Annotated in this window: 53 protein-coding genes and 1 pseudogene (2 of these 54 running past the window's edge); 36 read left to right on the top strand and 18 right to left on the bottom strand. The window is 69.7% G+C overall.

The features are described from left to right. Together moaCB and glp are read right to left on the bottom strand one after the other, a co-directional pair. Positions 1-299 carry the 5' end (the start) of a bifunctional molybdenum cofactor biosynthesis protein MoaC/MoaB gene (gene moaCB, locus M1M07_RS04100; RefSeq protein WP_248673355.1) on the bottom strand. 676 nt of this gene lie to the left of the window's left edge, so the window shows 299 of its 975 coding nt (coding positions 1-299); it begins with the start codon at positions 297-299; its stop codon lies off the left edge, out of view. Further along, complete coding sequence (gene glp / locus M1M07_RS04095; protein WP_248673354.1) at positions 296-1,501, bottom strand: gephyrin-like molybdotransferase Glp; 1,206 nt, start codon at positions 1,499-1,501, stop codon at positions 296-298. Before glp ends, moaCB begins: the two co-directional genes overlap by 4 nt. A 160-nt stretch (positions 1,502-1,661) precedes the next feature. On the opposite strand from glp, the gene moaA reads away from it, so the two are divergent. After that, complete coding sequence (gene moaA / locus M1M07_RS04090; protein WP_197255335.1) at positions 1,662-2,720, top strand: GTP 3',8-cyclase MoaA; 1,059 nt, start codon at positions 1,662-1,664, stop codon at positions 2,718-2,720. Beyond that, a complete protein-coding gene (locus M1M07_RS04085; RefSeq protein ID WP_197255337.1) occupies positions 2,713-2,985 on the top strand; it encodes a MoaD/ThiS family protein in 273 nt (90 codons plus the stop codon). Before moaA ends, M1M07_RS04085 begins: the two co-directional genes overlap by 8 nt. Before the next feature lie 9 nt (positions 2,986-2,994). Here M1M07_RS04085 and M1M07_RS04080 read toward each other — a convergent pair whose 3' ends face one another. Then, positions 2,995-3,783: an SDR family oxidoreductase gene (locus tag M1M07_RS04080; protein ID WP_248673353.1), complete on the bottom strand. Its 789-nt coding sequence runs from the start codon at positions 3,781-3,783 to the stop codon at positions 2,995-2,997. A gap of 32 nt (positions 3,784-3,815) precedes the next feature. Further along, on the bottom strand, positions 3,816-4,655 hold the full coding sequence (gene nadE / locus M1M07_RS04075; protein WP_197255348.1) for an ammonia-dependent NAD(+) synthetase: 840 nt from the start codon (positions 4,653-4,655) through the stop codon (positions 3,816-3,818). Positions 4,656-4,695: 40 nt separating this feature from the next. On the opposite strand from nadE, the gene M1M07_RS04070 reads away from it, so the two are divergent. Both M1M07_RS04070 and M1M07_RS04065 read left to right on the top strand, forming a co-directional pair. Further along, the gene (locus M1M07_RS04070; RefSeq protein ID WP_197255350.1) at positions 4,696-5,502 is read left to right on the top strand and encodes a fructosamine kinase family protein; all 807 of its coding nucleotides are present in this window, start codon (positions 4,696-4,698) and stop codon (positions 5,500-5,502) included. Further along, positions 5,499-6,047 carry a nucleosidase gene (locus M1M07_RS04065; RefSeq protein WP_197255352.1) on the top strand — a complete coding sequence of 183 codons (549 nt, stop codon included), beginning with the start codon at positions 5,499-5,501 and terminating at the stop codon, positions 6,045-6,047. Before M1M07_RS04070 ends, M1M07_RS04065 begins: the two co-directional genes overlap by 4 nt. A 4-nt stretch (positions 6,048-6,051) precedes the next feature. Here the strand turns inward: M1M07_RS04065 and M1M07_RS04060 are convergent, their stop codons facing one another. Beyond that, the gene (locus M1M07_RS04060) at positions 6,052-6,852 is read right to left on the bottom strand and encodes an META domain-containing protein (RefSeq protein ID WP_197255354.1); all 801 of its coding nucleotides are present in this window, start codon (positions 6,850-6,852) and stop codon (positions 6,052-6,054) included. After that, on the bottom strand, positions 6,849-7,487 hold the full coding sequence (locus M1M07_RS04055) for a TetR/AcrR family transcriptional regulator (RefSeq protein ID WP_197255356.1): 639 nt from the start codon (positions 7,485-7,487) through the stop codon (positions 6,849-6,851). Before M1M07_RS04055 ends, M1M07_RS04060 begins: the two co-directional genes overlap by 4 nt. 100 nt (positions 7,488-7,587) lie before the next feature. Between M1M07_RS04055 and M1M07_RS04050 the strand changes: the two genes are divergently transcribed. The 8 genes from M1M07_RS04050 (at position 7,588) to nrdF (ending at position 16,395) form a co-directional block, all read left to right on the top strand. Then, positions 7,588-8,151, top strand: a complete 564-nt coding sequence (locus tag M1M07_RS04050; RefSeq protein WP_197255359.1) for an NADPH-dependent FMN reductase — start codon at positions 7,588-7,590, stop codon at positions 8,149-8,151. 137 nt (positions 8,152-8,288) lie between these two features. Then, entirely contained in the window at positions 8,289-8,840 is a 552-nt protein-coding gene (locus M1M07_RS04045; RefSeq protein ID WP_197255361.1) for a (2Fe-2S)-binding protein, read from the top strand. Continuing rightward, positions 8,837-9,838, top strand: a complete 1,002-nt coding sequence (locus tag M1M07_RS04040) for a xanthine dehydrogenase family protein subunit M (RefSeq protein WP_197255363.1) — start codon at positions 8,837-8,839, stop codon at positions 9,836-9,838. Before M1M07_RS04045 ends, M1M07_RS04040 begins: the two co-directional genes overlap by 4 nt. Positions 9,839-9,849: 11 nt before the next feature. Next, positions 9,850-11,922: a xanthine dehydrogenase family protein molybdopterin-binding subunit gene (locus M1M07_RS04035; RefSeq protein WP_248673380.1), complete on the top strand. Its 2,073-nt coding sequence runs from the start codon at positions 9,850-9,852 to the stop codon at positions 11,920-11,922. 358 nt (positions 11,923-12,280) lie between these two features. Next, positions 12,281-12,511, top strand: coding sequence for a redoxin NrdH (locus M1M07_RS04030; RefSeq protein ID WP_197255364.1), 231 nt, complete (start codon positions 12,281-12,283; stop codon positions 12,509-12,511). A gap of 106 nt (positions 12,512-12,617) precedes the next feature. After that, the gene (gene nrdI / locus M1M07_RS04025; protein WP_197255366.1) at positions 12,618-13,064 is read left to right on the top strand and encodes a class Ib ribonucleoside-diphosphate reductase assembly flavoprotein NrdI; all 447 of its coding nucleotides are present in this window, start codon (positions 12,618-12,620) and stop codon (positions 13,062-13,064) included. A 108-nt stretch (positions 13,065-13,172) separates the two neighbouring features. After that, a complete protein-coding gene (gene nrdE, locus M1M07_RS04020; protein ID WP_197255369.1) occupies positions 13,173-15,341 on the top strand; it encodes a class 1b ribonucleoside-diphosphate reductase subunit alpha in 2,169 nt (722 codons plus the stop codon). A gap of 43 nt (positions 15,342-15,384) precedes the next feature. Then, on the top strand, positions 15,385-16,395 hold the full coding sequence (gene nrdF, locus M1M07_RS04015; protein WP_197255371.1) for a class 1b ribonucleoside-diphosphate reductase subunit beta: 1,011 nt from the start codon (positions 15,385-15,387) through the stop codon (positions 16,393-16,395). A gap of 92 nt (positions 16,396-16,487) precedes the next feature. Here the strand turns inward: nrdF and M1M07_RS04010 are convergent, their stop codons facing one another. Genes M1M07_RS04010 through M1M07_RS03995 form a run of 4 tightly spaced genes read right to left on the bottom strand, consistent with a single transcriptional unit; the run spans position 16,488 to position 20,153 of the window. After that, positions 16,488-16,964, bottom strand: coding sequence for an NUDIX domain-containing protein (locus M1M07_RS04010; protein ID WP_197255373.1), 477 nt, complete (start codon positions 16,962-16,964; stop codon positions 16,488-16,490). 8 nt (positions 16,965-16,972) lie between these two features. After that, positions 16,973-18,067, bottom strand: coding sequence for an HtaA domain-containing protein (locus M1M07_RS04005; RefSeq protein ID WP_197255375.1), 1,095 nt, complete (start codon positions 18,065-18,067; stop codon positions 16,973-16,975). Beyond that, complete coding sequence (locus M1M07_RS04000) at positions 18,051-19,106, bottom strand: ABC transporter substrate-binding protein (RefSeq protein ID WP_248673379.1); 1,056 nt, start codon at positions 19,104-19,106, stop codon at positions 18,051-18,053. Before M1M07_RS04000 ends, M1M07_RS04005 begins: the two co-directional genes overlap by 17 nt. Positions 19,107-19,148: 42 nt before the next feature. After that, a complete protein-coding gene (locus M1M07_RS03995; RefSeq protein ID WP_248673352.1) occupies positions 19,149-20,153 on the bottom strand; it encodes an ABC transporter substrate-binding protein in 1,005 nt (334 codons plus the stop codon). A 321-nt stretch (positions 20,154-20,474) separates the two neighbouring features. On the opposite strand from M1M07_RS03995, the gene ctaD reads away from it, so the two are divergent. The 3 genes from ctaD (at position 20,475) to M1M07_RS03980 (ending at position 24,367) form a co-directional block, all read left to right on the top strand. Next, positions 20,475-22,220 (top strand): cytochrome c oxidase subunit I, encoded by a 1,746-nt coding sequence (gene ctaD, locus M1M07_RS03990; protein ID WP_248673351.1) that lies wholly within the window; start codon positions 20,475-20,477, stop codon positions 22,218-22,220. A 108-nt stretch (positions 22,221-22,328) separates the two neighbouring features. Next, positions 22,329-23,606, top strand: a complete 1,278-nt coding sequence (gene serB, locus M1M07_RS03985) for a phosphoserine phosphatase SerB (protein WP_248673350.1) — start codon at positions 22,329-22,331, stop codon at positions 23,604-23,606. Beyond that, positions 23,603-24,367, top strand: a complete 765-nt coding sequence (locus tag M1M07_RS03980; RefSeq protein WP_248673378.1) for a peptidyl-tRNA hydrolase — start codon at positions 23,603-23,605, stop codon at positions 24,365-24,367. Before serB ends, M1M07_RS03980 begins: the two co-directional genes overlap by 4 nt. A gap of 13 nt (positions 24,368-24,380) precedes the next feature. Here M1M07_RS03980 and glgX read toward each other — a convergent pair whose 3' ends face one another. Continuing rightward, complete coding sequence (gene glgX, locus M1M07_RS03975; RefSeq protein WP_248673349.1) at positions 24,381-26,534, bottom strand: glycogen debranching protein GlgX; 2,154 nt, start codon at positions 26,532-26,534, stop codon at positions 24,381-24,383. A gap of 42 nt (positions 26,535-26,576) precedes the next feature. Here glgX and M1M07_RS03970 point away from each other — a divergent pair, with 42 nt between their 5' ends. From M1M07_RS03970 to M1M07_RS03950, 5 genes are all read left to right on the top strand, one after another. Beyond that, entirely contained in the window at positions 26,577-27,413 is an 837-nt protein-coding gene (locus tag M1M07_RS03970) for an ABC transporter ATP-binding protein (RefSeq protein WP_197251325.1), read from the top strand. Between the two features lie 73 nt (positions 27,414-27,486). Further along, entirely contained in the window at positions 27,487-28,326 is an 840-nt protein-coding gene (locus M1M07_RS03965) for an NUDIX domain-containing protein (RefSeq protein WP_197251324.1), read from the top strand. A 15-nt stretch (positions 28,327-28,341) separates the two neighbouring features. After that, positions 28,342-29,121 carry an enoyl-CoA hydratase-related protein gene (locus tag M1M07_RS03960; protein ID WP_248673348.1) on the top strand — a complete coding sequence of 260 codons (780 nt, stop codon included), beginning with the start codon at positions 28,342-28,344 and terminating at the stop codon, positions 29,119-29,121. Positions 29,122-29,173: 52 nt separating this feature from the next. Next, positions 29,174-30,151 (top strand): class I SAM-dependent methyltransferase, encoded by a 978-nt coding sequence (locus M1M07_RS03955; RefSeq protein ID WP_197251322.1) that lies wholly within the window; start codon positions 29,174-29,176, stop codon positions 30,149-30,151. Then, positions 30,152-31,309: a class I SAM-dependent methyltransferase gene (locus M1M07_RS03950; RefSeq protein WP_197251321.1), complete on the top strand. Its 1,158-nt coding sequence runs from the start codon at positions 30,152-30,154 to the stop codon at positions 31,307-31,309. It abuts the gene before it with no gap. Here M1M07_RS03950 and M1M07_RS03945 read toward each other — a convergent pair. From M1M07_RS03945 to M1M07_RS03935, 3 genes are all read right to left on the bottom strand, one after another. Continuing rightward, the gene (locus tag M1M07_RS03945; protein WP_197251320.1) at positions 31,306-33,633 is read right to left on the bottom strand and encodes an arylsulfatase; all 2,328 of its coding nucleotides are present in this window, start codon (positions 33,631-33,633) and stop codon (positions 31,306-31,308) included. The genes M1M07_RS03950 and M1M07_RS03945 overlap by 4 nt on opposite strands. Before the next feature lie 81 nt (positions 33,634-33,714). Continuing rightward, positions 33,715-34,629 (bottom strand): formylglycine-generating enzyme family protein, encoded by a 915-nt coding sequence (locus M1M07_RS03940; RefSeq protein ID WP_248673377.1) that lies wholly within the window; start codon positions 34,627-34,629, stop codon positions 33,715-33,717. Positions 34,630-34,715: 86 nt separating this feature from the next. Next, on the bottom strand, positions 34,716-35,339 hold the full coding sequence (locus M1M07_RS03935) for a GntR family transcriptional regulator (RefSeq protein ID WP_248673347.1): 624 nt from the start codon (positions 35,337-35,339) through the stop codon (positions 34,716-34,718). Between the two features lie 199 nt (positions 35,340-35,538). On the opposite strand from M1M07_RS03935, the gene M1M07_RS03930 reads away from it, so the two are divergent. Genes M1M07_RS03930 through M1M07_RS03910 form a run of 5 tightly spaced genes read left to right on the top strand, consistent with a single transcriptional unit; the run spans position 35,539 to position 40,069 of the window. Next, on the top strand, positions 35,539-36,390 hold the full coding sequence (locus tag M1M07_RS03930; protein ID WP_197251318.1) for an ABC transporter permease subunit: 852 nt from the start codon (positions 35,539-35,541) through the stop codon (positions 36,388-36,390). Further along, positions 36,390-37,118: an ABC transporter ATP-binding protein gene (locus M1M07_RS03925; RefSeq protein WP_197251317.1), complete on the top strand. Its 729-nt coding sequence runs from the start codon at positions 36,390-36,392 to the stop codon at positions 37,116-37,118. The genes M1M07_RS03930 and M1M07_RS03925 overlap by 1 nt, the downstream gene beginning before the upstream one ends. Before the next feature lie 52 nt (positions 37,119-37,170). Continuing rightward, positions 37,171-38,253 carry an NrtA/SsuA/CpmA family ABC transporter substrate-binding protein gene (locus tag M1M07_RS03920; protein ID WP_248673346.1) on the top strand — a complete coding sequence of 361 codons (1,083 nt, stop codon included), beginning with the start codon at positions 37,171-37,173 and terminating at the stop codon, positions 38,251-38,253. Between the two features lie 26 nt (positions 38,254-38,279). Next, positions 38,280-39,644, top strand: coding sequence for an LLM class flavin-dependent oxidoreductase (locus M1M07_RS03915; protein WP_248673345.1), 1,365 nt, complete (start codon positions 38,280-38,282; stop codon positions 39,642-39,644). Next, positions 39,641-40,069 carry an OsmC family protein gene (locus tag M1M07_RS03910; protein WP_248673344.1) on the top strand — a complete coding sequence of 143 codons (429 nt, stop codon included), beginning with the start codon at positions 39,641-39,643 and terminating at the stop codon, positions 40,067-40,069. The genes M1M07_RS03915 and M1M07_RS03910 overlap by 4 nt, the downstream gene beginning before the upstream one ends. Positions 40,070-40,132: 63 nt before the next feature. Here the strand turns inward: M1M07_RS03910 and M1M07_RS03905 are convergent, their stop codons facing one another. Further along, complete coding sequence (locus M1M07_RS03905; RefSeq protein WP_248673376.1) at positions 40,133-41,434, bottom strand: PQQ-binding-like beta-propeller repeat protein; 1,302 nt, start codon at positions 41,432-41,434, stop codon at positions 40,133-40,135. 96 nt (positions 41,435-41,530) lie between these two features. On the opposite strand from M1M07_RS03905, the gene M1M07_RS03900 reads away from it, so the two are divergent. Beyond that, positions 41,531-42,295 carry an acyltransferase gene (locus M1M07_RS03900; RefSeq protein ID WP_197251313.1) on the top strand — a complete coding sequence of 255 codons (765 nt, stop codon included), beginning with the start codon at positions 41,531-41,533 and terminating at the stop codon, positions 42,293-42,295. A gap of 54 nt (positions 42,296-42,349) precedes the next feature. Further along, positions 42,350-43,837 (top strand): amidase, encoded by a 1,488-nt coding sequence (locus M1M07_RS03895; protein ID WP_248673343.1) that lies wholly within the window; start codon positions 42,350-42,352, stop codon positions 43,835-43,837. A gap of 57 nt (positions 43,838-43,894) precedes the next feature. Here M1M07_RS03895 and M1M07_RS03890 read toward each other — a convergent pair whose 3' ends face one another. From M1M07_RS03890 to M1M07_RS03880, 3 genes are read right to left on the bottom strand one after another with little or no spacing between them, the layout of a single operon-like run. Further along, entirely contained in the window at positions 43,895-45,142 is a 1,248-nt protein-coding gene (locus M1M07_RS03890; RefSeq protein WP_197251311.1) for a glycosyltransferase family 4 protein, read from the bottom strand. Further along, positions 45,139-46,656 carry a glycoside hydrolase family 57 protein gene (locus M1M07_RS03885; RefSeq protein WP_197251343.1) on the bottom strand — a complete coding sequence of 506 codons (1,518 nt, stop codon included), beginning with the start codon at positions 46,654-46,656 and terminating at the stop codon, positions 45,139-45,141. The genes M1M07_RS03890 and M1M07_RS03885 overlap by 4 nt, the downstream gene beginning before the upstream one ends. Before the next feature lie 17 nt (positions 46,657-46,673). Then, complete coding sequence (locus M1M07_RS03880; RefSeq protein ID WP_248673342.1) at positions 46,674-47,507, bottom strand: class I SAM-dependent methyltransferase; 834 nt, start codon at positions 47,505-47,507, stop codon at positions 46,674-46,676. 177 nt (positions 47,508-47,684) lie between these two features. On the opposite strand from M1M07_RS03880, the gene M1M07_RS03875 reads away from it, so the two are divergent. The 9 genes and pseudogenes from M1M07_RS03875 to M1M07_RS03835 all read left to right on the top strand — a co-directional run. Continuing rightward, on the top strand, positions 47,685-48,470 hold the full coding sequence (locus M1M07_RS03875) for an electron transfer flavoprotein subunit beta/FixA family protein (RefSeq protein ID WP_197251310.1): 786 nt from the start codon (positions 47,685-47,687) through the stop codon (positions 48,468-48,470). A gap of 46 nt (positions 48,471-48,516) precedes the next feature. Next, positions 48,517-49,473: an electron transfer flavoprotein subunit alpha/FixB family protein gene (locus M1M07_RS03870; protein ID WP_197251309.1), complete on the top strand. Its 957-nt coding sequence runs from the start codon at positions 48,517-48,519 to the stop codon at positions 49,471-49,473. Between the two features lie 164 nt (positions 49,474-49,637). Then, entirely contained in the window at positions 49,638-50,456 is an 819-nt protein-coding gene (locus M1M07_RS03865) for a GNAT family N-acetyltransferase (RefSeq protein WP_197251308.1), read from the top strand. A 20-nt stretch (positions 50,457-50,476) separates the two neighbouring features. Continuing rightward, a pseudogene (locus M1M07_RS03860) lies at positions 50,477-51,052 on the top strand (lysophospholipid acyltransferase family protein); the annotation flags it as partial. 294 nt (positions 51,053-51,346) lie between these two features. Continuing rightward, on the top strand, positions 51,347-52,582 hold the full coding sequence (locus tag M1M07_RS03855; RefSeq protein WP_231610205.1) for a cysteine desulfurase family protein: 1,236 nt from the start codon (positions 51,347-51,349) through the stop codon (positions 52,580-52,582). After that, positions 52,579-53,664, top strand: coding sequence for a tRNA 2-thiouridine(34) synthase MnmA (mnmA, locus tag M1M07_RS03850; RefSeq protein WP_197251306.1), 1,086 nt, complete (start codon positions 52,579-52,581; stop codon positions 53,662-53,664). The genes M1M07_RS03855 and mnmA overlap by 4 nt, the downstream gene beginning before the upstream one ends. Beyond that, complete coding sequence (locus M1M07_RS03845) at positions 53,661-54,689, top strand: methionine synthase (RefSeq protein ID WP_248673341.1); 1,029 nt, start codon at positions 53,661-53,663, stop codon at positions 54,687-54,689. The genes mnmA and M1M07_RS03845 overlap by 4 nt, the downstream gene beginning before the upstream one ends. 76 nt (positions 54,690-54,765) lie before the next feature. Then, on the top strand, positions 54,766-56,892 hold the full coding sequence (gene ligA / locus M1M07_RS03840) for an NAD-dependent DNA ligase LigA (protein WP_308200765.1): 2,127 nt from the start codon (positions 54,766-54,768) through the stop codon (positions 56,890-56,892). 63 nt (positions 56,893-56,955) lie between these two features. Continuing rightward, positions 56,956-57,249, top strand: partial view of a GNAT family N-acetyltransferase gene (locus M1M07_RS03835; RefSeq protein ID WP_197257373.1) — the 5' portion only. It continues 195 nt past the right edge of the window; 294 of the gene's 489 nt are visible here — the first part of the coding sequence; its start codon is at positions 56,956-56,958; the stop codon falls past the right edge of the window.

The raw sequence follows: 57,249 nt of genomic DNA, 5'->3' as shown, positions 1-57,249 counted from the left end.
GTCGCCTCCACGGTGATCGACGTGTCGGTGAATCCGAACGACACCTTCACCGACGACAACGCCAGCTGGTGGCACAGCGGGATGAGTTCCCAAGTGCGTTTGGCGGCAGCGATTCCCGCTATGCGCGCGGTCGCGAGGACGTCGGCCTTGGGCATGTCGTCGGCCCGTACCAGCGACACCACCTCGGGGGTGGTGACCAGCTCACCTGCGGCGACCGCGACCCGGGTGGTGTCGGCCTTGGCGGAGACGTCGACCATGCGGGCCCGGCCCTGGTCGTCGAGATGACTCAGATCGCTCACAGCGGAAGTACTTTCACGAGATCTCCGGCGCGGAGGGAGGTGGTGTCGGCCGCGACGTCGAGCAGCGCGTCGGCGCCCGACATCCCGGCGATGAGGTGTGATCCGGGTCCGGACACGACGGTCACGCCGTCACCGTCGCGGCGGGCCCGGAAGAACTGGCGCTTACCCGCCACCGAGGTCAGATCGGCGGTGAGCGGCAGCGTCAGCGGCTCGATCGCGGGCAGTCCCGCGGCGGCGCGCAGCAGCGGCCGGGTGAACACCTCGAACGAGATCAGCGCGCTGACGGGATTGCCGGGGAACGCCAGAACCGGAATCCCGTCGACGACCGCGGTGCCCTGTGGACCGCCGGGCTGCATCGCCACCGACACGAACTCGCCGCCGCGGGGACCGAGCACGTCCTTGACGACCTCGAAGTCGCCCTTGGAGACGCCACCGGAGGTGATCACGACTTCGGCGACGTCCGCGGCGTGCGTGAGCTTCAGGGCGAATTCCTCGGCGTCGTCGTCGCTGTGGTCGACGGACACGACCTCGGCTCCGTTGGCGAGCGCGCTGGCCGCGAGCGCCGGCCCGTTGGAGTTGAAGATCTTGCCCGGACCGAGATCGGTGCCGCCGAAGACGAGTTCGCTGCCGGTGGAGATCACCGCGACCCGAGGCAGGGCGCGCACCGGAACCTCGGTCATGCCGACCGCGGCGAGCGCGGCGATGTGCCGGGGCGCGAGGACCTGTCCGGCCGGGAGCAGTTCGGCGCCGGCGGCGATGTCGCTGCCGCGTTCGCGCACATAGGTGCCGGCCGTGACGGACCGGTGCACGGTGACGGTGGCCGGTTGCCCGTCGGTGGAGCTGTTGTCGGTGGTGTCCTCGACGGGGACGACGGCGTCCGCGCCCTCGGGGATCGGAGCGCCGGTCATGATCTTCCGCGCGGTGCCCGCCTCGTGGACGGACATCCCGGCACCGGCGGCGAGCACTCCGCGCACCGGCAGCGTCACCGGCACGGTCGCGACCGCGGCGGCGTCGACGGCGTAGCCGTCCATCTGGGAGTTGCGGAAGGCGGGCAGATCGATGGGTGCGAGGATCGGTTCGGCCAGCACCCGGTTCAGGGCCCGGGCGAGCGGCACCTTCACCGTCGGCCTCGTTCGCAGCGGCGCCAAGAGCGCCGCGACGTGCTCCACGTGTTCCTCCACGGACCGCCTGCCGCCTGTCATGCCCGCAATCCTAGGCACACCGCGCGCGGAGACCGTTGCGGTAGGCCGTGCGACGCGCAGGAGGGGACCCCGGACAGCCTCCGGCGACCGGCCGGGGGAGGTGTCTTCCGCCGCGAATCGGACGGGAGCGGCATACTGGCGTCATGACGGCGGTGATCCGATGACGACGATCGATGTGGGGATTCCGTCCGTGCGAGTCGCCACGGACGACGTGTCCGATCGTCCCGACACACCGGAACTGGTGGACCGCTTCGGTCGCGTGGCCCGCGACCTGCGCGTGTCGATCACGGAGAAGTGCTCCCTGCGCTGCACGTACTGCATGCCGGAAGAGGGGTTGCCCGCGATTCCGCGCGAGAACCTGCTCACCGCGGCGGAGATCGTCCGGCTCGTCGGGATCGGGGTCCACCTGCTCGGCATCGAGGAGGTCCGCTTCACCGGCGGCGAACCGCTCATGCGCCGCGACCTCGAGGAGATCATCGCCGGATGCGCCGAGGTCGCGCCGGGCACTCCGCTGGCCGTGACCACGAACGCGGTCGGGCTCGCGCATCGCGCGGCGGGGCTGGCGGCGGCCGGTCTGACCCGCGTGAACATCTCCCTCGACACCGTCGACCGCGACCACTTCGCGCGGCTGACCCGCCGCGACCGCCTCGATTCGGTGCTCGCCGGCATCCGCGCCGCCAACAGCGCCGGATTCACGCGGGTGAAGATCAACGCGGTGCTCATGCCCGACACGCTCGCCGGCGCCGCCGACCTGCTGCAGTGGTGCCTCGACGAGCAGGTCGAACTGCGGTTCATCGAGGAGATGCCGCTCGACGCCGACCACGCGTGGGCGCGGGAGAACATGGTCACCGCGCAGCGGCTGCTCGACGTCCTCGGGGAACGGTTCGAGCTCACCGAGACCGGCCGGGAGGATCCGTCCGCTCCCGCGGAACGGTGGCTGGTGAACGGCGGTCCCGCCACGGTCGGCATCATCGCCTCGGTGACCCGGTCGTTCTGCTCGGACTGCGACCGCACCCGCCTCACGTCCGAGGGCACGGTGCGGTCCTGCCTGTTCAGCGACACCGAGACCGATCTGCGGGCGGCGTTGCGCGGCGGTGCGAGCGACGAGGAGCTTGCCGCGGTGTGGCGCGGCGCGATGTGGAACAAGTGGGCCGGGCACGGCATCGACGCGGCGGATTTCGCCCCGCCGCAACGCAGTATGGGAGCTATCGGTGGGTGATCAGGTGACCGGCATCGAGGTGCGGTACTTCGCGGCGGCCGTCGACGCGGCGGGCCGGGAGAAGGAAACCGTCGAGCTGGCGTCGCCGGCGGATCTGGGTGCGTTGAAGGCGGCGTTGATCGAGCGGCACGGCCCGGACATGGAACGGGTCCTGAAGGTGGCCGCATTCCTCGTCGGATCGGGTCCGGACGCCGAGCTCACCCGCGACCTCGCCCGCCCCGCCGGGGAGCGCGTCGACGTGCTGCCCCCGTTCGCCGGGGGATAACCCACCCGGTCAGCCGGCGGTCCGCTCCGCGAGCCACTGCGTGAAGGTGATCGTGCCGTCCCGGTGGTCGGGGACGAGGTTCTCCCCGGCACGCCAGAAGCGTCCGAGACCACCGGGCAGCCGGATCGGCGCCACCACCCCGCGGACGCCGGCCGCGCGCTTCCACTCCCGCACGAGGTCGTGCATCGGCAGGATCTCCGGACCTCCCACGATCTGCGGGACGCCCGCCCGGCCGGGTTCGTCCGGCGGAGCGTCCGCGGCGTCGGCGAGCGCGCGGGCGACGTCCCGGACGTCGATGGGCTGGAACGCGGTGTCGGTGAACGCGGGTAGCAGCCCGACCCGCGCGGCCGGGCCGCACAGCATCGGCACGAAGCTGTGGAACTGCGTGGCCCGCACGATCCGGGTGTCGAGGCCGGAGTCCCGGTAGCGCCGTTCCTGCTCGCTCTTGGCCCGGTAGTAGGCCAGCGGACCGCGATCGACGTTCACGATCGACAGCAGCACCATCCGCGTCACGTGCGCGGCGCCGGCCGCGGCGAGCAGATTCGCCGCGCCGGTCGTCAGCACGGGCCGCGCCCGCCGCGATTTGCCGTCGGTGGTGTCGACCACGACCTCGACGCCGGTGAGCGCCTCGGCCAGCCCCGACCCGGAGATCAGGTCGGCAGGGGCCGGTTGCGCACCCGCGATCGGGCTGCCGCCGCGCCGGCTGAGCACCCGCACGTCGTGGCCGCGGCCGAGCAGTTCCGCCACCACCGCCGCGCCTGCCTCGCCGGTGCCACCGGCCACCAGTACCGTCGCCATCGTTCCCTCCCGTCGGGCGGGTGCGGGACCCGTCAGCGCCACCAGGTGTCGTACGGCGTGACCGGGACGGTGCGCTTGTGCCGGGTCTTGAGGAAGACCTCCTCGACCTTGGCGGCCAGTTCGTCGGTGACGGGCTTGCCCTCGAGGTAGTCGTCGATCTCGTTGTAGGTCATGCCGAGCGCCGCCTCGTCCGGCAGTGCCGGACGGTCGTCCTCGAGGTCGGCGGTGGGAACCTTCTTCCACGTGCTGTCCGGCGCGCCGAGTTCACGCAGGAGTTCCGCGCCCTGACGCTTGGTCAGGCCCGTCAACGGCGTGAGATCGACACCGCCGTCGCCGAACTTGGTGAAGAAGCCGGTGACGGCCTCCGCGGCGTGGTCGGTGCCGACGACGAGATAGCCGAGTTCCCCGGCGATCGCGTACTGCAGCATCATCCGCTCGCGGGCCTTGATGTTGCCGCGCACGAAGTCGCGCAGCCGGATCCCCTCACCGAAGATCTCCGCCATCGCCTCGCCGGCTTCGGCGGCGCTCGCGTCGGCCCCGGGCTTGACGTTGACCCGCAGCGACCGGTCCGGCCGGATGAAGTCGAGCGCGATCTGCGCGTCGTGTTCGTCGGCCTGCTCACCGTAGGGCAGGCGAACGGCGACGAACTCGACGTCGTAGTGTTCGGCGCGCAGTTCCTCGACGGCGAGCTGTGTCAGCCGGCCGGCCAGCGTGCTGTCCTGGCCACCGCTGATGCCGAGGACGAATCCTTTGGCGAACGTGCTGCGCAGGTAGTCTTTGAGGAAGTCCACCCGCAGTCGGATCTCGGCCTGCGGGTCGATCGTCGGCTTGACGCCGAGTTCTTCGATGATCTGGGCGCGAAGAGTCGTCATTCGCAAAACCCTAGCGGTGTCGTTGCGGCGCCGCGCGCCTATGTCCGGCACACCGGGCAGACTCGGTGCGGTGAACAGCGACCGTGTCTTTCGCAAACACGATCCGGGTGCGCACCCGGACTTCTACCGCGCCGAGGCGGCCGGTCTGGAATGGCTCGCGCGGGCCGGGCTGCGGGTGCCGCGGGTGCACCGCGTCGACGCCCGGTCCATCGAACTCGAGCGGATCACCGAGACCGCGCCGGATGCGGCGGCGGCCCGGGAGTTCGGGGCACGCCTGGCGATCGCGCACGATGCCGGCGCCGACGGGTTCGGTTGCGCGCCCGACGGATTCGACGGCCAGATCTTCATCGGCCGTCGACCGATGAGCAGCACGGTGCACGCGGGCTGGGGCGAGTTCTACGCGATGGAACGCGTCCTGCCCTTCGTCGGGATCGCGGTCGAGGCCGGCCACGTGACCGCGCGGCAGCTGCCCGACATCGAGCGGGCGTGCGCGCTCGTCGCGTCCGGGGCCTTCGACGACGACGAACCGCCCGCCCGGCTGCACGGCGACCTGTGGAACGGCAACGTGCTGTGGTCGCCCGACGGGGTGGTGGTCATCGATCCCGCGGCACACGGCGGGCACCGCGAAACCGATCTCGCGATGCTCGCGCTGTTCGGCTGCCCGTACCTGGACGACGTGCTCGCCGGTTACGACTCCGCGCATCCGCTGCGACCCGGGTGGCGCGAGCGGGTGCCGCTGCACCAGCTGCATCCGCTGGCGGTGCACGCCGCAGGATACGGTTCCGGATACGGGCGAGCGCTGCACCGGGCGGCGCTCGCGACCCTCGACATCGGAGAACGCACGTGAACGGGATTCTTGTCGTCGCCGCCACCAAGAGCGAGGCCGCCCATGTGCCGAAGCGCTTCGAGACCGTGATCACGGACATCGGGAAGGTCGCGGCGGCGGTCGCGGTGACCGAGGCGCTGGCCGCGTATCCGCGGGACGCGCGGCCGCTGGTCGTCAACATCGGAACCGCCGGTGCGCTGCATTCGCACCACGGCGGCCTGTACGTGCCGTCGACGGTGATCAACCACGACATCAGCAGCGAGATCCTGCGCAGCCTCGGACATCCCGTGCAGGACGTGCTCGAGCTGCCCGACGGCGACGGCACGGTGCTGGCCACCGGGGACGCGTTCGTCTCCGACGCCGAGGTGCGCGACGCGCTCGCGACCCGCGCCGATCTCGTCGACATGGAGGGGTTCGCGATCGCGTTCGCTGCCGCCCGCATGGGCGCGCGGTGCCGGCTCGTGAAGCACGTCAGCGATCACGCCGACGAGTCCGCGCTGGACTGGCCGGCGCAGGTCGACGAGAGCGCCCGGATTCTCGCGACCTGGCTGGCCGACCGGTACTGAGCCGCTACCGGGCGGTGAAGCCGAGCCCGTCCACGCCGTTGGGGGCGGTGATCCGCATCGTGGCGGCGTCGATCTCGTAGACGGTCTCGCCGGCCAGCACCGCCAGCACGTGGTTCTCGACGGCGGCCACCTCCGGGTCCGGGCACGCCATGCGGGTCGTGGCGAGCGGCCCGAACGTCAAGGTGCCGTCGCCGATCTGCGCGGTGCCGGTGAACTGATTGCATCCGGTGCTGCCGCTGACCGACCCGTCCTCGTCGACGAGCAGGCTGGGCGCGGACCGCTCGAGCGCCACCGACGTGACGGTCGCGTCCGGGGTGTACATCGTGGTGGCGACCCATTCGGTGCCGGTCAGCGGCCGGTCCGGATCGACGACCTTCTTGTCGGTGAGCGAGACGGTCACCGCGTCGCCGGTGAGGGTGAGCACGTCGCCGTCGACGGACCACTGTGGATCGGCGTCGAACAGTCCGGTCAGCCACGCGTCGGCGCCGTCCTTCGGGGGCGGGCAGGCCATCATCGTGCTCGCCAGCCGATCGGTGCGCAGCACCCCGTCCGCGAGATCGACCTCGCCGACCGCACGGTTGCATCCGGCGGTGGCCGCGATCCGGCCCGGCTCCGGGAATTCGACGACGAGCGGACCCTCGCCCGGGATCGGGGTGCCGGTGACTTCGGTGGAGACGAACGTGCGGCCGATCAGGGCGGCGGGGTCCGTTGCGGACGATGTGGCGTCGGCGCCCTCGTCGCTGCTGCAGGCGGTCGCGACGACGGTGAGAGCAAGTGCGGCAAGAACTCCGAAGGTGCGGCTCATGCCGTCACAGTACGGTCCGGATCGTCCGAATCGGGGGAGGCTGCGACGCGGCGCACCAGATCGGACCAGTTGTCGGAGAGCCGGTCGAGGCTGTAGCCGAGGTTGCGCCACTGGTGCAGCACGAGGGTCGCCTCGAGGGAAGCGCACAGGGAGTGCGCCAGCAGAGGCACGTCGCCGCCGACGTCCGCGGCCCGCAGCAGCGTCTCGATGTGGGTGCGGGTGACCGCCCGGGCGGGTGCGTCGAACCGATTGGAACTGGACGCCTCCGCCGCGCGCAGCAACTCGCCCTGCACCTCGACGAGGGCGATCCGGGCCCGGCCGAACGCGATCAGCCGGTCGACGGGATCGGCGCCGGGGCCCAGCGGCGGGGGACCGGTCATGAACGCTTCCTGGAATTCGCGTTCGGTGTGGTCGAGCAGCGCCTGCATCAGGCCGCCGCGCGATCCGAAACGGCGGAACACGGTGCCCTTGCCGACCCCGGCCCGGGCCGCGACGGCTTCCATCGTCACGGCATCGACACCGCGTTCGCTCACCAGGAGGGTCGCGGCGTCGAGGAGAAGGCGCCGGTTGCGGGCGGCATCGCATCGCTCGGCGGTGTGCTCGTCGTCCGCCCGGGGCAGGGGGATGGTGTTCACGTCATCACAATAGCCGCCCCGGGAATGAAAGTGGACCGCGGTCCGTTTATGCTTGTCGTGGGTAACCGGCCCACCCCTGGATCAAAACGAAGGATGACCCATGTCCCAGACGCGCATTCTCGCTCTCGTCGGCAGCCTCCGCTCCGCCTCCGTCAACCGTAAGCTCGCCGAGGCCGCCGCCGAACTCGCACCCGAGGGCGCCGAGGTCGTCATCTACGAAGGCCTGGCCGACGTTCCCTTCTACAACGAGGACATCGACGGCGAGAACGCCCCGGCCGCGGCGGTCGCGCTGCGTGAAGCCGGTGCCGCCGCCGACGCCGTCGTGCTGTTCACCCCCGAATACAACGGCACCATCCCGGCCGTGCTGAAGAACGCCATCGACTGGCTGTCGCGCCCCTACGGCTCCGGCGCCATCGCCGGCAAGCCCGTCGCGGTCGTGAGCGCCTCCCCGAGCAGCAACGCCGCCAAGTGGGCGCTCGAGGACACCGTCAAGTCCGTCGGCATCGCCGGCGGCAAGGTCGTCGAGGGCGGCTCGCTGTCCGTCGGCGGCACCATCGGCAAGTTCGGTGAGGCGCACCCGAAGGAGCACGCCGAGACCGTCGGCCAGCTCACCGAGGTTCTCGTCAACCTTCTCGCCGCCGAGAAGGCCCTCGTCGACGCCTGACATCTCCGTCGCACTTCACAGGCCCCCGCATCGCATCCGCGATGTCGGGGGCCTGCGTCGTCCGGTACCGCGCCGAGCCGGGTTTCCGGCCCCGAATCGGGGGAACTCCATCCGAAGACACACGGATCGGAGGGAACATGTCGAACGGCGCGGACCACCCGGAGACCGGCGACCACTGGCACACCGTCACCCTGCGCGTCGACGGACACGAACGGCGCATCGTCGTGGACGTGCGCACCACCCTGCTCGACGCCCTGCGCGACCGCATCGGCTGCATGTCCCCGAAGAAGGGTTGCGATCACGGCCAGTGCGGTTCGTGCACGGTCCTGCTCGACTCCCGCCGCGTCGTGACCTGCCTGGCCCTCGCCGTCTCGCACGACGGCGCCGACATCGTCACCGCCGCCGGACTCGCCGAACGGCCGAGACATCCGCTGCACGACGCGTTCGTCGACCACGACGCGTTCCAGTGCGGCTACTGCACCCCCGGCCAGATCTGTTCGGCGACAGGCATGCTCGCCGAGTTCGACCGCGGCGACCCCAGTGCCGTCACCTCTCCGGGCGGTTCACCCGAGCTCGACGACGCCGAGATCCGGGAGCGGCTGAGCGGCAACCTGTGCCGCTGCGCCGCCTATCCCAACATCGTCGCCGCGGTGCGCAGCGTCGCCGCGAACCGGGAGGCCAGGCCGTGAGACCACTGCAGTACCTCCGGCCGGAGAATCCCGAGGCAGCGGTCGCCGCCATGCACTCCGCGCCCGGCGGCGCGTACCTCGCCGGCGGGACGAACCTCGTCGACCACCTCAAACTCGGCGTCACCGCCCCCGATCTGCTCGTCGACATCTCCCGCCTGCCGCTCGACGGGATCGAACCGACCGCCGACGGGGGAGTGCGGATCGGCGCGACCGTCTCCAACACCGACCTCGCGGTGCATCCCACCCTCCGCGACCTCTATCCCGGACTGTCGCAGGCCCTTCTCTCCGGTGCCTCCGCGCAGATCCGCAACGCCGCCACCGTCGGCGGCAATCTGCTCCAGCGCACCCGCTGCGTGTACTTCCGGGACCCGACCACCCCGTGCAACAAACGAGACCCCGGCAGCGGCTGCGCGGCCCTCGGCGGATTCAACCGCCAGCACGCGGTCCTCGGCGGCTCCGACCGGTGCGTGGCGACCCACCCGTCCGACATGGCCGTGGCGATGGTCGCGCTCGACGCGGTCGTCGTGGTGCTGGGCACGACAGGGGAGCGGCACATCCCGCTCGAGGAGTTCTACCGGCTGCCCGGGGACGACCCGCAGAGCGACACCGTTCTCGACCACGACGATCTCGTCGTCGCGGTGGAGCTTCCCCCGCCGCAGAACGCGGTCGCCTGCTATCGGAAGGTGCGCGACCGGGCGTCGTACGCGTTCGCGCTGGTGTCCGTCGCCGCGGACCTCACCGTCTCGGCCGGCACCGTCACCGGCTGCCGTCTCGCCTACGGCGGCGTCGCAACCCGGCCGTGGCGCGCCCACCGCGCCGAGGAGGTCGTGCTCGGCCACGCACCCGACGACACGACGTTCGCCGCGGCCGCCGACGCCGAACTCGCCGACGCCCGGCCCCTCGACGGCAACGCCTTCAAGGTGCCGCTGCTGCGCCGCACCACCGTGGCGGTGCTGCGCGACCTCACTGCACGAGCGACCCGGGAGGAACGATCGTGACCGCATCGCACATGGCGATCGGAACCTCGACGCCGCGCGTCGACGGCCCGCAGAAGGTCGCGGGCACAGCGCCGTACGCATACGAACATCCCGTCGATCATCCGGCCTACCTGGTTCCGCTGACCGCGGCCGTCGCCCGCGGGACGATCCGGGCCATCGACACCGACGCCGCGCTGGCCGTACCCGGGGTCCTCACCGTGCTCACCCCGCAGAACGCACCCCGGCTCGTCGAACCTGCCCGCGGCGAGCATCGCGTGCTGCAGAGCTTCGAGGTCGCGTTCCGCGGGCAGATCGTCGCCGCCGTCGTCGCCGAGACACCCGAGGTCGCACAGGAGGCGTGCGACCTGATCGCCGTCGAGTACGACGAACAGCCCCACGACGTCGTGTTCCGGGCGGACCACCCCGACCGCTACACGCCGGAGAAGGTCAACGGCGGATTCCCGCCGGACACCGCGCGCGGAGACGTCGACAACGCCCTCGCCCATGCGGACGTGGTCGTCGACGAAACCTATTCCACCCCCGAGGAACACAACAATCCGCTCGAGCCGCACACCGCGGTCGCGGTGTGGGCCGACGACCGGCTCACCGTCTACGACTCCACCCAGCACCCGCACGGAGTCGCCGCGGCGCTCGCGTCCGCACTGGGCATCGAGCAGGAGCGGATCCGGGTGGTCGCGCCCTACGTCGGCGGCGGATTCGGGTCGAAGGGCGGCCCGCACGCCCACGACGTGCTCACCGCGATGGCCGCGCGGAAACTGCCCGGCCGCGCGGTGAAGTTCGCGGTGCCGCGCCGCGACATGTTCGGCTACGTCGGCTACCGCGCTCCGACCGTATCGCGGGTGCGCCTGGGCGCCGACCACGACGGCCGCTTGGTCGCGGTCTCTCACGACAGCGTCGTGCAGTCCTCCCACGTCGACGAATTCGTCGAGCAGGCCGCGGTTCCCGCCCGCACCATGTACGCCACCGGCAACCTGCGCACCACCCACCGCGCCGTCCCCCTCGACGTACCGGCACCGTTCTGGATGCGCGCCCCCGGGGAGGCGCCGGGAATGTTCGCGCTCGAGGTCGCGCTCGACGAACTCGCACACCGCTGCGGCGTGGACCCGATCGAGCTGCGCATCCGCAACGAACCCGAAATCGATCCCGAGTCCGGGAAGCCGTGGTCGTCGCGACGTCTGGTCGAGTGCCTGCGCGAAGGCGCCCGCCGGTTCGGGTGGAACCCCGACGATCGCGAACCCGGGATCCGGCGCGACGGTCGCTGGCTGGTCGGGACCGGGGTCGCCTCCGCGACCTACCCGCACATGGTCGCCCCGGGTTCGGAGGTCACCGTCCGACACCTCGGTGAGGGCCGGTACTCGGTGCGCACCGGCGCCGCCGACATCGGGACCGGCGCCTGGACGGCACTGACCCTCGTTGCCGCCGATGCGCTCGGCTGCCGTCCTGAGGACGTGGACGTCGAGATCGGCGACACCGCACTGCCGAACGCGACGGTCGCGGGCGGGTCGTCCGGCACGTCGTCGTGGGGGAGCGCGATCGTCGCGGCGGCGGACGAGTTCCACAAGCGGTTCGGCGGCGACCCCGAGCCGGGCGCCGAGGCGAGTGCGACCGCGGGCAAGGCTCCGGAACTCGAGCACTACAGCATCCACTCGTACGGCGCGCACTTCGCGGAGGTGCGGGTCGACGTGGACACCGGCGAGATCCGGGTCCCCCGGATGTTCGGGATGTTCTCGGTGGGGCGGGTGGTCAATCCGCGCACCGCCCGCTCGCAGTTCATCGGCGGCATGAGCTTCGGGATCTCGATGGCGCTGTTCGAGGAGAGCCACCGCGACGCCCGGCTGGGCCACATCGTCAACCACGATCTCGCCGAATACCTGATTCCGACCCACGCCGACATCGGCGACGTCGATGCCGCATGGCTCGACGAGGACGATCGGCGCGCCACCCCGATGGGCTCGCGCGGCACGGGGGAGATCGGCATCGTCGGCAGCGCCGCCGCGGTGGTCAACGCGGTCTGGCATGCGACGGGGACGAGGGTGCGAGCACTGCCCGTGCGGCTCGACGATCTGCTGCCGGCACTGCCCTAGAAGAACGCCTCGCGCGACGCCCACGGAACGTGTCGGTGGGCTGCGCCACACTGTCCTCGGACGCGCCTCGCGGTGTGGTCGAACGCACACCCCGACGGACGGCGCGCGACACGCCGGAAGGGGGTGGAAAACGCCCAGGTCGGACATGCGCGACCTGGGAATACCAAGAATGTAGTTCACAACATCCTGGGTTTGGTGAATCTGTCTGCCACAAGGTGTAGTGTCTAGACCGCTGGAAGGCCACAACATCACCGGTCCCTCTGGGGAAGAAGGATCGACTCGATTCGACGGCCGTTCGAGCACCACGCAGCAGTCAGTCGCCAGGCCGTTTCGGCCCGTTGGAACAAAAGGGGCTCCTATGAACATCACCGTCTACACCAAGCCTGCTTGCGTCCAGTGCAATGCCACCTACCGTGCCCTCGACAAGGCCGGTATCGAGTACGACGTCGTCGACATCTCCGAGAACCCGGAGGCTCGTGACTACGTGATGGCCCTGGGTTACCTCCAGGCGCCCGTTGTCGTCGCCGGTGACGACCACTGGTCGGGTTTCCGTCCCGATCGCATCAAGCAGCTCGCGGTCGCGGCCTGATGTTCCCCGGTGCCGCCTCCGGCGGCACCGGCACAACCCCTTGTGTGTGAAGGACCGGGTGTGTGGGGCCGGTCCTTCCGAGCGAGCGAGCAGATGGTGAGTACCGATGAGTTCAGCACCCACAGGAACGCGCCTCGTGTACTTCTCGAGTGCGTCGGAGAACACCCATCGATTCGTCGAGCGGCTCGGGTTGCCGGCGCACCGGATCCCGCTGCACGACCGTGACGGCTCGTTCGAGGTGCACGAGCCGTACGTCCTGATCGTGCCGACCTACGGAGGCGGCACCACCGTGACCGGACGGGACACGAGCTTCGTTCCCAAACAGGTCATCCGATTCCTCAACAACGAACACAACCGCGCACTGATCCGGGGCGTCATCGCCGCGGGGAACACCAACTTCGGCGAGTCGTATTGCTTTGCAGGCGATATCGTTTCGCGAAAGTGCAAGGTTCCGTACCTCTATCGATTCGAACTGATGGGAACCGCCGAGGACGTCGAACGCGTCCGGGCGGGACTCGCGCAGTTCTGGGATCGGTCACTGCAGACCGCCTAGCCGCCCCGCGTGGTCTCCACGCCTCGAACGACCGCGAACCGGCAAGCCGGGTGCGCGGCCGCAGACGTAACTCGCCGTTACCCGATACTCACAGTGGGAGCAAACACCGTGACCATCACCGATCCCGCGCCGACCGCGACGAGCGCCAAGTCGGACGCTTCGCTCGAAGGCCTCGACTACCACGCGCTCAACGCGATGCTGAATCTCTACGGTCCCAACGGCGAGATCCAGTTCGACAAGGACGTGGCCGCGGCCCGGCAGTACTTCCTGCAGCACGTCAACCAGAACACCGTGTTCTTCCACGACCTCGACGAGAAGCTCGACTACCTCGTCGAGGAGAACTACTACGAGCCCGAGGTTCTCGGGAAGTACTCGCGCCCGTTCGTGAAGAAGCTGTTCCAGCACGCGTATTCGAAGAAGTTCCGGTTCCCGACGTTCCTGGGTGCGTTCAAGTACTACACGTCGTACACGCTCAAGACGTTCGACGGCAAGCGGTACCTCGAACGCTTCGAGGACCGTGTGTGCATGGTCGCGCTGACCCTCGCCGACGGTGACGAGATCCTCGCGATGCACCTGGTCGACGAGATCATCTCCGGCCGCTTCCAGCCGGCGACCCCCACGTTCCTCAACTCCGGCAAGAAGCAGCGCGGCGAGCCGGTCTCGTGCTTCCTGCTGCGCATCGAGGACAACATGGAGTCGATCGGCCGCGCGATCAACTCCGCTCTGCAGCTGTCCAAGCGCGGTGGCGGTGTCGCGTTGCTGCTCAGCAACATTCGTGAGCACGGCGCCCCGATCAAGAAGATCGAGAACCAGTCGTCGGGTGTCATCCCGATCATGAAGCTGCTCGAGGACTCCTTCTCGTACGCCAACCAGCTCGGTGCCCGTCAGGGTGCCGGTGCCGTCTACCTGCACGCGCACCACCCGGACATCTACCGGTTCCTCGACACCAAGCGTGAGAACGCCGACGAGAAGATCCGCATCAAGACGCTGTCGCTGGGCGTCGTGATCCCGGACATCACGTTCGAGCTCGCGAAGCGGAACGAGGACATGTACCTGTTCTCGCCGTACGACGTCGAGCGCGTCTACGGAAAGCCGTTCGCGGACATCGACGTCACCGAGAAGTACTACGAGATGGTCGACGACAAGCGCATCCGTAAGTCGAAGATCAAGGCGCGCGAGTTCTTCCAGACGGTCGCCGAGCTGCAGTTCGAGTCCGGCTACCCGTACATCATGTTCGAGGACACCGTGAACCGCGCGAACCCGATCGCCGGCAAGGTCACCCACTCGAACCTGTGCTCGGAGATCCTACAGGTCTCGACCCCGTCGACGTACAACGACGATCTGTCCTACAGCCATGTGGGCAAGGACATCTCGTGCAACCTGGGGTCGCTGAACATCGCGAAGACGATGGACTCGCCGGACTTCGCGCAGACCATCGAGGTCGCGATCCGCGCGTTGACCGCGGTCGCCGATCAGACGTCCATCGACTCCGTTCCCTCGATCAAGAAGGCGAACGACGAGGGACACGCCATCGGCCTGGGCCAGATGAACCTCCACGGCTACCTGGCGCGGGAGCGGATCTTCTACGGATCCGAGGAGGGCGTCGACTTCACGAACATCTACTTCTACACGGTGCTGTTCCACGCGTTGCGCGCGTCGAACAAGCTCGCGATCGAACGCGGTACGTACTTCGCGGGATTCCCCGAGTCCAAGTACGCCTCGGGCGAGTTCTTCGACAAGTACACCGACCAGGTGTGGGAGCCGGCGACCGAGAAGGTGCGTCAGCTCTTCGCCGATTCGAACATCGACATCCCCACGCAGGACGACTGGCGTGAGCTGAAGGCGTCGGTGCAGAAGCACGGCATCTACAACCAGAACCTGCAGGCCGTGCCGCCGACCGGGTCGATCTCCTACATCAACAACTCCACCAGCTCCATCCACCCGGTGGCGTCGAAGATCGAGATCCGCAAGGAAGGCAAGATCGGTCGCGTCTACTACCCGGCGCCGTACCTGACGAACGACAACCTGGAGTACTTCCAGGACGCGTACGAGATCGGATACGAGAAGATCATCGACACCTACGCCGCGGCGACGCAGCACGTCGATCAGGGCCTGTCGCTGACGCTGTTCTTCAAGGACACCGTCACCACCCGCGACGTGAACAAGGCGCAGATCTACGCGTGGCGCAAGGGAATCAAGACGCTCTACTACATCCGTCTGCGGCAGATGGCGCTCGAGGGCACCGAGGTGGAGAACTGCGTCTCCTGCATGCTCTGACGAAATCTGCCGACACTCTTCGACATCCAGTAGGGAAAGACCGATGACCACTTCCGCACCCCGCGCACACTCGCCGGCCGACGGCGCCCACGTGAAACTGATCGACCGCGTGTCCGCGATCAACTGGAACCGCGTCCCCGACGAGAAGGACTCCGAGGTCTGGGATCGCCTCACCGGCAACTTCTGGCTGCCGGAGAAGGTGCCGGTGTCCAACGACATCCCGTCCTGGGGCACGCTCACCGCGTACGAGCAGCAGCTCACGATGCGCGTGTTCACGGGTCTGACGCTGCTCGACACCATCCAGGGCACGGTCGGTGCGGTGTCGCTGATCCCGGATGCGGTCACCCCGCACGAGGAGGCGGTGCTCACCAACATCGCGTTCATGGAGTCCGTGCACGCGAAGTCGTACTCGAACATCTTCTCCACGCTGTGCTCGACCCGCGAGATCGACGATGCGTTCCGCTGGTCGGAGGAGAACGAGAACCTGCAGCGCAAGGCGCAGATCGTCCTCGACTACTACCAGGGCGACAGCCCGCTCAAGCGCAAGGCGGCCTCCACGCTGCTCGAGTCGTTCCTGTTCTACTCGGGCTTCTACCTGCCGATGTACTGGTCCTCGCGAGCCAAGCTCACCAACACCGCCGACATGATCCGCCTGATCATCCGCGACGAGGCGGTGCACGGCTACTACATCGGCTACAAGTACCAGAAGGGCCTCGAGCAGATCACCCAGGCCGAGCGCGACGACCTCAAGGACTGGGTCTTCGAGCTGCTGTTCGAGCTGTACGACAACGAAACCCAGTACACCGCAGACCTGTACGACGAGGCGGGTCTGACCGAGGACGTCAAGAAGTTCCTGCGGTACAACGCCAACAAGGCGCTGATGAACCTGGGTTACGAGGCGCTGTTCCCGAAGGACGAGACGGACGTCAACCCGGCGATCCTGTCGGCACTGTCCCCGAACGCCGACGAGAACCACGACTTCTTCTCGGGCTCCGGCAGCTCGTACGTCATCGGCAAGGCGGTCGTCACCGAGGACGAGGACTGGGACTTCTGACCCGACTGTCCACGTAACCCCCGCGCTCGTGCGCGTTTCCGGTAGCACCCGCTACCGGAAACACGCACGAGCGCAGGCGTTTCCGGGGCGTTTCAGGGGCGGCGGAACCACGCCTCGGGCACGTCGCGCAGCGCCTTGTCGATGCGCAGCGCCGAGGTGTCCGTCAGATCGGCGGGCAGCGCGTCCGTCGCGAACCACGCGACCTCGAGGTTCTCGTCGTCGGCCACGCGCGCCGAGCCGCCGGTCGCGCGCAGCAGGAAGCACACGTCCAGGTACTGCGCGACGTCGCCGTTCGGGTAGGTGATCGGCGCGGTCACGTCCACACTCGTCAGGCGCACGACGTCGGCGACCACCCCGGTTTCCTCCGCGACCTCGCGGACCGCCGCGACCGCAGGTTCCTCACCGGGCTCGAGGATGCCTGACACGATCGCCCAGCGACCGTTGTCGGCGCGACGGGTCAGCAGGAGCCGGCCGTGGTCGTCGCGCACGACGGCGCTCACGCCGGACAGCCACAAGGGGGCGGTACCGACGTGAGCGCGCAGCGCGGCGACGAACTCGGGGACGGGCACGACGGCCGTCAGTAGCGGAAGGTCACGGGTGCGGCCTGCCCACCGGAGTACGGCAGCAGCACCGACGGCTGCAGCGGCACCGAGAAGCGGGCGGGAACGCCGTCCCACTCGGTGCGGCTCGCGTCGGCGGCAGCATCGAGACGTGCGACGGTGATCCGGCTCATCGAGTCGGTCCCGACCTGATCGCCGGTCGACGATTCGGCGGTGAGGCAGGTGCCGTCCTCGGTGAACTCGATCCACGGATCGGCCAGCGCGATCTCGAGGAGATGGAAGCGCGTGAACGAGACGACGGTGCCGCGGTACTCGATCCGGCCGAGCCCGGTCTCCGGGTCGATCTGCGCCTCGGCCAGTTCGAATGCGAGCGTGCCGTCCGGGTTGACGGTCGCGCCGTTCTTCCCGACGACCGAACCCTGCGTGGTGTCGGTGACCAGGTCCGTGTAGCCGGGCGCGAATCCCCACACCAGGTCCTGCGACGCGGGGACGGGAGCGTTCGGGCCGGGCGAGGGATCGAAGTTCACCGGCACGGACAGTTCCTGCTCGGCGTTGACCGCGTCGGCGGCGCCGTAGGTGTAGATGCCGTACACCGCGTCGGCGGGCACGGTGGCGGGAGCGTCGATCGTGAGGGTCGCGGTGAACGAGCCGTCGTCGGACAGCGGAACCCACTGCTGCCGGACGGTGCGGCGCATGTCGAACGGCACGTTGGGCACCTGGTTCAGTGCGCGTTCGGACAGCACCCACGCGTTGGTGGATCGTACGGTCGCGCGGTTCGCGGTGGGGGCACCCTCGGAAGGACGCCAGTGCTCGGAGAAGCCGCCGAACGAGACGAAGGTGCCGTGCGGCACTCCCGGCGGTACCGGCACCGGCAGGCCACCGGTGCGGTTCGCCTCCGGGTCGAAACCGGTTCCGCGCACGACGACGATGTCGCCCTCGTGCACCGGCAGGTCGCCGAGCGGGGTGACGCCGTCGGCGGCGAACACCTCGATGGCCGGGGTCTCCGGTTGCGCCGACGCCGGCGCGGCCGCCGGAAGCACGGTTGCGAGCAAGCCTGCGAGTACAGCGCCGACCCGCACGGCGGGTCGGCCGAATTCAGTTCGAATAGCCATTGAGCGCTACCTTCAGGTCGGTGAGGACCGCCCGGGCCGCGACCGGGCCGGGCGTGGACCACACGTCGTCGGTCACCGCGAACAACCGGTGGTCGCTCACGGCGCCGAGATCGAGCCAGCGGTCCGTTTCCATGTATTCGGTGCCCTCCGCGAGACCGGTGTCGCCGTCGAAGCGGACGAAGAGCACGTCCGCGTCCGCCGCCGCCGGATCGTCGGTGTCGACGGGTTCGAACGACCGGCCGTCGACGACGCCGAAGCGCTGGGCGGGGGGCCGGGCGGCGCCGGCGTCGGCCATCACCTGGCCGGCGAACGACGCGGTGCCTTCCACGACGGGCCCGTCGGCGGTGAACCGGACGATCGACGCCTGCGTCTGGGACGAGGCGAGTTCGCGGCCGACTTCGGCGGCGGCGAGGAGGTAGTCGTCGAGCACCTGCTGCGCGGCTTCCCGGCGGCCGAGGGCGTCGCCGACGCGCAGGAACTGCTCCCGCCAGAACACGGGGTCGGATCCCACGGTCACGGTCGGCGCGATCGCGTCGAGCCGGCCGTACAGATCGGAATCGACCGACGAGCCCAGGATCAGATCCGGCTGCGCCTGCGCGACCAGGTCGAGATCGGGCAGGTCGCCGGAACCGACCGACGGCAACTCGGCGATGCCGGTGCCGAGGTAGTCGAAGTAGCCGGGGTCGATCGGGGTGAACGCCACACCGACCACCCGCTCCCACAAACCGAGCGCGCACACCGCGTCCATCGTCGCGAGGTCGAGAACGACGATGCGCTGCGGGTCCGCGGGAACCTCTGCGGTGCCCGCGGTGTGCACGACGGTCCGGGTGCCGGTGGCCGGCTGCCCCGCGTCGAGGGGAGAGGGGAGCGGGCACGCGGTCGTGGTGTCGCGATCGACACCGACGACCGCGGCCCCGGCGATGCGGGTGGTCGTGCGCACGATGCTGTCCGCCGGATCGTCCGTGGTTTCCCCGCACCCCGCGAGGGCGAGCGTCGCCACGGTGACGGCGGCGAGGACGGCAGTTCGGGACCGGTGCACAACGGGCAATTCGACCACTTCCTGTTTCGGGGACGGTCCAGGTTATCCCTTGTGCGGATCGACCCCGAACGCCTCCGCGAGGTCGTCGAGGATCAGGTGGGCCCCCTGGATGCTGACGGGAGTCATCCACAGGCTGTCGTCGACGTCGATCTTGCGGCCCCGGAGGTTCCCCCACAGCGGGTTGGTCAGGAACGGCTGAGCGGCGCCCTCCGACTTCCCGTCGCCGTCGCGGTACATCGAGACGAAGATGACGTCGGCGTCCGCCTGGGCGATCAGCTCGGGGCTGATGGCGTTCATGATGCTGCTCGGGTCGGCCGGATCCGGACCCTGGCTCTCGGGCCGGGCCAGACCCGCGTCCTCGAGGACGATGCCGCTGAACGAGGTGGTGCGGTACAGGCGCGCGGTCGGCTCACCGGCGAAGCGCACGACCGAGACGGTCGGGTTGTTCGCCGAGGCGTTGATCTCGTCGCCGATCGCCTTCGCTCGTGCCTCGTACTCGCCGATCTTCTGCTCGGCGAGGTCCTCCTTGCCGAGCGCCCGGGCGGCGAGCCGGATGTTGTCCTTCCAGGTCGGTCCGGTGGACTGGGAGAAGACGGTGGGAGCGATCGCCGACAGCTCCTCGTACTGCTCACCGTTGCGCACCTCGGCGGACAGGATCAGGTCGGGCTCGAGGGCGGCGATCTTCTCCAGGCTCACGTCGGCGACCTTGCCGACCGAGACGGCGTTCGCGGCGTACTTCTCCGGGGCGTCGCCGAGGTAGTCGGGCAGTCCTTCGGTGCGGTAGTCGACGTAGCCGACGAGTTCGCTCTCGAGCAGCAGCGTCGCGTCGGCGTAGCTGGTGTCGAGCGCGACGACCCGCAGGGGAGCCTCGTCGAGCGTGGTCGAGCCGCGGAAGTGTTCGACCGTGCGCGGGAAGCCCTCGGTCGACGAGACGGACGTTTCCGGCTCGGTGTTGTCGGCGGAGCAGCCGGCGAGGGCGACTGCGGCGGTGAGTGCCGATGCGAGCGCGACGGTCGCGCGGCGGCGGAATCGAGGGAGCACGTCCATACCTCGGACTTTCGGAGCGGGGCAACAACGACGCAACACTAGCCTGATAAGGTTTCGCTACCCTAAATCCCTGTCCGATGTGACGTACATCATCCGCGCGCGGGGGCGGCGCGCGACACGCCGGGGAAGGGGCTCACGAGGGTTCTGCTCACGAACAACACCCTGGTCGTGACAGCACCTCGAGGTACGCTGTCGCACCGAGTACGACACTGAGTAGGACCCGGTGGGCGACCGCTGTGTGCACGGTCTACGATTCGACTCAGCGCAAGCCAGAGACCGCTCGCCTCCAGCCCGAGGTCGAGCGCGCATTCAGGAGGATTAGTGACTGCCGTAGCGCCCCAGCCAGTCCCGATAGCTGCAGCAAGGCCGTACCCGCCGCGGCAGGGACCCAAGGGTTCGTTCATCTACAAGATGATCACGACTACAGATCCCAAGCTGCTCGGGATCATGTACCTCATCACCTCGTTCTCGTTCTTCCTCATCGGTGGCCTCATGGCCCTCCTGATGCGCAGCGAGCTCGCGGTCCCCGGCCTGCAGTTCCTTTCGAACGAGCAGTTCAACCAGCTGTTCACCATGCACGGCACGATCATGCTGCTCATGTACGCGACGCCGGTCGTGTTCGCGTTCGCGAACTACATCGTCCCGCTGCAGATCGGCGCCCCCGACGTCGCGTTCCCGCGTCTGAACTCCTTCAGCTACTGGCTGTACCTGTTCGGCGCGACCATCGTGCTCGCCGGCTTCATCACCCCCGGTGGTGCCGCGGACTTCGGCTGGACCGCCTACACCCCGCTGACGAGCGAGCTGCACTCGCCGGGCGTCGGCGCCGACTTCTGGGTCCTGGGCCTCGGCGTCATGGGTCTGGGCACGATCCTCGGTGCGGTCAACTTCACGACCACCGTCGTCTGCCTGCGCGCCCCCGGCATGACCATGTTCCGGATGCCGATCTTCACCTGGAACATCCTCATCACCAGCCTGCTGATCCTGCTGGTCTTCCCGCTGCTCACCGCCGCGTTCTTCGGTCTGTTCGTCGACCGTCACCTCGGTGGCCACATCTTCGACCCGGCCACCGGTGGCGTCCTGCTGTGGCAGCACCTGTTCTGGTTCTTCGGCCACCCCGAGGTGTACGTCATCGCGCTGCCGTTCTTCGGCATCGTCTCGGAGATCTTCCCGGTCTTCTCCCGTAAGCCGATCTTCGGTTACACCGGCCTGGTCTACGCGACCCTGGCGATCGCGGCCCTGTCCATCGCGGTGTGGGCACACCACATGTACGCCACCGGCGCCGTGCTGCTGCCGTACTTCTCGTTCATGACGTTCCTCATCGCCGTCCCGACCGGCGTGAAGTTCTTCAACTGGATCCTGACGATGTGGAAGGGTCAGCTGACCTTCGAATCGCCGATGCTGTTCTCGGTCGGCTTCATCATCACGTTCCTCTTCGGTGGTCTGACCGGCGTCATCCTCGCGAGCCCGCCGCTGGACTTCCACCTGCACGACTCGTACTTCGTGGTCGCGCACTTCCACTACGTGCTCTTCGGCACCATCGTGTTCGCCACCTACGCGGGCATCTACTTCTGGTTCCCGAAGATGACCGGCCGCATGCTCGACGAGCGTCTCGCCCGCTGGCACTTCTGGCTCACGTTCATCGGCTTCCACACCACGTTCCTGGTGCAGCACTGGCTGGGCAACGAGGGCATGCCGCGTCGCTACGCCGACTACCTGCCCACCGACGGCTTCACCACGCTGAACACCATCTCGACGATCGGCTCGTTCATCCTCGGTGCCTCGACGCTGCCGTTCCTGTGGAACGTCTTCAAGAGCTACCGGTACGGCCAGGTCGTCACGGTCGACGACCCGTGGGGCTACGGCAACTCGCTCGAGTGGGCCACCTCCTGCCCGCCGCCGCGCCACAACTTCACCGAGCTGCCGCGCATCCGGTCGGAGCGTCCGGCGTTCGAGCTGCACTACCCGCACATGGTCGAGCGGATGCGGGCCGAGGCCCACGTCGGCCCGGGCAGCCACAAGCACAACGTGGCCGTGCACGAGGGTGCAGACAGGGAAGCCCTGAAGTAAGTCGGTAACCCGATGTGACGCAAGGCCCCGCCCGATGCTCGGGCGGGGCCTTGCGCGTGACCGGGCGCACCACCCCCAACCTCTGAGGCAGCCGTTCCGATTGGCAGAATGGAAGGGCCCGTGCCGCGAGAGAAACGAAGGATCGGAGACGTAGTGGCGTCTGACACCACCGTGCTGGTGACCGTGACAGGACCGGACCATCCCGGTGTGACCGGTGTGCTCTTCGCGGCGCTCTCCCGCCACGACGTGGATCTGCTCGACGTCGAGCAGGTCGTCATCCGCGGCCGGCTGACACTCGGTGTCCTGGTCGCGTGCCCGAACGACCCGGAGGCCCTCCAGGACGAGATCGAGGCGGCGATGGCCACGGTCGGGATGCACGCGGACGTGCAGATCGGCGTCGAACGCGGCCTCGAGCACTCGGTCTCGACGCACGCCGTCGTCGTGCTCGGCAGCCCCGTCAGCGCCCGCGCGATGCGCTCGGTCGGCCGGGAACTGGCCCGCCAGGGCGCCAACATCGACTCCATCCGCGGCATCGCGGACTACCCCCTCACCGGCCTCGAACTCATGGTGACCGCGGCCGACACCGGCGCCGACGCCGACGCGCAGCTCCGGGCCGGCCTCGCCGAGGTCGCCGCCGGCCTCGAGATCGACATCGCCGTCGAGCGCGGCGGCCTGGCCCGGCGTTCCAAGCGCCTGATCGTGTTCGACGTCGACTCGACCCTCGTGCAGGGCGAGGTCATCGAGATGCTCGCCGCTCACGCCGGTGTCGAGGACAAGGTCCGCGCCGTCACCGAAGCCGCGATGCGCGGCGAGATCGACTTCACCGAATCGCTGAACCAGCGCGTCGCCACCCTGGCGGGCCTGCCCGCGACCGTGATCGACGAGGTCGCCGAGAGCCTGGAGCTGACCCCCGGCGCCCGCACCACCATCCGCACGCTGCGCCGCCTCGGCTTCCGCTGCGGCGTCGTCTCCGGCGGCTTCCGTCAGGTCATCGAAGGTCTCGCGCACGAACTCGAACTCGACTTCGTGCGCGCCAACACCCTCGAGATCGTCGACGGCAAGCTCACCGGCCGGGTCGTCGGCGACGTCGTCGACCGCGCCGCCAAGGCCCGCGCCCTGCGCGAGTTCGCCGACGAGGTCGGGGTGCCGATCGAGCAGACCGTTGCGGTCGGTGACGGCGCCAACGACATCGACATGCTCAGCGCCGCCGGTCTCGGCATCGCGTTCAACGCCAAGCCCGCGCTGCGTGAGGTCGCCGACACCGCGCTGTCGTACCCGTACCTGGATGCGGTGCTGTTCGTGCTCGGCGTCACCCGCGACGAGGTCGAGGCCGCGGACCGGGTGGACGGCACGCTGCGGCGCGTGCCCCTCGACAGCGGTGCCTGACAGCGGTGCCTGACACCGACGCCGGGTTCGGTGCCCGCCACCGGGTGCTCACCCGCGGATACGGGCATCGGCCCGACCCGGACGACCCGGCCGCGGTCCTCGCGATGCCGATCGTGCTGCACATCCCCAAGCAGAACCCGCCGCGGCGCAGCGCACTGCTCGAGGCCGCGGCGATGGCGACGATCGCCCTGTGCCTGGACCCGCGCGTCGGACCGGACGCGGACGGACAGCCCGGTCCGTGGCAGGACGCCTACCTCGCCTGGAGCGACGCCCGCATCCGGAAGGTCAGCCGCCGTGCCCGGGGCGCGCAGTGGCTCGCCGCGCAGGACGTCGACGGGATCACCGTCGACCACGACGGCGCCCAGGCCCGCGCGCTCGTGCCGGGTCCGGTCGGTGACCTGGACCCGCGCATCTCACGGCTGCAGATCGGTGGCACCGACCTGCCGCACGACGATCCCGGCGACCCGGATCCCGGCATTCCGGTGCTGTGGATCGACGCCGGCCTCGACATGACCGTGGGCAAGGCCGCGGCGCAGGTCGGGCACGCGGTGATGCTGCTCGCCGGGGTTCTCGACGAGGACGCGGTGCGGGCGTGGGCCGCGGACGGCTACCGCTGCGCCGTGCGCGACGCGGACCCCGAACGGTGGAAGGAACTGCGCGCCCGCGCCGAGGCGGGCCGGGGCCCGGTCGCCGCGGTCCGCGACGCCGGTTTCACGGAGGTCGCACCGGGTTCGATGACGGTGATCGCGGTCGCCGGCTGACGCCCCGCCGGGCTCAGCCGTCCTTCCGGAACATCAGCACGGTCGGTCCGGTCACCTCCCACTCGGAGCCGACGGGTCGAGGCGACGCGTCGGCGGGTGCACCGTCGGGTGCGCTCGAGTCGAACACGCACACCACCCGACCCTGATACCACTCGGGTCCGGCGAGCACGAGCGTCGCCGGGCCGGCAGCATGCAGCACGATCAGGCCGCTGCTGTCCGCGAGCGGCACCCCGGCCCGCGTGACCGTGCCCAGTTGCGACCCGTCCACCCACGCCTGCAGGGTGCGCCGGTCGTCGTCGTGCCAGCCGGCCTCGTCGAGTTCGAGGCCGTCACCGCCGAACCACACCAGGTCGGGATAGCCGACGGTGCGGGCGCGGCCGTCGAAGAAACGGCGCTGACGCAGCACCGGCACGACCTTGCGGAACTGCAGCAGCTGTCGCACGAATGCGATCCGGGTGGTGTCGGCCGACGACCAGTCCAGCGGCCACGCATCGGTCACCGGGGTGTCCGCCGGGACGCAATAGGCGTTGTTGTTGCCGCCCTGGCTGTGTCCGAATTCGTCGCCGGCGAGCAGCATCGGGGTGCCGGTGGACAGCAGCAGCGTGGCCAGCAATGCCCGCACGTGCCGGTCGCGGGCGGCGACGATCTCCGGGTCGTCCGTCGGCCCCTCCACACCGTGGTTGACCGACTCGTTGTGGTCGGCGCCGTCCCGTCCGTCCTCGCCGTTGGCCTCGTTGTGCTTGCGTTCGTAGGCGACCAGATCGGCCACGGGGAACCCGTCGTGCGCGGCGACGAAATTGATCGACATCCACGGCTGCCGCACGGTCCGGTCGTAGAGGTCCTCGGAACCGGCGAGACGCGAGGCGATCTCGCGGATCCCGGACCGTCCCGCCCAGAACCGGCGGACCGTGTCGCGGTACCGATCGTTCCATTCCGACCACTGCGCGCCGAACTCGCCGAGCCGGTAACCGTGGACGGTCGCGTCCCACGGTTCGGCGATCAGCTTCAGATCCGTCAGCACCGGATCGGTGGTGATCGCGGTGAGCAGCGCGGCCCGCGAGTCGAACGTGCCGCCGCGCGGACGGCCCAGCGCGCTGGCCAGATCGAACCGGAACCCGTCGACCCCCATCTCGGTGGCCCAGTAGCGCAGGCTGTCGCACACCATCCGCACCGCGATCGGCGAGGTGGCGTCGACGGTGTTGCCGCAGCCGGTCAGGTCGATGTCGAGCCCCTGCTCGTCCAACAGGTAGTAGCCGCGCGCGTCGAGTCCGCGCCAGGACAGGCTCGGCCCGGCCACCGACCATTCGCACGTGTGGTTGTAGACGACGTCGAGGATCACCTCGATCCCGGCGGCGTGCAGCGCCGCCACCATGGCCCGGAACTCGTCGATCTCCGCGCCGGGCACGCTCGCGTACCCGGGGTGCGGCGCGAAACAGGCGGCGGTCGAATAGCCCCAGTGGTTGCGCATCCCGCGTGCCCGTACCGGGGGTTCGGTGAGGAACGCGTGCACCGGCAGCAGTTCGACGGCGGTCACCCCGAGCCCGACGAGATGCTCGAGGACGGCCGGCGCGGTCAGCCCGAGATAGGTGCCGCGGTGTTCGGGCGGCACCCCGGGATGGCGTGCCGTGTAGGACCCGACGTGCAGTTCGTAGAGCACCGTCTGCTCCCACGCGGTGCCGGGGCGGTCGTGCCGGACCGTTCCGGCCGGTTCGGTGACCACCGACAACGGGACGTGGCCGAGGGAATCGACGGTCGAGGGTGCGCCGAAGGGATCGTCATCGTAGGCGAGCAGGCGTCGCGGATCACCGATGGCGCCGGTCAGGCGGCGGGCCCACGGGTCGAGCAGCAGCTTGTGCGGGTTGGTGCGCAGCCCGGTGCTCGGCTGCCACGGGCCGTGCGCCCGGTAGCCGTAGCGCTGCCCGGGACCGACCCCGGGCACCGTGCCGTGCCAGATTCCGAAGGTCCGGTCCGGCAGGTCGATCCGCTGTTCCCGCCCGTCGTCGTCGATCAGGCAGACCTGCACACGGTCGCTGTGCGGGGCGTGCACCGAGAAGTGGGTGCCCGCGTCGGGGTCGTCGGCTTCGAGGGCGGTCGCCCCGAGCGGGAACGGACCGCGGTCGGCGCGCGCCACCGGCGGCGCGGTGGGATCGGTGGGGGAGAGCGACACGAAACGATCCTGCCGGTGAATCGGCTGCCGGGGTAGTCCAAGATGGACGGCGTGGCACAACCTGATCCCGATCTGCTCATCGAATTCGACGACGTGTTGGTGCGGCGGGGCGGCAACGTCCTGGTCGGACCCGTGACCTGGAAGGTGGAGCTGGACGAACGCTGGGTGGTGCTGGGGCCGAACGGCGCCGGCAAGACCTCGTTGCTGCGGGTCGCGGCCGCGGAGACGTTCCCGACCTCCGGCACGGCGAGCGTGCTGGCCGAGCGGTTCGGGCGCACCGACCTGTCCGAACTGCGACCGCGCATCGGCATGTCGTCGTCGGCGCTGGCCAACCGCGTTCCGGCCGACGAGAAGGTCTCCGATCTGGTGGTTTCCGCCGGGTACGGCGTGCTCGGCCGGTGGCGGGAGAAGTACGACGCGATGGACACCGAGCGGGCTACGGAGATGCTCGAGAGCCTCGGCGCCGAACACCTCGCCGACCGCATGTACGGCACCCTGTCGGAGGGGGAACGCAAGCGGGTCCTCATCGCCCGGGCGTTGATGACCGATCCGGAACTGCTGCTGCTCGACGAACCCGCGGCGGGTCTGGACCTCGGTGGCCGTGAGGAACTCGTCGCGCGTCTGGCGACGCTCGCCGCGGACCCGGATGCCCCCGCGACGGTGCTGATCACCCATCACGTCGAGGAGATCCCGCCGGGCTTCACCCACGCGATGCTCCTCAAGGAGGGGCAGGTGGTCGCGCAGGGGCTGATCGACGACGTGATCACCTCCGAGAACCTGAGCACCGCGTTCAGCCAGTCGATCACGCTCGATCGGGTGGACGGGCGCTTCTTCGCGCGCCGCACCCGGGAGCCGGGCCGGCACCGCGTGCACGTCTGATTCCGGATCGGGACCGGCGTCTCGATGCCGGTCCCGATGCGACGCGGATCACCCCGTCACGTAGTTTGTACGCATGTCTACCGAACGCTCTGCAGCCCCCTTCGATCCGGCCGCGGTGCCGATCAAGGACGCCTCCACCGTCCTTCTGCTCCGCGATTCCGACCGTGGTATCGAGGTATTCCTGCAGCGCCGCGTCGTCGGCATGGACTTCGCCGGCGGCATGACGGTGTTCCCGGGCGGTGGCGTCGACCCCTCCGACAGCGCCGCGTCCGTGCGCTGGGCCGGCCCGTCCATCGCCTGGTGGGCCGAGCGGTTCACGACCACCGAGGGACGCGCGCAGGCACTCGTGCTGGCCGCGGTCCGCGAGACGTTCGAGGAGTGCGGCCTGCTGCTGGCCGGACCCAGCGAGGACACCGTCGTCGCCGACACCGCGCAGTACGCGCAGGCCCGTCGTCTCCTCGAGGCGCGGGAACTGTCGTTCGGCGACTTCCTCGCCGCCGAAGGACTCGTGGTTCGCACCGATCTGCTGCGCCCCCGCGCGAACTGGATCACCCCGCTCGGTGAACGCCGCCGTTACGACACCCACTTCTTCGTCGCGGCCGTCCCCGAAGGGCAGCGCGCCGACGGCGACACCAGCGAAGCCGAGCACGTGCAGTGGCGCACGGCGGCCGAAGCACTCGACGACTGGCAGGCGGGTGCGTCGATCCTGCTGCCGCCGACCTGGGCCCAGCTCACCTCGCTCGCCGCATACGCCACCGTCGCGGACGTGCTCGCGGACGAGGTCGTGATCGAACCGATCCTGCCGATCCTGTCGCGCAACGACGAGGGACAGATCCGCGTCTCGTTCGGCGGCGACGAGGGCTACTACACCCGCGGGGGGCCGCACCCCTGGGCGAAGCGCACCGACATCTGATCTAGCCTGAGCGGCATGGCTGAATTCGTCACTCTCGAGGTGTCCGACGGCATCGGGACCATCCGGCTCGACCGCCCGCCGATGAACGCACTGAACCGGCAGGTGCAGGAGGAGATCCGTGCCGCCGCCCGGGAGGCGACGGTACGCAAGGACGTCAAGGCCGTGATCCTCTACGGCGGCGAGAAGGTGTTCGCCGCCGGTGCCGACATCAAGGAACTCGCCGAGATCGGCTTCGTGCAGATGAGCGAGATCATCGGGGACCTGCAGTCCGCGCTCGGGTCGATCGCCGACATCCCGAAGCCGACGGTCGCGGCGATCACCGGCTACGCGCTCGGCGGTGGCCTGGAACTTGCGCTCGGCGCGGACCGCAGGATCATCGGCGACAACGTCAAGCTCGGGACGCCGGAGATCCTGCTCGGCATCATCCCCGGGGGCGGCGGCACGCAGCGGCTCGCGCGGCTCGTCGGTCCGTCGAAGGCGAAGGACATCGTGTTCACGGGCCGGTTCGTCGGACCGGACGAGGCGCTCGCGATCGGGTTGGTCGACGAGGTCGTCGCACCCGATGACGTGTACAACGCAGCGCGGAGGTGGGCGTCGCAGTTCACCGGAGCGGCCTCGCGTGCGCTCGCGGCGGCGAAGGCTGCGATCGATCAGGGCCTGGACACGGATCTCGACACCGGACTGAAGATCGAGCAGCATGTGTTCGCGTCGCTGTTCGCGACGGCCGACCGCACGATCGGGATGGAGTCCTTCATCGCGAACGGCCCGGGCAAGGCCGCGTTCACCGGCGAATAGCCCGCCGAAACTGGAACTTGTTCCATGCTTACCGATGGGTAGGATCACACCTATGACTGCAAGCAGGACCGACGGGACCGATCCCGCGCCCAACCCGCACGCCACCGCCGAAGAGGTCGCCGCTGCGCTCGAGGACACCAAACTCGCCCAGGTGCTCTACCACGACTGGGAAGCCGAGACGTACGACGAGAAGTGGTCAATCTCCTACGACGAACGTTGCATCGACTACGCCAAGGGCCGCTTCGACGCGGCGGCGGGTGAGCAGCCCCTTCCGTACGGGAAGGCGCTCGAACTCGGCTGCGGCACCGGTTTCTTCCTGCTCAACCTCATGCAGGCGGGCGTCGCGAAGTCCGGTTCGGTGACGGACCTGTCGCCCGGCATGGTCAAGGTCGCCCTGCGCAACGCCGCGAATCTCGGACTCGACGTCGACGGCCGGGTCGCCGACGCCGAGACCATCCCGTACGAGGACGACACCTTCGACCTCGTCGTGGGTCACGCCGTGCTGCACCACATCCCGGATGTCGAGCAGTCGCTGCGCGAGGTCCTGCGCGTTCTCAAGCCCGGCGGCCGGTTCGTCTTCGCCGGTGAGCCCAGCACGATCGGCAACTTCTACGCGCGGTGGCTCGGTCGCATCACCTGGGAGGCGACCACCAACATCACCAAGCTGCCGTTCCTGAGCGACTGGCGCCGTCCGCAGACCGAACTCGACGAGTCCTCCCGGGCCGCGGCCCTCGAAGCCGTCGTCGACCTGCACACCTTCGATCCGTCCGATCTCGAGAAGATCGCGACCTCGGCCGGTGCCGTCGAGGTGAAGGCGTCGAGCGAGGAGTTCGCCGCGGCGTTGCTCGGCTGGCCCGTGCGCACCTTCGAGGCCGCCGTGCCGGAGGAGAAGCTCGGCTGGGGCTGGGCGAAGTTCGCGTTCGGTGGCTGGAAGACGCTGAGCTGGGTCGACGAGAAGGTGCTCAAGCACGTCGTGCCGCGCAGCTTCTTCTACAACGTCATGATCACCGGTGTGAAGCCCGGCAAGTAGTTGGGATACGAGTTCACCCTCGCCGACGTCGCCTATCTGGCGTCGGACGAGGCGGCGTCCGCCTTGACCGAGGTGGACGGCCGGGAACTGTCCGCGCGTACACGCCTGGCCGACATCGGCTGGGTGCGTACGCGTTTCGGCGACCGTGCCGGCCTGCTCGTCGAGACCGTGCTGGCGCGCCGCAAGGCTGTCGCGAAACTGCCGGAGGCCGGGGGATGGCTGCTCACCGACGACGCGGTGCAGCAGGCCACCCCCGCCGTGGTCGCCACGCATCGGGCGCGGCGCCTGGCCGGGCGGCGCGTGCACGACGTGACATGTTCGATCGGCGCGGAACTGGCGGCGCTCGTGGGTGTCGCCGACCTCGTGATCGGCAGCGATCTGGACCCGGTGCGGTTGGCGATGGCCGCGCACAACGTGCCGGGCACATCGCTGATCCGGGCCGACGCGCTGCGGCCCGTCACCCGCGGGACCACCGTGATCGCCGATCCCGCACGCCGCGCCGGCGGCCGGCGCACGCACGATCCGGCGGCGCTGCAACCACCGCTGCCGGACCTGCTCGACGTCTATGCCGGACGCGATCTCGCGGTGAAGTGCGCGCCGGGCCTGGATTTCGACGCGCTCGACTGGGCGGGGGAGGTCGAGGTCGTCTCGCTCGACGGCGGTGTCCGCGAGGCGTGCCTGTACTCGCCGGGCCTGTCGAGCCCCGGTGTCCGACGCCGGGCAAGCGTGTTGCGTTCGGATGGAACGGGATTCGAGGTCACCGACGCGATGCCCGACGACATCGACGACCGTCCTCCGGGGCAGTGGATCGTCGATCCCGACGGCGCGATCGTGCGGGCCGGCCTGGTCCGGCACTGGGCGGCGTATCACGGTCTGTGGCAACTGGATCCGCGCATCGCCTATCTCACCGGCGACACCCTGCCCGAGGGCGTGCGCGGCTTCCGCATCCTCGACCGGTTCAAGTACACCGAGAAGGCTTTGAAACAGGCGCTCGCGCAGCACGACTGCGGGGTCGCCGAGATCCTCGTCCGCGGAGTCGACGTCGACCCCGCGGTGCTGCGGCCACGTCTCAAACTCCGGGGTACGCGGTCGTTGTCGGTGGTGCTGACCCGGATCGGGCGCACCGCAGAGGCTTTCGTGTGCGAGGCATCGGTCTAGATGTAGTCGACGACGACCTTCTCGATGGTTCCGTCGAACGGGAACGGCGCGCGATCGTAGTAGTCGAGCGACACCGGTGACCCGAGGCAGGTACCGATGTCGAGACAGTCGTTCGCCGTGAACAGCAACGGCGCGCTGATCGGCACGGTCGTCTCGCCGACCTTCTGCCCGTCGACACACATCCGGACGTTCAGCGGGCCGCCGGGGCGGGTCTCGGCGTACTCGGTGAACACTTCGAGTTTGTGCTCGCCGGGCGGAATCGGCTCCGCCGAGCGCATCTTGGTGCGCATCAGGATGAACAGGTTGTACTCGTAGCAGAGGTAGCCGTCGTCCATGAAACAGGTCAGCCCGCCGCCGTTGCCGCCGAGAGCGTAGAGGACACCGCCGGCCCGCTCGGGGACGGTCAGATCGACGGCAACGCGGTTGTTCCTGTTTCCCAGTGCGGGAGCACAGAATTCGGGCATACGGGTGACGTCGCCGGTGAACTCCCAGCTGGTGTACGGCGTGGTGATCCGCTGCTCGGGGTGAAGTGCCACCACCCAGAGCCCCCCGCCGATCGGCAGGGCGTTGTTCTTGGCCGCCTCGATCGCGAACAACTCCCGCAGCTGGGCCAGCTTCTCGGGATACTGCTCGGCGAGATTGCGGTTCTGGGTCCAGTCCTCGTCGAGATTGTAGAGCTCCCAGGTGTCGTCGTCGGGGTTCCAGTCGCGGATCCCGCCGGGCATGCCCTGCAGCCACGGTGCCCGGGGTCCGAACGCGGACGCCATCCAGCCGTCGTGGTAGATCGCGCGGCTGCCCATGATCTCGAAGTACTGGGTGATCTTGCCCGCCTTCGCGTCCCGGTCGACGAAGGTCTCCGCGAAGCTGGCACCGTCGATGGGGTCCTGCGGAATCCCGTTCACGGAGCGGGGCGGGGTGATTCCGAGCAGGTCGTAGAAGGTCGGCACCAGATCGTTGCAGTGCAGGAACTGGGTTCGCGGGGTCCGATCGGGGGTGATCTTCGCGGGCCACCGCGCCACCATCGGATTGCGGGTTCCCCCGAGATGCGACGCGAGGAGTTTCATGCCCTTGTAGGGCGTGCTGCCCGCCCACGCCCATCCCGCGTGGTACATGTTGTCGGTCTTCGGAGAGCCGAGGACGTCGAGTCCGCCGAGTTCCTCGAGGGCGGCGATGTGCTGCGCCGGGGTCGTCGGAATCCCGTTCTGCGCCAGCAGTTCGCTGATGGTCCCTTCCTGGCCCTCCCCGGACGAGCCGTTGTCGCCCCAGATGTAGAGGACCAGGGTGTTGTCGCGGTAGCCGAGCCGGTCCAGCTCGTCGAACAACCGCCCGACCTGCACATCACAGTGCTCGGCGTACCCGGCCGCCACCTCCATGAGGCGACGCTGGAACGGCTTCTCCTCCTCGGGGATGTCGTCCCACGCCGCCATGGTGGGATCGCGGTCGGTGAGTTCGGCCTCCGGTGGGATCCAGCCCTTCTCCTTGGCCCGGGCGAACACGCGCTCGCGGTAGGCGTCCCAGCCGTCGTCGAACTTGCCCGAATACCGGTCTGCCCAGTCCTTCATGATGTGGTGCGGGCCGTGCAGGCAGCCGCTGGCCCAGTACATGAAGAAGGGCCGGTCGGCGTCGAGCGCCTTGTGGCGGCGCAACCAGCCGATGGCGTCGTCCGCGAGGTCCTCGCTGAGGTGGTAGCCCTGCTCGGGGGTCTTCGGTGGCAGGACGACGGTGGTGTTGCGGACGAGGTTCGGCTCGTACTGCGATGCCTCACCGGCGAGGAAGCCGTAGAAGTAGTCGAAACCGACGCCGGTGGGCCAGTTGTCGTAGGGCCCGGCGGCCGTGGTCTCCTCGGCCGGGGTGTTGTGCCACTTGCCGAACGCCGCGGTGGTGTACCCGTAGTGCCGCAGGACCTCCGCTCCCGTCGCACTCGACTTCGGGATGTGGCCGGAATACCCGTCCCAGTCGTTGGCCAGCTCGGCGATCTGCCCGTTGCCGACGCGATGGTGGTTGCGGCCGGTGAGCAGCGACGCGCGGGTCGGCGAACACATCGCGGTGGTGTGGAAGCGGTTGTAGCCGATGCCCTCGTCGAGCATGCGGTCGAGGGTTGGGGTGTTCACCTCGCCGCCGAACCCTGTCGGCAGACCCGGACCGGCGTCGTCGATCAGCACGACGAGGATGTTCGGGGCGTCGGCGGGCAGCCGGCGCTGCTTCGGGTGTGGGCTGTACACCGATTCCTGCATGGTGCGGCCCGCGATACTCCCCGACGGCGTCGGGGGAAACGGCAGGGTATCCCCGCCGGGTATCGGTGCTGCCCGGAGTTCCTTGCCCATGACCGTGTGCCCCCTTCTCCGCCCACCCGTTCCAGTACAGCACCGGTTCGTCGTCGCGGAGACGGGTTTACGAGATGGAAGTCACGGCCGGAGGATGCACCGGAAGCCGATGTGGCAGGTCGACGTCTCCTCGGTTTCACCCTGCCGGGCAGCGGGGCGGTAGCGAAGACAGTAGTTCGGCGCGCACAGGTGCGAGCCGCCCTTGATCACGCGGCGCGCATACGGTTCGTTCGGGTCGTGGACCACAGCAGCGTCGACGCGGGGATTCGCCGGAATGCAGCACGACGACGCCGGGGCGACGTTCTTGCCGCTCGCCGAGTGGTCGGGGGAGAAGTGGTCGCTCGTCCACTCCCACACGTTGCCGGCCATGTCGTCGAGCCCATACCCGTTGGGCCGGAAATGCCCGACGGGGGAGGTTCCGGCGAACTCGTCCTCGAGGAGGTTCTGCCACGGGAACTCGCCCTGCCAGACGTTCCCGCCGGGGCGGCCGCCCGGCTCGTGCTCGTCACCCCACACGAAGATCTTGCGATCGAGGCCGCCGCGCGCGGCGAACTCCCACTCCGCCTCGGTCGGCAGTTCCTTGCCGGCCCACTCGGCGTACGCCCTGGCGTCGAACCACGACACGTGCGTGACCGGATGCCGTTCCCTGCCTCCGACATTGCTGTCGGGACCCTCGGGGTGACGCCAGTCGGCGCCGGGTGTGAAGGACCACCAGCGGGTGTAGTCGTCGAGGGGAACAGGGCCCCGGGGCGGGGTGAACACCAGTGACCCGGGAACGAGCAGTGCCGGGTCCGCCCCGGGGTACCGGTCCGGGTCGGGCGCGACCTCCGCGGTCGTGACATATCCGGTCGCTTTCACGAAGCGGCGGAACTCGGCGACCGTCACCGGGTGCTCGTCCATCCAGAACCCGCCGACCGTTACCTGGTGGACCGGTCGTTCCTCGGGATAGAAGTCCTCCGAGCCCATCCAGAACGTGCCTCCCGGAATGAAGACCATGTTCTTCGGCACTGCGTTCTTCGGTAGCGCCCTTGTCATGGGGATCAGCGTCGCACGGTCCGTGCGCCCGTCGGTGGGATTCCCGGCTAGCGCGCCGCCATGGCAGAAATGCGGATATCGCGGGTGCGCTCCTGGTGGGCGGTCATCAGGGCGCGCGCCCGCTCGCCGTCCCCCGCGACGATCGCGTCGAGGATGTGGCGGTGCTCCGTCTCGATCGCGTCGAGATTGTCGGGAGCCGCGGACGCCTCGGCGTCGTAGACGGCCAGTTGCGCGTCCAGGCGTTCCATCAGCTCGGCGATGGTCGGGTTGTGGGCGGCGGAGCGCAGCGCGGCGTGCCAGTCGTTGTGCAGGCGGAGTGCGCTCTTCGGATCCGGTGCCGCGACGGCGCGCTCGAACAGGCTCGTCAGCCGGGCCAGATCGATCTCGGATCGTCTGGTCGCCGCGGCGAACGCGGCAGCGGATTCCAGCGCGATCCGGGCGTCACAGATCGCGAGTACCTCCTCCTCGGTGCGCTCACGCACCATGTAGCCGCGGGTGACCTTGATCACCAGACCGTCGAACTCGAGCCGCTGCAACGCTTCCCGCACGGGTGTCCGCGACAGCCCCATCTCCGCGCCGACGCCGGCCGGCACCAGCATGGAGCCGGGCGCATATTCGCCGTTCGTAATGCGTTCGCGCAGTTGTGCGTACGGCGATCTGTCGACGTCCAACGGTCGGTTCCCTCCTCGAGACGCGCAGAAAAGTGGACGAACCAACCCATACCAGGGCAGCGCGCGGATGGGAAGGGTTTGAATCCATGTGTATACAGTTGTCGTCGTTTGTTGTCGTTTGTATTTATAGTGCTCCTCGCACTGCTGTCCGCGAGGAGAACGATGAACACGACCACCCCCACACCGACGGCGACCGGCGATGTCTGATCTCACGGTCTCCGCAGCACCGGCTACCCCTGCGCCCACCGCCGAGCCGCCGCGCACCCGCCGCGTCATCCGGACGCCGCGGGCGACCGCGCTGCTGCCGTGGGTCGTTCCGGCCCTCGTGCTGCTCGGCTGGCAGTGGGCCTCGTCCACCGGACTGATCTCCGCGTCGATCCTGCCGCCCCCGAGCAAGGTGCTCGACACCGCCCGGAACCTCTGGGCCGCGGGAGAACTGCAGACCCACTTGCTGGTGAGTGTGCGACGCATCGTCATCGGCTTCACCATCGGCGCCGGGATCGGTCTCGTCCTCGGCTTCGCCGTCGGCCTCTCGCGCATCGCCGAAGGACTCGTCGACCGGACCCTGCAGATGCTGCGTGCGCTGCCGCATCTCGCCCTCGTCCCGCTGCTCATCGCGGCGTTCGGCATCGGCGAGCTGCCGAAGGTCCTGCTCGTGACCCTCGGCGTCATCTTCCCCGTCTACCTCAACACCGTCGCGGGTATCCGCACCGTCGATCCGAAGCTCGTGCAGCTCGGCCGCTCGTACGGGCTCGGGCGCGGCGAGCTGATCCGGCAGGTCATCGTGCCCGGCGCGATGCCGATGATCCTGACCGGCATCCGCTACGCGCTCGGCGTGGCCTGGCTGACGCTCGTGATCGCCGAAACCATCGCGACCAGCGAGGGCATCGGCTTCCTCGCCCAGAACGGCCGCGACCTGCTCCGCAACGACCGGATCGTCCTCGCGATCGTGCTCTACGCGCTCGCCGGCCTCCTGGCCGATCAGCTCATCCGGCTGGTCGAGGCGCGAGTCCTCCGCTGGAACCCCAACTACCGGAAGGGAACTCGCTGATGTCCCGTGACGACCTCGTCGGACTCGACCTGCTCGGCGTCGGACACCGCTACCAGGACAAGCGCATCCTGAACAACATCGACCTGTCGATCGCGCCGGGCGAGTTCGTGACGTTCCTCGGACCGAGCGGCGTGGGCAAGTCCACCCTGCTCCGGATCCTCGCCGGGCTCGAGCAGCCGACCGAGGGCCGCGTCGAGCCGACCGTCGACCGGCCCGTCGTCTCGCGCATGATGTTCCAGGAGGACCGGCTCCTGCCCTGGCGCAACGTCCTCGACAACGTCCAGCTCGGCACCAAGGGACGACGCGACGAAGCGGCCGCGCTGCTCCGCGAGGTCGGACTCGCCGGTCGGGAGAACGCCTGGCCCTCCGAACTGTCCGGCGGCCAGCGGCAGCGCGTCGCGCTCGCCCGCGCCCTGCTGCACCACCCCGACGTGCTGCTCCTCGACGAACCGTTCGGCGCGCTCGACGCGATCACCCGGGTCACGATGCAGCAACTGCTCGAACGGATGCTCGCCGAGCGGCCCCGCACCGTCCTGCTCGTCACCCACGACGTCGAGGAAGCGTTGATCCTCTCCGACCGGGTGCTGCTGCTCACCGAATCCGGGATCACCCGTGAACTCCGGATCGACCAGGCCCGCCCCCGGCACCGCGGTGACGCCCGCCTCGCGGCCTGGAAGGAGGAGTTCCTCGACGGGCTCCTCGAGGCCGACCGCGCCCTCCATTCCTGACACTGCCCCTCCGATCCACCCGCTCCACCCGTAGGAAGGTTTCACCCCCGCTATGTCACCCCTGACCTCTTCGTCGCTGAGCCGACGCGGCTTCCTCAAGGCCACCGGCGCCGGTGTCCTCGGCCTGACCGCCCTGTCCCTCGCCGGGTGCAGCACCGACGCCGCAGCAGACGAAGACGGCCCGCTCACCCAGGTCCGGTACGCGCTGATCGGCGACGGCAACGCCGAACCGGGCACCGTGCTGCGCAACAGCCTCGGTGGGTTCGACGTCGCCGCCGACCTCGGCGTGCCGGTGGAATGGCCCACCGGATTCCCGGCGTCCCTGCCGGTGATGGAGGCGATCAAGTCCGGCAGCGTCGACTTCTCCTTCGCCACCGCGACCGCCGTCATCTACGCGATCGGCGGTGGCGTTCCCATCGTCCCGCTGGTGGCGTACCCGCTGCCGAGCAACGAGGTGGACGTCCTGGTCCCGCAGGGCTCCACCATCCGGTCCGCCGCAGATCTGAAGGGCCGCAAGGTCGCCGACCACCGCGGCACGACCGGCACGTACAGCCTGGTCAAGTACCTCGAGACCGCGGGCCTGACGCTCGACGACATCGAGTACGTCAACCTCACCGCCGCGGACGCCGAGGCCGCGTTCGCGCAGGGCAAGGTGGACGCCTGGATCACGTGGCAGCCGATGGCCGAACTCGCCAAGCGCAAGCACAACGCCGCGACCCTGCCCGACGTGAAGACCTACGACTACGCGTTCTTCGTCGCGAGTGAATCCTTCGCGAACAGCCACCCCGAGGTCGCGGCGAAGCTGGTGCGCAACGTCCGCGACGCACAGCGCTGGATCGAGGCCAACCCCGCCGCGGCCGTCGACGAGTTCACCCGGCTCGGCGGCTTCGGCGGCAACGCGATGGAAGCCGAGGTGTACCGCGACCTCGTCGAGACGAAGCGGCTCTCGTACTCCGGTGCGGGACAGTTCACCTCGGTCGGTGCCGACGCGATCGCCGGCACCCAGGATCTCGCCGACAACTTCCACCGGCTCGGCATCTACCCCGAGCAGGTCGATGTCACGTCGTGGCTGCAGGATTCGCGGTTCGACTCGATCAAGTCCGTCATCGACAAAGAACTCTCGAACGTCCAGTAACTCTCGAAGTAGGTATCAGCACCGTCATGTCCGACTCCCAGATGCATCTCGCCGCGTTCATCACCGCCGGCCCCGGCCGCCCCGGTGGCTGGCGCTACCCGGCCTCGGTCCCCGGGTGGTTGTCCGCGGAGTACTACCAGAACATCGCCCGCACCCTCGAGGACGGCAGGTTCGACCTCGCGTTCTTCGCCGACATCCTCTCGGTGCCCGACCGGTTCGGGTCGAGCACCGACACCCAGTTGCGCAACGGCGCGCTCGGCTCGTTGCGTCTCGACCCGCTGCACGTGCTGTCGTCGATGGGTGCCGTGACCCGGCACCTCGGTCTCGCCGCGACGGTGTCCACCACGTACGCGCAGCCGTTCACCGTGGCCCGCTCGTTCGCGAGCCTGGACCACCTCACCGCCGGCCGCGCTGCCTGGAACGTGGTGACCTCGTTCCAGGAGTCCGAGGCGCGCAATTTCAACCTCGACGAGCAGTTCCCCCGCGAGAAGCGCTACGAACGCGCCGACGAGTTCCTCGAGGTGGCGGCGAAGCTCTGGGACAGCTGGGAGGACGACGCGCTGGTCCTGGACACCGAGGCGCCGTTGTTCGCCGACCCCGAGAAGGTGCACGCGATCGGCCACAAGGGGGAGTGGTTCACCGTTCAGGGACCGCTCAACGTGCCGCGGCCGCCGCAGGGATACCCGGTGGTGATCCAGGCCGGCGCCTCCGCCAAGGGCAAGGACTTCGCCGCCCGCTGGTCCGACGTCATCTTCTGCAGCCACGCGTCGCTCGAGTCGGCGCAGGACTTCTACCGCGAGATCAAGGAGCGGGCCGCCGCGCACGGCCGCGACCCCCGTCAGGTGAAGATCCTGCCGTCGATCGCCCCGGTCATCGGTGCCACCAGCGCGATCGCGCAGCAGACCTTCGAGGAGCTGTTCGAACTGGTGCCGCCGCTGGGCGGACTCTCGACCCTCGCCTACCACCTGGACGTGGACCTGTCGACGTTCCCCCTCGACGAGCGGCTGCCCGACGTCGAGGTTCCCGGCGTCGAGGGCCACTACCGCGAGGTCCGCGAGATCACCGAACGCGAGGGCCTCACGCTGCGTGAGCTCGGCAAGCAGTACGGTGGCCGCGTCGAAGGCGGATTCATCGGTACCGCAACGGAAGTCGCCGACGGCCTGGAGGAGTGGTTCACCGGAGGCGCGTGCGACGGCTTCATGGTGCAGGCTCCCTACCAGCCCGGGGGATTCGAGGACTTCACCCGGCAGGTCGTCCCCGAGCTGCAGAAGCGCGGCCTGTTCCGAACCGAATACGAGGGATCCACCCTGCGCGAGAACCTCGGACTCGAGCGTCCCGCTGCGCGTGAATGGGAGAACCGGATCCCCAAGCCCGCGAGCGCCGCCCGATGAGCGCCGGCACCGCGCCCGCGTCGAACATCGCGGCCGTCTCGGGGCACACCATCGCCGGGGTACCCGGCCGGTTCGTGATCGACGCCCGCGCCAATCATCTGGTGACCGACTCGCGATTCGGTCCCGGTGAGTCCATCCAGGCCGGGGAGCTGCTCCTGTCGGCGCTCGCATCGTGCGCGATGGCGAACTTCGAGGCGAACGCGACGGAACTGGAGCTGCCGCTCGCCGGGATCCGGGTCGAGGCCTCGCACGCCCGCGGCAGCGAGGATCCGACCCGGTACGACTTCACCCGGGTCACGATCACCACGACCGGGGTGGATCAGGCTGCGGCGGACGTCCTGCGCGAGCGGTTCGTCGCGACCTGCCCGATCTACAACACGATCCGGCGGGGCAGCGGGATCGAGTTGACGGTCCTCGCCTCCTGAGATGACCGGCCTACGGCCACACCACCGGTGCCTACGCCCCGGTGGTGTGGCCGTTCGGCACTCTCAGCGCAGCGTGTAGAGATCCCCGAGCAGCGTGGTCGCCAGCAGTTCGCCGTCCGGTCCGATCGCGGTGCCGACCGCGAAACCTGATGCCCCCGGCAGGGATTCCTGATCCAGAGTGCTGCCGTCGGAGGTGTCGAAGACCAGCGCGGCGAGGCCGTCCGGAACCCGCACCACCGTGTACCCCACTCCGTCCGCGGCGACGGCCGGTGCGCCGAGTTGACGCACGTCGTCGCGTTCCCACAGGGATTCGGGGTGATCCCCGGCGTCGCGCAACGCCACGAGCGGACCGTCCGCGCCGCCCCCGGCGAGCAGGATCGTCCCGTCGGCCGTCACCGCCGGTCCCGTCGAGGTGACGAAACCCGGATCGTGGCTCCAGCGCGGCGAGCCCGTCGCGGCGTCGATCGCCCAGAGGGTGCCGTCGCCGTCGTGCACGTACACCGTCGCGCCGTCCGCGGAGAGCACCGGGCTCGTCACCGCCCCGCCCGGAAGGTCCGCGAGCGACCACTCCTCGGCGATGCGCGCGTCGTCACCGCCGGTGTAGCGCAACGCGACCAGTGCCGCCTGGTCCGTCCCCGGGCGCCACAGGGTGGCGAAGATGCGGTCCGTCGCCACGTCCACCGCGGGCGTCGTCGCGACCGGGCAGTCAGGGGAGCCGCCGAAGCACGCGGCCAGTCCGTGGTCGGGGGCCTGCCGGGGCACGTTCGTGCCGTCCTGCACACCCGGGATCGGCACCATGTCGTAGATCGGGGCAACGAGCCTGCCCGTCTGCGTATCGACGACGTTGACCTGACCGAAGTGCGTGACCACCAAGAGGTTTCCGTCACCGGTGAACTGTGCGCTGCGCGGTGTGCCGCTCACCGGGATACGCCAGCGGCGCTGCCCGTGCTCGTTGAACGAGTACAGACCGCCCTCCTCGCCGACATAGACGTTGGCGACGGTGTCGGCGACCGGCGTGACCACGCCCACGCCCGGCGCGAGACGCGTACACCAGCGTTTGCGGCCGGTGTCGATCTGGAACGCGAACAGATTGCAGCCGGCGTCGGTGGATGCGCTGACGAAGATCTGCCCGTTGGCGGCGATCGACGGCGGTGATCCGACCGCGCCGCCGACCGATCGGGTCCAGGCGACCGACACGTCCGAGAGTCCGTCCGCGACCGCGGTGCTGCTGTTGCGGGCGTCGGAATAGCGGCCCGGCCACGCTCCTTCGGAGAGGATGTCGATGGGTTCGTCCCCGCTTCCGCATCCGCTCAACGCGAGTGCTGCCGTCGTCGTCAGCACTGCAGTCCGCAGGACACCCCGCATCACACATCTCTCCTCAGGCCCGAAGGATACGGTCGGTCAGCCTATCGGGCCGGGCCCCGTGCTTTCCGCACCAGGCTGACCGTAGGCTGGCATGCTATGACGAGCATGTGGGGCGCACCGTTGCGCACGAGGTGGCGTGGTTCACGTCGCCGGGACGCCGACCAGGCGAAATTCCTGACCGTCGACTCGCTGCGGTGGGTGCTGGCCAACAAGGCCTACACACCCTGGTACCTGGTGCGGTACTACCGACTCGCGAAGTTCAAGCTTGCGAACCCGCACGTGATCCTGCGCGGCATGGTCTTCCTCGGCAAGAACGTCGAGATCCACTCGACGCCGGAACTGTCGCGGCTCGAGATCGGCAGATGGGTGCACATCGGTGACGGCAACGCCATCCGCTGTCACGAGGGGTCGCTGCGCATCGGCGACAAGGTCGTCTTCGGCAAGGACAACGTCGTCAACACCTACCTCGACATCGAGATCGGTGCGTCGACCCTCGTCGCGGACTGGTGCTACATCTGCGACTTCGACCACCGCACCGAGGACGTCACCTACCCGATCAAGGATCAGGGCATCGTCAAAAGCCCGGTGCGGATCGGGCCCGACACCTGGATCGCCGCGAAGGTCACCGTGCTGCGCGGTACCCGCGTCGGCCGCGGCTGCGTGCTCGGTGCGCACGCCGTGGTCAAGGGCGACATCCCGGACTACAGCATCGCCGTCGGATCCCCGGCCAAGGCCGTGAAGAACCGGAAGGCCGACTGGGAGGCCGGCGCTGCGCAGCGCGCCGAATACATCGCGGCGCTCGAGGACATCGCCCGCAAGAAGGCGGGCGACCTGCCGGAAGGCGCGGACGCCGGAGCCTGATCCGGTATCCGTCGTCGACGAGGGATGGTCGACGAGGGTGAGGGGAGCTGCGGGATGGACTACTGCGACTACCGCCGTTACGACGCGGTGGGGTTGGCCGAACTCGTCGCCACCGGTCAGGTCGGCCCCGAGGAGCTGCTCGAGACGGCGATCGCGCGCCTGGACGCGGTCGAACCGGTCCTGAACACGGTGGTGTACCGGCTCGACGAGCGGGCCCGAACCCGCGCCAAGGGCCGGCTCACCGGGCCGTTCGCCGGGGTTCCGTTCCTGGTGAAGGACCTCGCACAGGACGTGGTGGGCACACCGACCGGAAGCGGTAGTCGTGCCCTCGCCGCGCTGCCGGCCGCGCGCAACGCGCTCGTCGTCGACCGCTGGATCGACGCGGGGCTGGTCGTGTTCGGGAAGACGAACACCCCGGAGTTCGGGGCGAAGAACATCACCGAACCGGAGGCGAACGGGCCGACGCGCAATCCGTGGAACCCGGAGCACACGCCCGGCGGATCGTCGGGTGGTTCGGCCGCCGCGGTCGCGGCGGGGGTGGTGCCCGCCGCCGGCGCGAACGACGGCGGCGGGTCCATCCGGATCCCCGCCGCCTGCTGCGGACTCGTCGGGCTCAAACCGGGGCGCGGTGTAGTGCCCAGCGGCCCGGCCGTCGGCGAGTTGCTGCACGGCGCGGTGTCCAACGGGGTCGTCACTCGCACGGTCCGGGACGCGGCGGGGATGCTCGACGTCGTCGCCGGCCCCGACCCGACCGGTCCGTACCTCGGTGCCCGCGCCGAGGAGTCGTATGCGGCGATCGCGAGCCGCCCACCGCGGCAACTGCGCATCGGCTACGCGACCGCCTCGCCGCTCGGCACTCCCGTCGACCGGGAAGCGGTCGCGGCCGTCGACGACGCGATCGCGCTGCTCGACGAGCTCGGGCACCACGTCGAACCCGCCGAGACCGGTATCGACGAGCGGCGCCTCGCGACGGACTTCCTGACGATGTGGTTCGCCTCGCTCGCGCAGGATGTCGACGATGCTCGTCGCCGGACCAATTGCGGCCCGGACGGATTCGAACTCGACACCCGTGTCCTCGCGGCCGTCGGCCGGTCGGTGTCGGCACCGGATTACCTTGCGGCCCTTCAGCGGTGGAACGGTTACACGCAGCAGCTCGTGGCCTTCCACGAGCGCTACGACCTGCTCCTCACACCGACGCTGGCGTCGCCGCCGATCCGCATCGGCGAACTGACCACCCCGCCGATGGTCCGGATTCTGAGCCGGCTGATCGTCGCGGGCCGGCTCGGCCGTCTCGCGCGGCTCGGTGGTCTCCTGGACTCGATCGTCGACGACAACCTGGGTCGGACCCCCTACACGCAGCTGGCGAACATCACCGGGCGCCCGGCGATCTCGGTGCCGCTGTACATGACGCCCGACGGTCTACCGCTCGGGGTGCAGTTCGTCGCGCCGCTCGGTGGGGAAGGCCTGTTGCTCGCGCTCGCAGCGCAATTGGAACAGGCCCGGCCGTGGGCCGACCGGCAGCCGCCGCTCGCCCCGGCCTGACGGCCTCGTGCGCGGTTCCGGTGGCGGGGGCTACCGAAAACGCGCACGAGGCGCGGGTCATCCGCGATCGGGGAGTGGACGTTGCGGGATGCTCGGACGCGCCAGCGGATGCCGCACCCGCCGCTTGGCGCCCGCGTACACCTGGGCCGTCTCCTCGGCGACCTGCCGCCAGTCGAAGTCGTCGGTGAGCCGCGCGCGGGCAGCGCGTGCGCGTTCCTGGGCGGCGTCGGGGTCGTCGAGCAGTTCCCGCACCGCCGAGACGAGCCCGGCCACATCGCCCGGCTGGAACGACAGCCCGGTGACACCGTCGACGACGGCCTCGCCGAGACCCCCGGCGGTGGAGGCGACGAGCGGGGTGCCGGCGGCCGCGGCCTCGAGCGCGATGATCCCGAACGGCTCGTAGCGGCTCGGCAGCACGATCGCGTCGGCCCCGTGCAGCCAGCCGAGCAGTTCGGTGTGGTCGAGGTTGCCGAGGAAGGTCACCGACCGGGCGACCCGGTGGACGCGGGCCTGCTCGCGCAGCCATTCGAACTGAGTGCCTTCACCGGCGACGACGAGTGTCGTCCCCGGATGCGACCGCCGGATCTTCGGCAGCGCCGCGATCGCGTCCTGTACACCCTTCTCGTATTCGAGCCGTCCGACGAACAGCAGCCGCGCCGGACCGGTGCGGGGCTCGCGGTCGCGGTACGACCACGTGGTGACGTCGATGCCGTTGCGGATCACCGAGATCGACGGCAGATCCGGCCCGTACAGCTCCGCGACCTCGTCGCGCATCGAGGCGGAACACGTGATGAGCCAATCGGATTCGTTCGCCAGCCACCACTCGACCGAGTGCACCTGGCGGTTCATCTTCCCGGACAGCCAGCCGCTGTGCCGCCCGGCCTCGGTGGCGTGCAGGGTGGACACGAGCGGCACGTCGAAGTATTCGGCGAGCGCGATCGCGGGGTGCGCGACCAGCCAGTCGTGCGCGTGCACGACGTCGGGCGTCCAGCCCTCGCCGATGCCGCCCTTGCTCAGGCCGACACCCGCACGGACCATCGCGTGACCCATGGCCAGGGTCCAGCCGAGCATGTCCTCGCCGAAGTCGAAGTGCGGCGGGTCCTCGGCGACCGCGACCACCAGGACGCCCTCCGCGATGTGCGTGAGGGTGGGGTGGGTGGACGCGTCGGTTCCGGTGGGACGCCGGGACAGGACGACGACCTCGTGACCGGCCGCGGCGAGTTCGGTGGCCAGGTGGTGGACGTGGCGACCGAGTCCGCCGACGACGACCGGCGGGTACTCCCACGAGACGATGAGAATTCTCATGTCGGCTCTCCGTTCGGCAGTCGACGTGCGTCGAGTGCGGGGAACAGGTTGTCGGCGCGGTTCCAGCCGTCGGCGAGGCGCGCGGCCGCGTCGTGGCGGCCGGCCGCGACGGCGTCGGCGATCTCGCGCAGTGCGTGCGCGTGCTTGTGCGCGCGGTCGCGGGCGTATCCGGCGGCGGTGTCCTTGCTGACCATGAACGCCCAGTCGCTCGAGACCGCCATCAGCGCCTCGCGCAGCATCTGGTCGTGGACGCGGTTGCGCAGCGCGGGCAGACCGGGCGCGGCGGTGGCGCGGTCCTTGTCGAGGGTGTCGAGGGTGGTGCGGACGACCTCGTCGTTGAGTTGCACCAGGTCCTGGACCTGTTCGCCGGCCCAGACCCGCCAGTCCTTGCCGGATCCCCACGACGAGTCGGGGAGTTCGACGGGGGTGCCGACGTAGCCGCGGTCGCGGGCGTCGGCGAGAGTGCCGACCTCGATGCCGGCCTCGGGCAGCGCCCGTAGCAGCCGTTCCAGGAACAGTGGGCCCTCGTACCACCAGTGCCCGAACAGTTCGGTGTCGAACGCGGCGACGACGAGCGCGTCCCGGCCGATCCGGGCCGACTCGCTGCGCAGCCGTCTCCGGATGGTCTCGACGAAGTCGGCGACGTGCTTGTCGACGGTCGCGGATGCGAGATCCGGGTCGTAGGGCGCCTTTTCGTGCGAGGGCACGGTGCGGCCGGTGACCCGGGCGGGCTTGAGTCCGGTGTCGTGGCAGTAGGTGTGGAAGTCCCGGTACGCGGCGTGCCCGGGGTAGCCGGACTTCGGTGACCACACGCGGTAGGAGACCTGCAGATCGCGGCCGAACGCCACGACGTCGGAGTCCCACACCGTGCGGCCCAGGGAGGTGTCGCCGCGCAGGGCGGGTCCGTCGACCATGAAGTGCTCGACGCCGGCGGCGGCGTACCCGGTCTCCATCCCGGGGGTGAAGGCGCACTCGGGTCCCCAGATCCCCCGGGGGGTGTGCTGCCAGCGGGCCTGCGCGTCGTACAGACCTTCCGACAACGAGAACGCGCGCAGGCGCGGATCGAGCAACGGCTGGAAGGGATGGGCCAGCGGACCTCCGAGCAGTTCGATCGCGTCGGCGTCGATCAGTCCGCGGATGACCGCGGAACCGCCGTGGCGCCAACGGGTTTCGAACTGTTCGAGCGCCTCGCCGGCGAGGCGGTGCTCGCGGGCGCCGAGGTCGCGGTACGACTGCTCGGCCATCCCGGCCGCTTCGTGAGCGCGCAACTGCCAGTTGCCGATCCAGTGGTGCATGCCGGTCAGGCAGTGCGGATCGTCCAGTTGGGCGGCGAGCACGGGCGTCACGCCGAGGGTGAGCAGCCGGGTGCGGCCTTCGGCGGCGAGCCGGTGCAGGACGTCGGTGACCGGCAGATACGTTGCGGCCCAGGACTGGTAGAGCCATTCCTCGCCGACGGGCCAACGCCCGTGATTGGCGAGCCACGGCAGGTGCGAGTGCAGCACGAGGGCGAACATGCCCGGTTCGCGGGTGGTCACCGCGCTGGGTCCTTCACCGCGATGGCGACCAGATCCAGGCTCGCGTCGATGTTTTCGGGATCGAGGACGAAGTCGTCCACGGCGACGCCCGCGACGTCGGCGGTCAGATCGGCGGGCCACGGCTCGCCTGCCAGGGCGCGTTCGATCTGCGCGTCGATGAACGAGCCGCCGTGCTTGGCGTCGAGGGCGCGCAGCGCGGGGCCGTGGTGCACGCCGGTCATCAGTTCGACGCGGAAACCGGCCTCTACGAGCAGTTCGGTCAGTTCGGCGGCGTTCAGTTCGCGGGTGTGGAACGGGTTGAGCGGGGTGTCGCGGCCGGGGGAGAAGGTGATCCGGTTCGGGGTGCTCACCAGCAGTTCGCTGCCGGGGACGAGGACGCGGTGGCACTCGCGCAGGAATTGCGCCTGGTCCCAGAGGTGCTCGATGACCTGGAAATTGACGACCACGTCGACCGATTCGTCGTCGAGGGGCAGGTCGGCGAGGTTGCCCTGGCGGATGTCCACGCGCGGGTAGCGGGCGCGCACGTGGGCGACGGCGCTCTCGTCGTAGTCGAGTCCGATGACGCGCCGGGCGACGTCGGCGATCATGTCGGCGCCGTAGCCCTCACCGCAGCCGGCCTCGAGGACGGTTCGTCCGGTGCATCGCGCGAGCAGCTCGCGGTAGACCACCTCATGGCGACGGAACCAGTAGTTCTCCTCGGCAATGCCGGGGACGGTTCGCTCGCCGGTGAGGGGCAGTTGCTGCGCTTCGTCTGCGCGGACGGTGGAGTCGCTCACCGCCCAGAGACTAGACGTATCACTGTTCTCCCTGTTCGGGGTGGTCCACATCACAGGCCTCTCGTTCCCTTCGGGTGGTTATGGTGAACCGGATCTCTTGCCAAGTTACTGGTGGGTAACTTAGCGTGAGGTAATCTAACGCACACCCCGTGCGAAACACGAGTGCTCGGTCCAGGCAGTGCCTCGCCCGATCCCTAAAGCAGCGATACAACAGGAGGTCGACGTAGACCCATGACGAACATCGTCGTTTTGATCAAGCAGGTCCCCGACACGTGGTCCGAGCGCAAGCTCACCGACGGCGACTACACCCTCGACCGCGAGGCCGCGGACGCCGTGCTCGACGAGATCAACGAGCGGGCCGTCGAAGAGGCCCTGCTCATCAAGGAGCGCGACGGGGGCGAGGTCACCGTGCTCACCGCCGGTCCCGACCGGGCGACCGACGCGATCCGCAAGGCGCTGTCCATGGGCGCCGACAAGGCCATCCACCTCAACGACCCGGCCCTCCACGGCTCCGACGCCATCCAGACGGCGTACGCCCTGGCTGCCGCGCTCGGTCAGATCGAGGGTGTCGAGCTCGTCATCGCCGGTAACGAGGCCACCGACGGCCGCGTCGGCGCCGTCCCGGCGATCATCGCCGAATACCTCGGTCTTCCCCACCTGACGCACCTGCGCAAGCTCACCATCGCCGACGGCAAGGCCACCGGCGAGCGCGAGACCGACGAGGGCGTTTTCGGCCTCGAGGCATCCCTCCCGGCCATCGTCTCGGTCACCGAGAAGATCAACGAGCCGCGCTTCCCGTCCTTCAAGGGCATCATGGCCGCGAAGAAGAAGGAAGTTCAGACCCTCACGCTCGCCGACATCGGTCTCGACCCCGAGATCTTCGGCGTCGCCAACGCCGGCTCCACCGTCACCGGTGTCACCCCCAAGCCCGCGCGTACCGCTGGCGAGCGCGTCACCGACGAGGGTGACGGCGGCAGCAAGATCGCTGCGTACCTCGTCGCCCAGAAGATCATCTGATCCGCGCCCACGCGAAACAGCAGACTTACCAAGGGAGAAAGAAGCAATGGCAGAAGTACTCGTGCTCGTCGAGCACGCCGAGGGCGCGCTGAAGAAGGTCAGCATCGAGCTCATCACCGCAGCGCGTGCGCTCGGTGAGCCCGCCGCCGTCGTCACCGGCCCCGCCGGCACCGCCGACAAGCTGCAGGACGCGCTCGCCGCGGCCGGCGCCGCCAAGGTCTACGCCGCCGAGTCCGACGACATCGACGGCTACCTGGTGACCCCGAAGGTCGACGTCCTGGCCTCGCTCGTCGAGTCCGTCGGCCCGGCCGCCGTGCTCACCGCCGCGAGCGTCGAGGGCAAGGAGGTGTCGGGCCGCCTCGCCGCGCGCATCGGCTCCGGCCTCCTCGTCGACGTCATCGAGGTCAAGTCCGACGGCTCCGCCGTCCACTCCATCTTCGGTGGCGCGTTCACCGTCGACGCCAAGGCCAACGGTGAGGTCCCGGTCATCTCCGTCCGCCCGGGTGCCGTCGAGGCGCAGCCGCAGGCCGGTGCCGCCGAGCGCGTCGCCGTCGAGGTTCCGGCTCAGGAAGAGTCCGCCGTCAAGATCACCTCGCGTGAGCCCGTCGTCGGCGGCGACCGCCCCGAGCTCACCGAGGCGTCGATCGTCGTCTCCGGTGGTCGCGGTGTCGGTTCGGCCGAGAAGTTCTCGGTCGTCGAGGAGCTCGCCGACTCGCTCGGTGCCGCCGTCGGTGCCTCGCGTGCCGCCGTCGACTCCGGCTACTACCCGGGCCAGTTCCAGGTCGGCCAGACCGGTAAGACGGTCTCGCCGCAGCTGTACGTCGCGCTCGGCATCTCCGGTGCCATCCAGCACCGCGCCGGCATGCAGACCTCGAAGACCATCGTCGCGGTCAACAAGGACGAAGAGGCCCCGATCTTCGAGATCGCGGACTACGGCGTCGTCGGCGACCTGTTCAACGTCGCGCCGCAGCTGACCGAGGCGATCAAGAAGCACAAGGGCTGATCCTTGTAGCTCCTCGTCGCTCGCGCGCAGCCCCGCTCCGGCATGCCGGAGCGGGGCTGCGGCGTATCGGGTGTCGGGATCGTCGGAAAGGTGTTCACCGCGCGTGCATCCCGGAGTCATCGCGGTGCCGCCGGGCGGCCGCCCCGGCCCGATACACCTGCACCATGACCACACCGTCGGTGCTCGCCCGTCCGCGTCTCGACCCCGCGCCGGTGCTGTCCGGACCGCGCTACTCCCTGTTCGTCTCCGCAGATCCGGAACACTTCGAGGCCGCGCAACGCCTGCGCCGCCGCGTGTTCTCCGCCGAACCCGGATTCCGGCTGCCGGCCGGAGCCGGTGATCTGGACGAGGACCGGTTCGACGCGTTCTGTGATCACCTGCTCGTCCACGACCGTCACACCGGCACCATCGTCGGCTGCTACCGCATGCTGCCGCCCGATGCCGCCCGCGCCGCCGGGGGCTACTACACCGCGACCGAGTTCGACCTGACCGTGCTGGACCCGCACGGGCTCGGCGCGGTCGAGATGGGCCGCGCGTGCGTCGACCCGGCGCACCGCTCCGGGACGGTGCTCACGCTGATGTGGGCGGGCATCCTGCGATACCTGGAACTTACCGGCCACACCTGGGTCTTCGGGTGCGTGTCGGTTCCGATGCGTGCCCACCCCGGCGAGGTTCACGGCGCCAACGTCCTCGCGGTTCGCGACGTCCTTCTCACCCGCCACGCCGCGACGCCCGGGCACCGGGTGCAGCCGCTGCGTCCGGTGCCGGCGACCGACCGGGCCGCCCGCGCCGTGCTGCCCCCGCTGCTGCGCGGATATCTGCGGCTGGGGGCCCGGATCTGCGGCGAACCCGCCCACGACCCGGACTTCGGGGTCGCCGACTTCGTGGCGCTGCTGAACCTCCACGACGCGGACGCGCGCTACCTGGCGAGGCTGCGCAGCGCCGCGGAGCAGGCCGATCGCGTCGCGGCGGTCCCGGCGTGAGCGTCCGGACCCACCCCTGGATGCCCTCCAGTCCGTGCGACACGAGTTGCCTTCCGCGCGACCCGGATCGTGTGAGTCTTCTCACATGCGCGGGGCGGTGGCTGGTCGTGCTCGTCGTCCTGGCCGCGGTGCCGGTCCTCGCCGCAGGACGCCTGCTGCCCGCCGCCGCTCGCGTCGCGTTGGTGCGGGGCTGTGCGCGGGCGTTGCTGCGCTGCGCGGGCGTGCGGCCGACGATCACCGACCTGCGCGACGACGCCGAGACCGGACGCGGGTCGGGCGTCCTCGTCGTCGCTCCGCACGTGTCCTGGATCGACGTTCTGGTGCTCACCGCGATCGCACCGTCCGGATTCGTCGCCCGCGCCGACCTGCTCGGCTGGGGCACGCTCGGGACGCTCGCGCGGCGTATGCGGGTCATCCCCATCGAGCGCGAGAACCTGCGCGAGCTGCCGGAGGTCGTCGCCGGGATCCGCACCCGCCTGCAGGCCGGTGACCGTGTCACGGTGTTCCCGGAGGGCACCACGTGGTGTGGGCGGGCGCACGGCCGCTTCCGGGCTGCGCTGTTCCAGGCCGCCGTCGACGCCGGATGTCCCGTCCAGCCGGTGCGATTGCGCTATCTCGGCCGCGCCGGCGCGGTCGCGACCGCTCCCGCGTTCGTCGGCGACGACACGATCGGTGAGGCGATCCGCCGGATGCTGCGGCACCGGGGCACCGTGGCCGACGTCGTGCTCGCACCCCTCCAGCCGCCCGGCACCGACCGTCGCGCGCTGGCGGCGCGCTGCGAACGTGCGGTACGAGGCGAGCCGGGTGAGATGCCGGTCACGGTTGCGGCTGCGGCCGCGGGCCAGCGAGCGGTCGGGGACCGACCCGGCACCCGCTATCCTGGACCGGTCATGACCTCGCCCACCGCCGGCACATCCGGCTCCCCGAAGACCGTCTACCTCGACCACGCCGCGACCACCCCGATGCTGCCTGCGGCGATCGAGGCGATGACGCAGGTCTTCGCGACGGTCGGCAACGCCTCGTCGCTGCACGGCTCCGGCCGCGCCGCGCGCCGCCGAATCGAGGAGGCCCGCGAGTCCATCGCCGCCGATCTCGGGGCCCGTCCGTCCGAGGTGCTGTTCGTCTCCGGCGGCACCGAGGGCGACAACCTCGCGGTCAAGGGCATCTTCTGGGGCCGCCGGGCGCAGGACCCGCGCCGGAACCGGGTGATCGCGAGCGCGGTCGAACACCATGCCGTGCTCGACGCGGTCGAGTGGCTCGTCGAACACGAGAACGCCGAGGTGACGTGGCTGCCCGTCGACGCGGACGGGCGCGTCGATCCCCAGACGCTGCGGGCCGCACTGTCCGAGCACGCCGACGACACCGCGCTGGTGACGGTCATGTGGGCCAACAACGAGGTCGGCACCGTGATGCCGATCCCCGAACTCGCCGCGGTCGCCGCCGAGTTCGACGTGCCGATGCACAGCGACGCGGTGCAGGCCGTGGCCCACCTGCCCGTCGATTTCGCGGCGAGCGGCCTGTCCGCCATGACGGTCGCGGCGCACAAGTTCGGGGGCCCGCAGGGCACCGGTGCGCTGCTGCTGGGCCGCCAGGTGCCGTGCGTGCCGCTGGCCCACGGCGGCGGGCACGAACGCGACATCCGCTCGGGCACGCAGGACACCGCCTCGATCGTCGGCATGGCCGCGGCGCTGCACGCGGCGGTCACCGACCTCGACGCGACCACTGCCCGACTCGCTGCGCTGCGTGATGCGCTCGTCGCCGGCATCGAGGACGTGATCCCCGAAGCGATCCTCAACGGACCGCGCGGCGCGAACCGTCTGCCCGGCAATGTGCACTTCACTTTCCCCGGCTGCGAAGGGGATTCGCTGTTGATGCTGCTCGACGCGGCGGGAATCGAGTGCTCGACCGGTTCGGCGTGCACGGCCGGTGTCGCCCGGGCCAGCCACGTGCTGATCGCGATGGGAGCCGATCCGCGCATCGCACGCGGTTCGTTGCGATTCTCGTTGGGGCACACCTCGACTCGTGCCGACGTGGACGCGGTGATCGCGGCTCTGCCGCAGGTGGTGGAACGGGCGCGCGCCGCCGGATTGGCGAGCGCTGCCGGTCGTGGAGGTGACGGACGATGAGGATTCTCGCGGCGATGAGCGGCGGTGTGGACTCGGCGGTGGCCGCGGCCCGCGCCGTCGATGCCGGACACGAGGTCGTCGGTGTGCATCTGGCGCTGTCGACGGCGCCCGGCACGCTGCGCACGGGTTCGCGCGGCTGCTGCTCGAAGGAGGACGCCGGTGACGCCCGGCGTGCCGCCGACGTGCTCGGAATCCCTTTCTACGTCTGGGATTTCGCCGATCGCTTCAAGGAAGACGTGATCGACGACTTCGTCGCGTCGTATGCGGCGGGGCAGACCCCGAACCCGTGCCTGCGGTGCAACGAGAAGATCAAGTTCTCGGCGCTCGCGGACCGGGCGGTCGCGCTCGGCTTCGACGCCGTCGCCACCGGCCACTACGCCCAGCTGAACGACGGGGTGCTGCGCCGTGCCGTCGACGCCGACAAGGACCAGTCGTACGTGCTCGCGGTGCTCACCGCCGAGCAGCTCTCGCGGGCGATGTTCCCGGTCGGGGACACCCCCAAGGAGCTGATCCGTGCCGAGGCCGCCGAGCGTGGGCTGGCCGTCGCGAACAAGCCGGACAGCCACGACATCTGCTTCATCCCGTCGGGTGACACCCGTGCGTTCCTCGGTGCCCGCATCGGCGTGCGGCCCGGCAAGGTCGTCGACGCGGACTCCGGAGCGGTGCTCGCCGAACACGAAGGCGTGCACGGATTCACGATCGGCCAGCGCAAGGGGCTCGGCATCGCCGGACCCGGACCGGACGGCCGTCCCCGCTACGTGACCGAGATCGACCCGGACAGCGGCACCGTGAAGGTGGGATCGGCCGAACAGTTGCAGGTGCGCTCGATCACCGCCGAACGTGCGGTGTGGACCTCGGGTGTCGCCCCGGAGGGACCGATCGAGTGCGTCGTGCAGGTCCGCGCCCACGGAGGGATCGCCCCCGCGGTCGCCGAGGCGGTCGGCACCGGCATCGAGATCTCGCTGCGCGAGCCGCTCACGGGTGTCGCCGCAGGTCAGGCCGCCGTGCTCTACCGGCCGGATCCGGCCGGGGACATCGTCGTGGGCAGCGGCACCATCGCCGCCGCGACCGGCGGCCGGTGACCGCGGCCCCGGAAGGTCCCGGACGCTGGGCGGGCATCGGGACCGGAATCGGATCGTGGCCCGGCGTCGACGCGCGTGAATCCGCCGCGGTGATCCTCGGCGAACTCGCCGCGCTCCCGCACCTGGTCGAACTGCCCGCCCGCGGACTCGGGGCGGACATGATCGGCCGGGCGAGCGCGCTGCTGGTGGATCTGCACCTCGACGGCACCACCACCGGCTACCGGCTCACCGGTCGTCGCGGCACGATCGCCGCCCGCGCCGAGGATCTGCTGAACCAGGATCTCGACGCGTTCGAAGAGGCCTGGGAGAACGCGGGTCTCGGCCCCGGCCCCACCGTGAAGGTGCAGTCCGCCGGTCCGCTGACACTCGCCGCGCACACCGAACTGGTCACCGGCCGCCGCGTCCTCACCGATCCCGGTGCGGTACGCGACCTTTCCGAATCGCTGGGGGAGGGCCTGTCCCGGCACGCCGCCGAAGTCACCCGGCGGACCGGAGCCACGGTCGTCGTCCAGCTCGACGAACCGGCCCTGCCGGACGTACTCGCCGGAACCCTCACGGGCAGAACGATTCTCGAGTCCGTTGCCGCGATGCCCGAACCGGAGACCCAGCACGTGCTGGACACGACGATCGAGGCGACGCGGCGGTCGGTCGCCGTGCACTGCTGCGGCGGGACCGTACCGACCGGGCTGCTGCGGGCGAGCGCCGCGGACGCGGTCGCGCTGGATGTCGCCCGGGTGTCGGCCGCCGACCTCGACGGCATCGGCGAGCTCCTCGACTCCGGCACCACCCTGCTGCTCGGCCTGATCCCCACGACCGCGCCGGCCACGCCGCCGACGTGGCGGCAGGTCGCGGCACCGGCGGTGACCTTGATCGACCGGCTCGGCTTCCCCCGAGCGGCCCTGCGCTCGGTCGCGGTGACCCCCGCCTGCGGGCTGGCCGGGGCCGACCCGGAGTGGGCGCGCACCGCGCTGCGCCTGACCCGCGACGTGGCCGCGGCGTTCACCGAGGACCCGGAATCCCTCTGATCGCCCGGGCCGTGCGACCGGGAACTGTCGGCGACCTCGACTAGGCTTGCGGGCTGTGAGTGAATCGACGGACGCTGTGGGTGAAGCGACGAGCGCAGAGGGTGAATCGACGAGCGCAGCCGTCACCGCACCTCCCGAGGCCCGCGAGCGCTGGCAACAGCTCGCCGAGGAAGTGCGCGAGCACCAGTTCCGCTACTACGTGCGCGACGCCCCGATCATCTCCGACGGCGCGTTCGACCAGCTGCTCGGCGAACTGAACGCGCTCGAGGAGCAGTACTCGGAGCTGCGCACGCCGGATTCACCGACCCAGCTCGTCGGCGGCGGCTTCGCGACCGACTTCACCGCCGTCGACCATCTCGAGCGGATGCTCAGCCTCGACAACGTCTTCACCGAGGACGAATTGCGCGGCTGGCTCGCCCGTGTCGAGTCCGAGGCCGGCAGCAACCTGCACTACCTCTGCGAGGTCAAGATCGACGGCGTCGCCCTGAACCTCGTGTACGAGAACGGCAAACTCGTGCGCGCGGCGACCCGCGGCGACGGCCGAACCGGGGAAGAGGTCACGCTCAACGCGCTGACCATCGACGACATCCCGGAACGGATCACGGGCACCGACGATTTCCCGGTCCCGAGCGTGCTCGAGGTGCGCGGCGAGGTGTTCTTCCGCCTCGAGGACTTCCAGGCACTCAACGCGAGCCTCGTCGCGGAAGGCAAGGCGCCGTTCGCGAATCCGCGCAACTCCGCCGCGGGCTCGCTGCGGCAGAAGAACCCCGCGGTCACCGCCAAGCGGCGGCTCGGGATGATCTGCCACGGGTTCGGGCGCCTCGAAGGCTTCGAACCGACCACCCAGTCCGAGGCGTACACCGCGCTCGCGGCGTGGGGTCTGCCGGTCTCCCCGCACACCCTCCGCGTGCAGGGCGCCGACGCGGTCGTCGAGCGGATGAAGTACTGGGGCGAGCACCGGCACGACGTCGAGCACGAGATCGACGGTCTCGTCGTCAAGGTCGACGAGATGTCGCTGCAACGGCGCCTCGGCGCGACCTCCCGCGCGCCCCGCTGGGCGATCGCCTACAAGTACCCGCCCGAAGAGGTCACCACCAAACTCCTCGACATCCGCGTCAGCGTAGGCCGCACCGGCCGCGTCACCCCGTTCGCGTACATGGAACCGGTGACGGTCGCGGGATCGACGGTGTCGCTGGCGACGCTGCACAACGCGTCCGAGGTGGCCCGCAAGGGTGTGCTCATCGGTGACACCGTGGTGCTGCGCAAGGCGGGTGACGTGATTCCGGAAGTGCTCGGTCCGGTCGTCGACCTGCGCGACGGCACCGAGCGCGAATTCGTGATGCCCACCGAATGTCCCGAGTGCGGAACGCCTCTCGCGCCGGCGAAGGAATCCGACGTCGATCTGCGGTGCCCGAATCAGCAGTTCTGTCCGGCGCAGTTGCGCGAACGCGTCTTCCATGTGGCCGGGCGCGGCGCGTTCGACATCGAGGCGCTCGGCTACGAGGCGTCGACGGCTCTGATCAACTCCGGTGCGATCGGCAACGAGGGCGATCTGTTCGCGCTCACCGCCGAGGACCTGATGACCACGTCGATCTTCCGTACCACCAAGGGCGCACTGTCGAAGAACGGTGAGCGGCTGCTGGAGAATCTCGAACGCGCGAAGGACAAGCCGCTGTGGCGCGTCCTCGTCGCACTGTCCATCCGGCACGTCGGACCCACCGCGGCGCGGGCGCTGGCCACCGAATTCGGCAGCCTCGAACGGATCCGGAACGCGTCGGTGGAAGAACTCGCTGCCGTCGAGGGGGTCGGACCGACCATCGCCGCGTCGGTCGACGAGTGGTTCAAGGTGGACTGGCACCGCGAGATCGTCGACAAGTGGGCGGCCGCCGGTGTCCGCATGGAGGACGAACGCGACCATTCGATCGAGCGGACTCTCGAGGGACTGTCGATCGTCGTCACCGGCAGCCTCGAAGGGTTCTCCCGTGACCAGGCGAAGGAGGCCATCCTGCTGCGGGGCGGGAAGGCCGCCGGCTCGGTGTCGAAGAAGACCGCCTTCGTCGTGATCGGCGACGCCCCCGGATCGAAGGCCGACAAGGCTGCCGAGCTGGGCGTTCCGATCCTCGACGAGGCCGGGTTCCGGAAACTGCTCGAGTTCGGTCCGGACGCGGTGACGGGCACGGGCGAGGACACCGACGACGACTGAGTGTGGTGAGGATCGCGTTCCGGCGTTTTGGGTGGCCGCGGGATCGGCTGTCATAGTGCACAAATGATCGAAATCAGGCGTGTGAGCCCGGACGAGTACGAGACCGTCGGCGACCTCACCGTCGACGTGTACGTCGGCGGCGGCTTCGTCGAACCCGACGATCCGTACGTGGCACGGCTGCGCGACACGGCGACCCGCAACGCTCAGGGCGAGGTCGTCGTCGCGGTCGCGGACGGCGAGATCGTCGGTTCGCTGACCCTGGCCGAACCGAAGTCGCGCCTCGCGGACATCGCGGAAGAGGACGAACTCGAACTGCGGATGCTCGCGGTCGCACCGGCCGCGCGACGCCGCGGGGTC

This window comes from Rhodococcus sp. HM1 (genome assembly GCF_023218075.1).
Taxonomy (GTDB): domain Bacteria; phylum Actinomycetota; class Actinomycetes; order Mycobacteriales; family Mycobacteriaceae; genus Rhodococcus.
The sequence above is the reverse complement of the archived record's forward strand: the minus strand, read 5'-3'. Positions and strand labels throughout refer to the sequence as shown.

Bases quoted from the DNA above. Each gene is read 5' to 3' on its own strand.
- glp (WP_248673354.1), bottom strand. From the start codon at position 1,501: ATGACAGGCGGCAGGCGGTCCGTGGAGGAACACGTGGAGCACGTCGCG.
- moaA (WP_197255335.1), top strand. From the start codon at position 1,662: ATGACGACGATCGATGTGGGGATTCCGTCCGTGCGAGTCGCCACGGAC.
- M1M07_RS04080 (WP_248673353.1), bottom strand. From the start codon at position 3,783: ATGGCGACGGTACTGGTGGCCGGTGGCACCGGCGAGGCAGGCGCGGCG.
- nadE (WP_197255348.1), bottom strand. From the start codon at position 4,655: ATGACGACTCTTCGCGCCCAGATCATCGAAGAACTCGGCGTCAAGCCG.
- M1M07_RS04070 (WP_197255350.1), top strand. From the start codon at position 4,696: ATGTCCGGCACACCGGGCAGACTCGGTGCGGTGAACAGCGACCGTGTC.
- M1M07_RS04060 (WP_197255354.1), bottom strand. From the start codon at position 6,852: ATGAGCCGCACCTTCGGAGTTCTTGCCGCACTTGCTCTCACCGTCGTC.
- M1M07_RS04050 (WP_197255359.1), top strand. From the start codon at position 7,588: ATGTCCCAGACGCGCATTCTCGCTCTCGTCGGCAGCCTCCGCTCCGCC.
- M1M07_RS04045 (WP_197255361.1), top strand. From the start codon at position 8,289: ATGTCGAACGGCGCGGACCACCCGGAGACCGGCGACCACTGGCACACC.
- M1M07_RS04035 (WP_248673380.1), top strand. From the start codon at position 9,850: ATGGCGATCGGAACCTCGACGCCGCGCGTCGACGGCCCGCAGAAGGTC.
- M1M07_RS04030 (WP_197255364.1), top strand. From the start codon at position 12,281: ATGAACATCACCGTCTACACCAAGCCTGCTTGCGTCCAGTGCAATGCC.
- nrdI (WP_197255366.1), top strand. From the start codon at position 12,618: ATGAGTTCAGCACCCACAGGAACGCGCCTCGTGTACTTCTCGAGTGCG.
- nrdF (WP_197255371.1), top strand. From the start codon at position 15,385: ATGACCACTTCCGCACCCCGCGCACACTCGCCGGCCGACGGCGCCCAC.
- M1M07_RS04005 (WP_197255375.1), bottom strand. From the start codon at position 18,067: ATGGCTATTCGAACTGAATTCGGCCGACCCGCCGTGCGGGTCGGCGCT.
- M1M07_RS03995 (WP_248673352.1), bottom strand. From the start codon at position 20,153: ATGGACGTGCTCCCTCGATTCCGCCGCCGCGCGACCGTCGCGCTCGCA.
- serB (WP_248673350.1), top strand. From the start codon at position 22,329: ATGGAAGGGCCCGTGCCGCGAGAGAAACGAAGGATCGGAGACGTAGTG.
- M1M07_RS03970 (WP_197251325.1), top strand. From the start codon at position 26,577: ATGGACGGCGTGGCACAACCTGATCCCGATCTGCTCATCGAATTCGAC.
- M1M07_RS03965 (WP_197251324.1), top strand. From the start codon at position 27,487: ATGTCTACCGAACGCTCTGCAGCCCCCTTCGATCCGGCCGCGGTGCCG.
- M1M07_RS03960 (WP_248673348.1), top strand. From the start codon at position 28,342: ATGGCTGAATTCGTCACTCTCGAGGTGTCCGACGGCATCGGGACCATC.
- M1M07_RS03955 (WP_197251322.1), top strand. From the start codon at position 29,174: ATGACTGCAAGCAGGACCGACGGGACCGATCCCGCGCCCAACCCGCAC.
- M1M07_RS03945 (WP_197251320.1), bottom strand. From the start codon at position 33,633: ATGGGCAAGGAACTCCGGGCAGCACCGATACCCGGCGGGGATACCCTG.
- M1M07_RS03940 (WP_248673377.1), bottom strand. From the start codon at position 34,629: ATGGTCTTCATTCCGGGAGGCACGTTCTGGATGGGCTCGGAGGACTTC.
- M1M07_RS03930 (WP_197251318.1), top strand. From the start codon at position 35,539: ATGTCTGATCTCACGGTCTCCGCAGCACCGGCTACCCCTGCGCCCACC.
- M1M07_RS03925 (WP_197251317.1), top strand. From the start codon at position 36,390: ATGTCCCGTGACGACCTCGTCGGACTCGACCTGCTCGGCGTCGGACAC.
- M1M07_RS03920 (WP_248673346.1), top strand. From the start codon at position 37,171: ATGTCACCCCTGACCTCTTCGTCGCTGAGCCGACGCGGCTTCCTCAAG.
- M1M07_RS03915 (WP_248673345.1), top strand. From the start codon at position 38,280: ATGTCCGACTCCCAGATGCATCTCGCCGCGTTCATCACCGCCGGCCCC.
- M1M07_RS03910 (WP_248673344.1), top strand. From the start codon at position 39,641: ATGAGCGCCGGCACCGCGCCCGCGTCGAACATCGCGGCCGTCTCGGGG.
- M1M07_RS03905 (WP_248673376.1), bottom strand. From the start codon at position 41,434: ATGCGGGGTGTCCTGCGGACTGCAGTGCTGACGACGACGGCAGCACTC.
- M1M07_RS03900 (WP_197251313.1), top strand. From the start codon at position 41,531: ATGACGAGCATGTGGGGCGCACCGTTGCGCACGAGGTGGCGTGGTTCA.
- M1M07_RS03895 (WP_248673343.1), top strand. From the start codon at position 42,350: ATGGACTACTGCGACTACCGCCGTTACGACGCGGTGGGGTTGGCCGAA.
- M1M07_RS03890 (WP_197251311.1), bottom strand. From the start codon at position 45,142: ATGAGAATTCTCATCGTCTCGTGGGAGTACCCGCCGGTCGTCGTCGGC.
- M1M07_RS03885 (WP_197251343.1), bottom strand. From the start codon at position 46,656: ATGTTCGCCCTCGTGCTGCACTCGCACCTGCCGTGGCTCGCCAATCAC.
- M1M07_RS03875 (WP_197251310.1), top strand. From the start codon at position 47,685: ATGACGAACATCGTCGTTTTGATCAAGCAGGTCCCCGACACGTGGTCC.
- M1M07_RS03870 (WP_197251309.1), top strand. From the start codon at position 48,517: ATGGCAGAAGTACTCGTGCTCGTCGAGCACGCCGAGGGCGCGCTGAAG.
- M1M07_RS03865 (WP_197251308.1), top strand. From the start codon at position 49,638: ATGACCACACCGTCGGTGCTCGCCCGTCCGCGTCTCGACCCCGCGCCG.
- M1M07_RS03855 (WP_231610205.1), top strand. From the start codon at position 51,347: ATGACCTCGCCCACCGCCGGCACATCCGGCTCCCCGAAGACCGTCTAC.
- mnmA (WP_197251306.1), top strand. From the start codon at position 52,579: ATGAGGATTCTCGCGGCGATGAGCGGCGGTGTGGACTCGGCGGTGGCC.